Origin of the sequence: Mesorhizobium sp. B2-3-15 (assembly GCF_006442875.1) — a bacterium.
In the GTDB taxonomy this organism is placed as follows: Bacteria; Pseudomonadota; Alphaproteobacteria; order Rhizobiales; family Rhizobiaceae; genus Mesorhizobium; species Mesorhizobium australicum.
In genome coordinates, this window is the sequence record NZ_VFVO01000018.1 from 55,834 (window position 1) to 111,410 (window position 55,577).

Sequence of the window (55,577 nt, forward strand, 5' to 3'; positions counted from 1 at the left end):
CCCGACCCCGGCCGGCGAGGGCAAGACCACCACCACCGTCGGCCTCGGTGATGGCCTCAACCGCGTCGGCAAGAAGGCGATCGTCTGCATCCGCGAAGCCTCGCTCGGCCCGAATTTCGGCGTCAAGGGCGGTGCCGCCGGCGGCGGTTACGCGCAGGTCGTGCCGATGGAGGACATGAACCTCCACTTCACCGGCGACTTCCACGCCATCACCACGGCGCACAACCTTTTGTCGGCCCTGATCGACAATCACATCTACTGGGGCAATGAACTCGGCATCGACACCCGCCGCGTGGTGTGGCGCCGCGTCATGGACATGAACGACCGGGCGCTGCGCGAGATCATCTGCTCGCTCGGCGGCGTCGCCAACGGCTTTCCGCGCGAAGCCGGCTTCGACATCACCGTCGCCTCGGAAGTGATGGCGATCCTCTGCCTCGCCACCGACCTGAAGGACCTGGAAAAGCGCCTCGGCGACATCATCGTCGCCTATCGCCGCGACAAGTCGGCGGTCTATGCCCGCGACCTCAAGGCCGATGGCGCCATGGCCGTCCTGCTCAAGGATGCCATGCAGCCCAATCTGGTGCAGACGCTGGAGAACAACCCGGCCTTCGTGCATGGCGGCCCGTTCGCCAACATCGCGCATGGCTGCAACTCGGTCGTCGCCACCACGACGGCGCTCAAGCTTGCCGACTACGTCGTCACCGAAGCCGGTTTTGGTGCTGATCTAGGTGCCGAAAAGTTCTTCGACATCAAGTGCCGCAAGGCCGGACTGAAGCCGGCAGCCACCGTCATCGTCGCCACCGTGCGCGCCATGAAGATGAATGGCGGCGTCAAGAAGGAAGACCTTGGCAAGGAGAATGTCGAAGCCGTCAGGAAGGGCTGCCCGAACCTTGGACGCCACATCGAGAACATCAGGCAGTTCGGCGTCCCGGCGGTCGTTGCCATCAACCACTTCTATTCCGACACCGACGCCGAGATCCAGGCGCTCAAGGACTACGTCGCCTCGATGGGCGAGGAAGCGATCCTGTGCAAGCACTGGGCCAACGGCTCCGCCGGCATCGAGGAGCTTGCCAACAAGGTGGTGGCGCTCGCCGAATCCGGCGCGTCGCAGTTCGCGCCACTCTATCCCGACTCCATGCCGCTGTTCGAGAAAATAAACACCATCGTTCAGCGCATCTATCGCGGCTCGGAAGCCATCGCCGACAAATCGGTGCGCGACCAGTTGAAGGCCTGGGAGGATGCTGGTTACGGCAACCTTCCGGTCTGCATGGCCAAGACACAGTACTCGTTCTCGACCGACCCGAACCTGCGCGGCGCGCCGACCGGCCACACCGTGCCGGTGCGCGAGGTCAGGCTGTCCGCCGGCGCCGGCTTCGTCGTCATCATCTGCGGCGAGGTCATGACCATGCCTGGCCTGCCGAGCAAGCCGTCGTCGGAAAAGATCTTCCTCAACGAGGCCGGCCAGATCGAAGGCCTGTTCTGATCTTTCATCTCGACAAGAACAAGAAGGGCGCCGCATCGCCGCGGCGCCCTTCTCGTTTGCGGATCGTCCTACGCGGCGCTGCGCGACAGCGCCCGCTGGTTGGACGCATGGATCGTGTCGCGTTCCGGCAGCGCGCCGGTCTCCAGGCAGTCGATCCATTCGGCAGTCTTGAGCACCGCGGCGAAGCGCGACTGAAGGATGATGCTCACCACGCGATGGATCTCCTCGGCCGAGGCGTAGCCGGCGCTGTTGGCGTAAGGCACCGAACCGGTCGCGTCGGACAGGAACTCGACCGCGAAGCCCATATGCACGGCATGGATGATGGTCGACAGGTCGCAATTATGCGTCATGTAGCCGACGACCGCGATCGTATCGATGGCGTTGGCGCGCAACCAGTCCTCGAGGTCGGTACCGGTGAAGGCGCTTGGCAAGTTCTTCTCGACATAATGGTCGCGGCCGCGCCTGGCGATCTCGGGATGCAGTTCGCCGCCATGGCTGCCCCGGGCGAAGATCGGCGACGTCTCGGGCGCCATCTGCTTGACGACCACGACCTTGATGCCTGCTGCCGATGCGGCATCCATGGCACGCGTCACGTTGACGACGCTGTCGCGGAACGGCGGATACTGGATCGCCAGGTTGCCGCCGTCATAGTCATTCTGGACGTCGACGACGATCAGCGCGCGGCGCGGCGCGGTGTTGGCTGGGGCAGACATGATATTTCCTTTCAGGCTTGAATGCGATGGATCGAAGATAGCCTGCTGACCGAGGCGCCAACAGTGGCCCGATTGACATCATACGAAAGAATTGGGACAATCCTCCTTCACACTGGAAACGCCCCATGACCGCTCCCATCATCGCCGTCCTCGCCTTCGACGGCATCAGTCCGTTCCATCTCTCCGTGCCGTGCCTGGTGTTCGGCGCCGACCGCACCAGGCTCGGCCTGCCGCGCTTCGACTTCCGCGTCTGCGGCGTGGAGGAAGGGCTGATCCAGACCGACGCCGGATTGAGCATCCTGGTCCCGCACGGGCTTGCCGCGCTCGAAGACGCCGATATCGTCATCATCCCGAGCTGGAAGGATCTCGGAGCGCCTGTGGCAAAACCGCTCGAGGAAGCGCTCGGCCGCGCCCACCGGCGCGGCGCGCTGATCGTGGGCCTCTGCCTCGGCACCTTTGCCCTCGCCGCCGCCGGCCTGCTTTCGGGACGGAAGGCGACCACGCATTGGGCCTATACGGATCAGTTGCAGGCTCTCCATCCCGACATTTCGGTCGATGCGGACGTGCTTTACGTCGATGACGGCGACATCGTCACCTCCGCCGGCGTCGCCGCCGGGCTTGACTGCTGCCTGCACATCGTACGCGCACGCTATGGCGCCGAGGCGGCACTGCGGCTCGCCCGGCACATCGTGCTTTCGCCGCACCGACAGGGCGGACAGGCGCAGTTCATCGAACGCCCGATAGCGCCGAGCCCAGCCGCCGACCGCTTTACCCAGGCTCTCGACATGGTGCGCGCGACATCAGGCGAACCGCACAGTCTCGACAGCGTCGCCGACGCCGCCGGTCTCACCCGCCGCACCTTTACCCGCCGTTTCCACAAGACGACAGGTACCAGCTTCGGCGACTGGCTGGCCGACCAGCGCATCGCGCTGGCGCAGAGGCTGCTGGAGACGACGGACAAGCCAATGGACATGGTCGCCTTCGAGGCCGGCTTCGGCAGCGCAACTTCCTTGCGCCAACATTTCGCCGCGCGGCTAAGGACATCACCCGCGCAATATCGGCGCGAGTTTTCCAGACGGGTCGATCAGGACGGACGGGTGGCGCTGGCCCTGTCATCGTGATCGAACGGCAAGGGCGTCGGGTCGCTGCGGTGCCCTTGCATTTCCGCTCTCCGCGGTCAGCCAACGTCTTGCGGCGAGGCCGCGCGTTTACGGCCGGTGATCATGGCGCGAACCAGATTTTCATGATGACGCAGACTGGCGAGCAGCACGCCGCCGACATGAAGTCCAATCAGCACCAGTACACCATTGCCCAGGATCTTGTGCGTATCCTCGACCCAGGCCACGCCCCACCAGGCATCGGTGGTCTGCATCCAGCCGGTGAGCGCAATTCCTGCCACGCAAGCCAGAAGCGCCAGCACCATGGCACCGCCGGCGGGGTTGTGGCCGAGATAGCGTTTTTCATCGCCATGCGCCACGTCGGCGAGATAAGAACTCACCACGCGCGGTCCACGCACAAACTGACGGAAGCGCGTGTATCCCGACCCCGCCAGACCGGCGATCAAACGCGAGGCAATCAGAACCCCGGCACTGTAGCCGGCCAGTTCATGCACCTTCATGATTTCGCCTGAAGAAAGCCACGCCACCGCGACGCAAAGGACCAGCGACCAGTGAAAGAGGCGGACGTAGGGGCTCCAGACCTCGACCGAGGCCTCTCGTGTCGACTCGGCCGAGGTTTCTCGTGTCGAAACAGTGGCGTTCATGGCCGTCAACCGTCATCGGAATCGGCACCGACCGACTCCAGCGTCTTGGGATTGAAGACGGCTTCCAGCTTCTTGCCATTGGCGTCAAGCGCCTTGGCTTCATAGCAGCCGTGTTCCGTCTTGATGCTGCGAACCTTCCAGCCTTCGCTTTCGAGCTTCTTCTGCAAGGCTTCGCGCGGCTGCCACTGGCCGGTCGGCACATCGCATTTGTCGGCGGCGAAGGCCGGTCTGGCAAAAGCCATAACCAGCGCGGTCAGGATCAAGGTCTTCATCTTATTTTCTCCATCGGCCGATTCCGATGTCGAGGACCTTGGCCGCGAAACCTGACAGCAGCCTGAACACGCATCGCATCGTGCAAAAGCCTCAGTTGGCTTTCATTCAGCTTCCTGTCAGCCTCGTGCCGCATGAAGGCGCGTGTTGCAGCGACACGGAGGCGAAGTGCGCGTTCTGTTGATCGAAGATGATCCGGTGCTGGGCGAAGCGGTGCGCGATCATATCGCTGCCGACGGCCACGCCGTGGACTGGAGCACGACGCTTGGCGGTGCCTGCGATCACCTCCGTGTAGTTTCCTATGTGCTCCTCCTGCTTGACCTGCATCTGCCCGACGGCAAGGGTCTCGAATTCCTTAAAACGCTGCGTCGTGAAGGCACCGATACGCCGGTCATCATCCTGACCGCGCGCGACCAGCTCTCAGACCGCATAGCGGGGCTGAATTCCGGGGCGGACGACTATCTGGTCAAGCCCTTCGATCTCAGCGAGTTGTCTGCACGCCTTGCCGCGGTCGCGCGCCGCTATGCCGGAAACCCCAACCCTTTGATCCGGCTCGGAGCCGTCGAAATCGACCAGGCCGCGCGCCGCGTTACCATCGACGGCACGGAGGCCATGCTGACATCGCGCGAATGGGCGGTGCTGGAGCAGTTCCTGCGCCGGCCCGGCATGACAGTCGGCAAGAACCAGATCGAGGAGGCGCTCTATGCCTTCGGCGCGGAGATCGAAAGCAACACTGTCGAAGTCTATGTCAGCCGCTTGCGCAAGAAGATCGGGCGCCAGGTCCTTACAACCGTGAGGGGGTTGGGCTACCGCCTTGCACTCCCATGAAGGTCTTCAGCAGCCTTGCCGGTCGCCTCGTGTCGTCGCTGATCCTCGTCACGGTCGCTGTTGGCCTGGTCGCCGCTGGCACCGGAAGCATCACGCTGCACCGCGAAATCAATGAAGCCATGGACAATTCGATGCAGGAGGCAGCCCGCAGACTGCTGCCGCTGGTCATCGACGATATGTTCGGGCGTGAGGCATCGCAATCGCCGCGCAGGCTGGGGGAGGCTGTTTCGGACGACGAAGGCGGCCGCCTCATCTTCCAGGTGCGGGACGCCGGCGGCCGCGTTCTCATGCATTCCCATGACGCTCCCGCGGAGCCGCTCACGGCTGAGCTCGCACAGGGCTTCTCGGAGGCAGCCGGATGGCGCATCTACACCGAGCCCGCGGTCAGCGGCACAATACTCATCCAGGTCGCCGAGCTCGATTCACGGCGCAATGAGGAAACGCTCGAAGCCGCCACCGGCTTCCTCATACCGATGGTCATTCTCATCCCGTTGAGCGCACTTGTCGCGTGGCTGACCCTGACGCGTTTCCTGAGGCCGATCGCGACACTGCGCGGCGAAATCAGCGCCCGCCACGGCGACAACCTTGCTCCGATCCGCACCGAGGACCTGCCCTCCGAACTTGCCGCCATCGCCAAGTCGGTCAACAGCCTGATGCGGCGCCTGCATATGGCGCTCGATGCTGAAAAGGAGTTCACGGCGAACGCCGCGCATGAATTGCGCACACCAATCGCTGGGGCGTTGGCACAAACGGAGCGCCTGATCGCGGAAACATCCGACGAGGCGGCAAGAAAACGCCCGCGCCAGATCAAGGCGGCTCTGTCCGACCTCGCCGGCCTGTCCGAAAAGCTGATGCAGCTGGCGCGCGCCGACGCCGGAGTAGCGATCGCCGGCAAGCCAGCCGATCTCGCTGCGGTCGCCGCATTGGTGGTCGCCGACTTCGAGCAGCACGGCCAGAACAGGGGTCGGCTTCGTCTTGAAGCGTCCGACCAAGGCAAGGCGTTGGCCGCGATCGATACGGATGCATTGGCCATTATCCTGCGCAACCTCATCGAGAACGCCTTGCGGCATGGGGCCGAGGGCGGCGAGGTTGTCGTTCGCATCACTGACGATGCCCGGCTCAGCGTGATCAACCAAGGTCCGGTGGCGTCAGCTCCCGGCGGTCTGGTCAAACGGTTCGAACGCGGTGGGACGCGTGCCGAAGGATCAGGCCTGGGACTGGCGATCGTCACCAAAATCCTGCAGCAGATCGATGCGACGCTTGTCCTGACCTCACCGGCATCCGGCCGACGGGACGGTTTTGAAGCGACGATCAGGTTCCCGCCGCGTAGTGTTAGCCCCGCCTGACCACCCGCGCCGGGTTGCCGACCACGGTCGTGTGCGCCGCCACGTCGCGCGTCACCACCGCCCCGGCGCCCTCGCCGATGCTGACGCCGCCAAGGATGACCGCGCTGCCGCCGATCCAGGCATTGTCACCGATCGTGACCGGCTTGGCGATCTCCAGCCCCGCCTGCCGCCCTGCCGCCTCCTTGTGGTGCTCGGCGCAATAGATCTGCACGCTGGGGCCAAGCAGCGTTCCCTTGCCGAGGCGCACCGGCGCGGTGTCAAGAATGGTGCAGCCGGCATTGAGGAAGGTGCCGGCGCCGAGAAAGATGTTGAAGCCGTAGGCGCAATGGAACGGCGCCTCGATGCGGGCACCCTCGCCCACGCCGCCCAGCAGTGTCCGCAGGGCCGGCCCGAGGTTCCCGCGTCGGCGAGGCGGCAGCGTATTGTGCTCGAACACCGCATCCGCGGCCACGCCGCGCAACGCGCCAAGATCGTCATCCAGGCACGTATACCATTCACCATCAGCCATTTTCGCGCGTTCGCTCTGAACCATGGCAGTGCCTCCGTTTTTTTTACATCACTGCGGACACGCCAAGGCGATGACTGACGTGAAATCCATAACCAGGATGCGCGGCCTTGTTGATTGGCGGCCGTTCGCGATCTGCTCCAGCAATGAAAATAGTTCAAGACCGATGTCGATTTCCGGGAAGCTCATTCGTCCTCGGTAGGAAGCCGAAGAAATTCGCCCAGGCAAGGAACAAATGCGATGACAATCACCATCACGGCGTTTGAACGATCGCCCGATGGCGGCAAGGGACTGGCCCGCGATACGCGTGTTCGCTGGGCGCTGGAAGAAGTGGGGCAGCCTTACGCGGTTCGTTTTGTTTCCTTCGCGGGCATGAAGGCGCCTGACCATCTGGCCATCCATCCTTTCGGCCAGATCCCCACCTATGAGGACGGTTCTCTCTCGCTGTTCGAGACCGGCTCGATCGTCTTTCATCTTGCCGAGCAGCATGCGGGCCTGCTGCCGAAGGAGCGCAACGCCCGCGCGCGAGCGATCACGTGGATGTTTGCCGCGCTGAACACCATAGAGCCGTCGATCCTCGAACTGACCACGGCAAGAATTTTCGAAGCCGACAAGCCCTGGAGCGAGGCGCGCTTGCCGCTGGTAAAGGACCGTGTTCGCGCCCGGCTGGACTGTCTCTCGGCTCATTTGGGCGTCGCGGACTGGCTCGATGATGCGTTCAGCGCCGGCGATCTACTGATGGTGTCAGTGCTGCTGCGACTGAGGATGTCAGGCATTCTGGATGAATACCAAAACCTGGCCGCCTATGTGGCGCGCGGGGAAGCTCGGCCCGCTTATATCAGGGCTTTCGCCGCGCAATTTGCGATCAACGCTCGATCAGCCAACTGACTCGCCTCGGTCCGCCGTGGCTGTGCGCTTGTGAGTCTGCGGCCTAGCCAAATATCCGGCCTATGGTAGCTTGCCGTTTCAAGGCTGTACCGGCCCGGGATCGAGGGGGATCGACCATGCTCTACATTCTTGCACTCCTGATCGGCGTCATTGCCGGCCTGCGCGCCATGACGGCACCTGCCGCCGTTGCCTGTGGCGCCTATCTCGGCTGGCTGCCGGTTGCCGGCACCTGGGCGAGCTTCATGGGCCATTGGGCGGCTGTCGGCATCTTCACCGTCCTGGCCATAGTCGAACTGGTCACCGACCAGCTGCCGTCGACGCCAAGCCGCAAGGTCCCGCAGCAGTTCGGCGCCCGCATCCTGCTCGGCGCGTTCAGCGGGGCGGTGATCGGCGCGACCAGCGGCGCCACTATCGTGTGCCTGATCGCCGGAGCGATCGGCGCGGTCATCGGCACGCTGGGTGGTGCCGAAGCGCGCGGCCGGCTGGCGGCCGTTTTCGGCAAGGATCCGCCCGCGGCCTTCATCGAGGATGCGGTGGCGATCATCGGCGGCCTGCTGATCGTGGCGGCGGTGGCATGACGGCCCAGACCTTGAACGCAAGGACCTTCGACGCCATCATCATCGGCGCTGGCCAGGCGGGGTCGCCCCTGGCGGGCCGCCTGACGGCAGCCGGTATGAGCGTGGCGCTGATCGAGCGCAAGCTGGTCGGCGGCACCTGTGTCAACACCGGCTGCATGCCGACCAAGACCATGGTCGCCAGCGCCTATGCCGCCCATCTGGCGCGGCGCGCTGCCGACTATGGCGTGACGTTCCCCGGCTCCGTCGGGGTCGATTATAGTAGGATCAAGGCGCGCAAGGACAAGGTAACCAACGACGCCCGTGGCAATCTGGAGACCTGGATCGCCGGAATGGAGCGCTGCACGCTCTATCGCGGCCATGCACGCTTCGAATCCGCCAACACGGTGCGCGTCGGTGACGACCTGTTGACCGCCGACAAGATCTTTCTCAACACCGGCGGCCGCGCCTCGGTGCCGGACCTGCCCGGCATCCACGACATCGACTATCTGACCAACTCGTCGATGATGGATCTCGACGTTTTGCCGCGCCACCTGATCGTCGTCGGCGGCAGCTACATCTCGCTCGAATTCGCGCAGATGTTCCGCCGCTTCGGTTCGGAAGTCACCGTCATCGAAAAGAGCCCGCGCCTCACCGGCCGCGAGGACGAGGACGTCTCGGCCGCCATCCTGTCGATCCTCGAAAATGAAGGGATCGCGGTCCATGTCGGCGCCGACGACATCGGCTTCGCCAAGCAGGGCGGGGACATTGCCGTGAGTTTCTCCACGGGCCAGCCGCCCGCGGTCGGCTCGCATGTGCTGCTGGCGCTGGGCCGAACGCTCAATACCGACGATCTCGGCCTCGACAAGGCGGGCGTCGAGGTCGACGGACGCGGCGCGGTTGTCGTCGACGACCAGCTGCGCACCAGCGTGCCAGGCATCTGGGCGATGGGCGACTGCAACGGCAAGGGCGCCTTCACCCACACCTCCTACAACGACTATGAGATCGTCGCCGCCAATCTGCTCGACAAGGATCCGCGCAGGATCAGCGACCGCATCGAGGCGTACGCGCTCTACATCGATCCGCCGCTCGGCCGTTGCGGCATGACCGAGACGGCGGTGAGGAAATCCGGACGTCGCGCCCTGGTCGGCCGGCGGCCGATGACCCGTGTCGGCCGCGCCGTCGAAAAGGGCGAGACGCAGGGTTTCATGAAGATCCTCGTGGACGCCGACACCAGGGAGATCCTCGGCTGCTCCGTGCTCGGTCCGGGCGGTGACGAGGCGGTGCATTGCGTGCTGGACCTGATGTACGCCAAGGCGCCGGTCGACACACTGGCGCGAGCCGTGCACATCCATCCCACCGTCTCGGAGCTGCTGCCCACCATCGCCCAGGAGCTGAAGCCGCTGGCGTGAGACTGTCAGCCGCTGCCCCTTCTGTCGTCGCCTGTGTCTTGCCGAAGGCTCCGCGATTTCACGGTCGTCATCACGCAATTATTGTTGGGGCACCGGCAGGCTTCAAGATAACGTGTCCGGCTGCAGAACTGGGACGAAGCGACATCGTTTCAGCCCTTGAAGGATCGGCCTGCGTCGGGCCGGTAGAAGAGGAGACGTCCGCTCCACGCTTTCTGCATTGCTGCATTGCGGCAATGTCTGTTGCGCCCGGCAGGGATCCTCGCGCAGTCTGAAATTGAACCGATTCAGTCTGGACCTCCCATGCCTTTGCCGATCCTTGCGCTTGCCATTGCGTCCTTCTGCATCGGCACCACCGAATTCGTCATCATGGGCCTGCTGCCCGAGGTCGCTGCCGATCTCGGCGTGACGATCCCCGCCGCCGGCCTGCTGGTTACCGGCTACGCGCTGGGGGTCGTCTTCGGCGCGCCTGTCGTGGCCATGGCTACCGCGCATTTGCCGCGCAAGCCCGTGCTGGTGGGACTTGCAGCCCTGTTCGTCGTCGGCAACCTCTTCTGCGCCATCGCGCCCAATTACTGGCTGCTGATGGCTGCGCGCGTCTTCACCGCTTTCGGCCATGGCGCCTTCTTCGGCATCGGCTCGGTCGTCGCGGCAAGCCTTGTGCCGCGCAACAAGCGCGCCAGCGCCATCGCGCTGATGTTCGCGGGCCTGACGCTCGCCAACATCCTCGGGGTTCCCGCAGGCACCGCACTCGGCGAAGCCTTCGGCTGGCGGGCCACCTTTCTGGCCGTGGTCGGCATCGGCCTGATCTCGGTCGCGGCCATCGCCTGGCTGGTGCCGTCCGACGTCACGGAACCGAGCGGCGGCGGTCTGCGCGCCGAAGTCCGTGTGCTCGGCAAGCTGCAAGTGTGGCTGGCGATGCTGATCGCGGCGCTGACCTCGGCCAGCCTGTTCGCCGTCTTCACATACATAAAGCCATACCTCACCGACGTGTCGGGCCTGTCGACCGCGGCTGTCACCTGGGTGCTGTTGCTGTTCGGCGCCGGCATGACCATCGGCAACATCATCGGCGGCAGGCTTGCCGACTGGAAACTGATGCCGACAGTGATCGCCACCTTGCTGCTGATGGCCCTGCTGTTCGTCGGCTTCATGCAGTTCGGCGCGATCGCCAGCGTTGCCATCGGCATCGTCTTCCTCTGGGGCCTGCTCATCTTCGTCGTCGTGCCACCTCTGCAGATCCGGGTCGTCGAGGCGGCTTCCGAAGGACCGAACCTTGCAGCCACGCTCAATCAAGGCGCCTTCAATGTCGGCAATGCCGGCGGCGCATGGATCGGCGGCGTGGCGCTGTCATCAGGCGTTTCCTATGCCGGTTTGCCACTGGTCGGCGCGGTGCTAGCCCTGCTGGCGGTCGCCGCTGCGGTGCTGTCGGCGGCGCTGGACAGGCGCGCGCCTGTCACGCTTCACGCTGCCGCGGAATAGGCCCTTGCGCCCATAGCGCGGCGGGCTGGACCAATCGACATCGGTACCTTCCAATGGGCATGTCTTCTCGCTTTCATGGAGAACGTCATGCAGAAATCGATCGAACGCATCGCCGGCGACAGCGACGGCGTTTCCTACGAATTCCCGGTGCTCCGCTTGGCCGGCGCCGACAAGACAGCACCTTCGGCCTACCTGCAGGCAGCGCTCCATGCCGGCGAATTGCCTGGCGTCGTCGCCGTCGATGCATTGATGCCGATGCTGAACAAGGCCGAGGCCGAGGGTCGCATCAAGGGCAACGTCACCATCGTGCCCTGGGCCAACCCGATCGGCCGCGCGCAATACCATTTCGGCGAGCACCAGGGTCGCTTTCATCTGGGCACCCGCACCAACTTCAACCGCGGCTTTCCGCTGCTGGCCGCGCCCGACGCCAGGCTCTTGCCGGACGCCACCTTTGGCGGCGCCGACCAGCGGCTGAAGTCGCGCCTGGTGCAGCTTTCGCTCGGCCATGACATCGTTCTCGACCTGCACTGCGACGATGAGGGTCTTGCCTATCTCTACGTCCACACCAGCCTGTGGCCCGGGATGGCCGATTGCGCCGCCGCCATGGGCGTCGATGCCGTGGTGCTGTGGAGCGAGGACACCGACGGCACCTTCGAGGGCGCTTCGATCATGCCCTACCAGAACGCATCGGCCGATGTGGCGAAGTTCGACAGGCGCGTCGCCACCACTGTCGAATATCGCGGCATTCTCGATGTCGACGGCGCGCTGGCCAAGTCCGACGCCGAAGGCCTCTACCGGCTGCTGGTGGCGCGCGGCGTGATATCCGACACCGCCCTGCCCGCGCCCGGCCCCTTCAAGGGCGTCGCGGCACCTCTGGAAAATATCGACATGATGCCGGCGCCCCGTGGCGGTGCGGTCCTCTACGACGTCAAGCCCGGCGACCGCGTCACCAGGGGCGCGCGGCTCGCTACCATCGTTCACGCGCCAGGCGAAGCCGATGGCCGCACGGAAGTGTTCGCGCCGCAGGACGGCATCATCCTGACCCGCCGCTCGCGCCGCATCATCCGCTCCGGCGAAGACCTGTTGAAACTGGTTGGCGACAGGAAGAGCGCCGATGCAAGGTCGGGCACGCTGGAGGATTGAGCCTGCGTCGAATCCAGTTGCGCGGCCGCCCAATCGCCGCTAAGGGAATCGCCATGAACATGCGTTCGATCAAGACCATTTGGTGGTGGGCCTGCTGACAGCGGCCTGTTCGAACGCGTGCGCGTGAAAATAGAGGGTGGCCGCAACGGAATGTCCGGGCGGCCATTTGTTTTTTAAAGCCATTCCCGGGTCCGTTGCCCAAGTAGCTGATGGAGACGGCAATGACGTTGAAGGTTCTGGAAAACGGCGCTGAAAGCTTCGCGACGGCGGGTGGCATCACCATCACCCGCGAGCGCCACGACCGCCCCTATGAAGGCGCGATCGACACTTATGTCGAGGGGCTGAACTCGCGCCGGGGCGCGGTATTTTCCTCGAACTACGAATATCCCGGCCGCTACACGCGCTGGGATACGGCCATCATCGATCCGCCGCTGGTCATCTCGGCACGCGGCCGCGCCATGCGTATCGAGGCGCTGAACGGCCGTGGCGAGGCGCTGTTGCCGGTCATCGGCAGGACACTGGGCGGCCTCGCCGAGGTCACGATCGCCGAGACCTCGAAAAAGCTGATCCGCCTCGATGTCGCCAAACCCGGCCGTGTCTTCACCGAGGAGGAACGCAGCCGCGTTCCCTCGGTCTTCACTGTGCTGCGCGCCATCACCGCGCTGTTCAAGACGGCGGAAGACGCCAATCTTGGTCTCTACGGCGCCTTCGGCTACGACCTTGCCTTCCAGTTCGACCCGGTCGACCACACGCTCGTGCGCAAGCAAAGCCAGCGCGACCTGGTGTTGTTCCTGCCCGACGAGATCCTGGTCGTCGACCACTACTCGGCCAAGGCCTGGACCGACCGTTACGACTATGCGGGCGAAGGTTTTTCGACCGAAGGCCTGCCACGCGACCAAATCGCCGAGCCGTTCAGGACCGCCGACCGCATCCCGCCACGCGGCGACCATGAGCCCGGCGAATACGCCAATCTGGTGCGCCGCGCGATGGACTCGTTCAAGCGTGGCGACCTGTTCGAGGTCGTCCCCGGTCAGATGTTCTACGAGCGCTGCGAGACCCAGCCCTCCGAGATTTCGCGCAAGCTGAAGTCCATCAACCCGTCGCCCTATTCCTTCTTCATCAACCTGGGCGAGAACGAATATCTGATCGGTGCGTCGCCGGAGATGTTCGTGCGCGTCAACGGCCGCCGCGTCGAGACCTGTCCGATCTCCGGCACCATCAAACGCGGCGACGACGCCATTTCCGATAGCGAGCAGATCCTGAAGCTGCTCAATTCGAAGAAGGACGAATCCGAGCTCACAATGTGCTCGGACGTCGATCGCAACGACAAGTCCAGGGTCTGCGAGCCGGGTTCTGTACGCGTCATCGGCCGCCGCCAGATCGAGATGTATTCGCGCCTGATCCACACGGTCGACCACATCGAGGGCCGCTTGCGTGAAGGCATGGACGCTTTCGACGCGTTTCTCTCGCACGCCTGGGCGGTCACCGTCACCGGCGCACCGAAACTGTGGGCCATGCGCTTCATCGAGCAGAACGAGAAAAGCCCGCGCGCCTGGTATGGCGGCGCGATCGGCATGGTCAACTTCAACGGCGACATGAATACCGGCCTTACCTTGCGCACCATCCGCATCAAGGACGGCATCGCCGAGGTTCGTGCCGGCGCTACATTGCTCTTCGACAGCATTCCAGAGGAAGAAGAAGCTGAAACCGAACTGAAGGCATCCGCCATGCTCTCCGCGATCCGCGACGCCAAGACGGGCAATTCGACCAGCACCGAGCGCACCACGGCGCGCGTCGGCGACGGCGTCAACATCCTTTTGGTCGACCACGAGGATTCCTTCGTCCATACGCTGGCCAACTACTTCCGCCAGACCGGCGCCAATGTCTCGACCGTGCGCTCGCCGGTGCCGGAGGAAATCTTCGACCGGCTGAAGCCCGACCTCGTCGTGCTGTCACCCGGACCCGGCACGCCGAAGGACTTCGACTGCGCCGCGACCATCAAAAAGGCGCGCGCGCGCGACCTGCCCATCTTCGGGGTGTGCCTCGGCCTGCAGGCACTGGCGGAAGCCTATGGCGGAGAACTCAGGCAGTTGCACATTCCCATGCACGGCAAGCCGTCGCGTATCCGCGTCTCGAAGCCGGGCATCATCTTCTCCGGCCTGCCCAAGGAAGTCACCGTCGGCCGCTACCACTCGATCTTCGCCGATCCGGTACGCCTGCCCGACGATTTCATGGTTACGGCCGAGACGGAAGACGGCGTCATCATGGCCTTCGAGCACCGCAAGGAGCCGATCGCCGCGGTCCAGTTCCACCCGGAATCGATCATGACGCTCGGCCACAATGCCGGCATGCGCATCATCGAGAACATCGTCGCGCATTTGCCGCGAAAGGCCAAGGAAAAGGCAGCCTGACGCCAATGGCCGAAGCCGAGAACACGATGGCGATCGCAGCCAGGGCGGCCGCGAAGCGCAAGGTCGCCAACCTTGCCTTCTGGTCGATCGTGGTCGCTTTTGTCGTGCTCGCGCTGAAAGCCGCCGCCTGGTACGTGACCGGCTCCGTCGCGCTCTATTCGGACGCGCTGGAATCGATCGTCAATGTCATCGCGTCGATTGCCGCTTTCTGGGCGATCCAGGTCAGCCACAAGCCGGCCGACCAGGACCACCCCTTCGGCCATCACAAGGCCGAGTATTTCTCCGCCGTGCTGGAAGGCGTGCTGATCGTGCTCGCCGCGCTTTTGATTCTGAACGAAGTCTGGCGCTCCTGGCAGGCCCCGGCGCCGCTCGAACAGCCTTGGAAAGGCCTTGCCGTCAACGGCGTCGCCACCGTCATCAACGCCTTCTGGGCCTGGATGCTGATCCGCACGGGCCGGGCGGAGAAATCGCCGGCGCTGGTCGCTGACGGCAATCACATCATGACCGATGTGGTGACGTCGGTCGGCGTCTTCGGCGGCCTCGTCGGAGCGATCCTGACCGGCTGGCAGATCCTCGACCCGGCATTGGCCGTTATCGTCGCGCTCAACATCCTGTGGCAGGGCTGGCATGTCATCGGCTCGTCGATGAACGGCCTGATGGACCGGGCCGTCGACACGGCGGAGCACATGCGCATTCGCGACATCATCTCGGCCAATTGCAAGGGCGCCATGGAGGTGCACGACCTCAAGACCCGCATCGCCGGCCGCGCCACCTTCATCGAGTTCCATCTGGTCGTCGACGCCGACATGTCGGTCGGCGCCAGCCATGTCATCTGCGATCGCATCGAAGACGCGCTGAAGGCCGAACTCCCCTCGGTGCGGGTGACCATCCATGTCGAGCCCGACGACGAAGCCAAGCTGCCCAAGGGCACGACCGCGGTGCCGTTCGCCTGAGGCGGGTCACTGTCGCTGAGCTTGGAAGAGCAATTCCAAGAAAGCGTGAGCGGCTTTCCGTCCGGAATTGCGTAAAAACAAAGAGCTAACCGGAGTTTCTCGACTTCGTCATCCTTGGGCGAAGCAGGAGCGCAGCTCCGTAGCGGCGACCCAAGGATGACGAAACGCTGGTTACGGCGCGCAGGCGGATTGTGGCATTGGCTCCAGCCGATAGACCTTGTCGTCGGACATCGTCTTGCCGTCGGCCGCCTTCGAGCACAGGTCGACGACCGCCAGGCTGCTGTTGGGGTTGGCAAGCGTGATGGCGCCGTTGGCACCACGCTTGAGGAAGATTTCCTTTTGCGCGATGTCGCAGGAGAAATTGCTCGTCTTCGAACTCGCGGCACAACGCCATTGATCGGCCTCGCCCTGGCATGAATAAGTCTGCGTGACCTTGGCTCCCTTCTGCCGCGTCGTGACCGAGACCACGATGTCGGCGCCGTCGGGCCAGCTCGCGGCGTCGCCTCCCGAGGCGAAGGACGCCAGTTCGACCGGTCCTCGAAACACCCGGATCGACTGCGTCAGTTGCTCGGGATGCGAACTCATATGCGCAGCGTCATAGTCGCGCCCGTAGCAGAAGGCCTGGTCGGGTTTGAGCCGCTCGCGAAGCGGCGGCCCGAGCGCCGGGTCGATCGGATCGATGCGGGCGAATTCAGCCTTGCAGGTCGCCGCCGGCATCGGATCGAGGCGGAAATTGTCGTCTTCCTTGCCAAGCGCCTGCCTGTCGTATTCAGCCGCGCCGAGTTCTTCTTCCGAACCGGCGTCGAGGTAGATATCGGACGACAGGTCCGACAGGATCAGCCGACCCTTGCCGTCGACCTTCAGCGACGCCAGCGTACGGTCGCAGTCCATGCCGCAACGGATCGGGCCCGATTTGCCATCCTCGGACTCGTGATTGCACCAGCCTCCGGCCCATTCCGGCGCCTTGGCGCCACGCACCGTGGTGGTGAGGAACCCATTGTAGGAAGTATCGGAATTCGCGTTCGGTTCCTCATTCGGACGGCTGACCGGATCACGGCCGTAGTAGAAGAAAATCCGCGTCACCTTCTGCTTCGGACGCGCCTTGAGGTGCGCCGCGTCATAGACCCGGCCGAAACAGGCGTCCGCCCCGTTGGGGCTGAGTTCGGTGAGTTTGAGCGCATTGTCGGCAAAAGCAGAACCCACAAGTCCGCCAAGCAGTGCGGCGCCAAATCCGGCGCTGGCAAACGTCTTCCATTCCCTGAACGCCATGTGCCCCTCTCCGCATCGACAGGACGTAACGTCAATTTATGCTAGTATTGCGGCCGCGGCCACGCAAATCGCGCTGAGCCGGCAAGCCAGGGAGGCACGCCATGCGCCGACGTGACATGTTCCACGCGGCTCTCGCCGGAGCCGGGACGCTTCTAGGCCTGCGGGCGGTGCAGGCGGCAACCACCGAGCCTGCCAGGCTGAAGGTCGCCTATCACCTCAGCGACCTCGACAAGGTCAATTTCGTGCTCGGCAACATCAAGAACCACTATGAGGGCACGGGCGGCAACGTCGATATCGCGCTGGTCGTGCATGGTCCGGCGCTTGCCGGCTTCAAGTCGAAGGGCATATCGGCGGCGGTTTCGGGGCGCTTTACCGGTCTTGTCCAGCAAGGGCTCGACCCGCATGCCTGCGGCAACACCATGCACGGCATGGATATTACGCTCGCCGATTTGCTCGACGGCTTCCATGCCGCCGACAGGGGTGGCGTCGTCAAGCTCGCCGAACTGCAAAGCCAGGGCTATGTCTATCTCAGGCCTTGAAGCGGCACTGACTTGAATGCAAGGGTGGCAAGACCCGCCAAGAATCTCGGAAATCCCCCGGAGGAACAGCAGTGCCAGAGACAGCCCTTGGTCTTGTCATCCCCGATCTCGTCGGCAAGGCGGTGCTGGTCACCGGCGCCTCGACCGGCATCGGCGCGGCGCTCGCGCTCGCTTATGCCGGGCAGGAATGCAAGGTGGCGCTGCACTACAATTCCAGCCGCGACGCCGCCGAGAAACTCGGCCAGGCCATCCGCGACGGCGGCGGTGAGGTGTTCCTCGTCCAAGGCGACTTTTCTCTCCCTGCCGATGTCGAACGCGTCGTCGAGGACAGCGCGCGGCATTTCGGCCGGCTCGACGGGCTGGTTAACAATGCCGGCGGCATGCTTGGCCGCGTGCCCTACGCCGAGCAGACCGAGGCGCATTACGACGCGGTGATGGACCTCAACGCACGCTCGGTGCTGACCGCCTCGCGTAAGGCGATCCCGTGGCTGAAAAAACAGGGCGGCTTCATCGTCAACACCTCGTCGATCGCCGCGCGCAACGGGGCGGGCGGCGGCGCCGGCCTTTACGGCTCGGCCAAGGCCTTCGTCTCCAACGTGACGCGCGGCATGGCCAAGGAACTGATCGGCTTCGGCATCCGCGTCAACGCCGTGGCGCCGGGCACCATCCTCACCCCCTTCCACGAACGCTATTCGACCGACGAGCAGATGAAGGGCATGGTCGCCACCATCCCGCAGGGCCGTGCCGGCACGGCGCAAGATTGCGTCGGCGCCTATCTGTTCCTCTCATCGGACCTGTTGAGCGGCTACGTCACCGGCCAGGTGATCGAAGTCAATGGCGGCCAGTTGATGCCTTGACCGGCGACCGGCATACTGGACACACTCCTTTCGCGCCAACCCAGGGGGAGACGAGGACATGTATGGACTGATCGGCAAGATGCGGGCGGCGCGTGGCCAACGCGACGCAGTCATGACCGTGCTGCGTGAGAGCACTGGCGCCCTGCCCGGCTGCCTGAGCTATATCATCGCCACCGATCCGGCCGATGCCGACGCGATCTGGGTGACCGAGGTGTGGACCGATCAGGCGAGCCACAAGGCCTCGCTGCAGCTTCCCGAAGTCCAGGCGGCGATCGCCAAGGCGCGCCCCTTCATCGGCGGCTTCGAATTCCAGGTGGAAACGCATCCGGTGGGCGGCTTCGGCTTGGCTGAAGCCAAAACGGGCTAAGGCGGGCGCCCGAGGCGGAAACGTGCTTTTTCAGGCGCACTTGCGTTCGCATTTTTCGCGTCTGGGGTTAAGACCAGAACATGGATTCCGAGGCCGAGCAGCCATCTTCCGACCAACCCGCCATCGAGCGCATGACGCGGCTGAGCAAGCCTTGGCAGTGGCTCATCCTGCTGGTCATCTCCGCGCTCTTCGCCGGCGCGCTGGAACTCGCCGCTTTGCCGGCGGCGCTGCTGATCGGACCGATGCTGGCGGCCATCGTCGCCGGCACCAACGGTGCCGCGGTGCGTGTGCCGCGGCTTCTGTTCGGCGCCGCCCAGGCTGTCGTCGGCTGCCTCGTCGCGGCTTCGATCTCGGCCGATATCTTCCCGGTCTTCTACAAGGAATGGCCGCTGTTCCTCGGCGTGGTGATCGCCACCGTCGCGGCCTCGAGCCTGCTTGGCTGGCTGATCAGCCGCTGGCGCATCCTGCCGGGCACCACCGCCGTCTGGGGTTCTTCGCCGGGGGCCGCCACCGCCATGGTGCTGATGGCCGGCGCCTTCGGCGCCGACCAGCGCCTTGTCGCCTTCATGCAGTATCTGCGCGTCATCTTCGTCTCGATGACGGCAGCCCTCGTCGCCAAGATGTGGGTCGACACCTCGGGCATCGAGGTCCCGCCCGTTATCTGGTTCCCCGAGATCGATCCGCAACCCTTCGCCGCCACCATCGGCATGGCGCTCATCGGCGGCCTCGCGGGCAGGCTTTGCCGGCTGCCTTCGCCCTTCTTCCTCGGCAGCTTCATCTTCGGCACAGTCATCCATCTCGGCCTCGGGGTGCCGATGCAATTGCCGCAATGGCTGCTGGCGGTCAGTTACGCGACGGTCGGCTGGGCGATCGGCCTGAACTTCACCAGGCCGATCCTGCGCCACGCGGCACGCGCTTTGCCGCAGATCATCGCTTCGATCATCGCGCTGATCGCGTTTTGCGGCGGCCTTGCCTTCCTCATCAGCCGGCTCGCCGGCGTCGACCCGCTGACCGCCTATCTGGCGACCAGCCCTGGCGGCATGGACAGCGTCGCCATCATCGCCGCCGCCGCGCAGAACGTCGACATCTCCTTTGTCATGGCCCTGCAGTCGGCGCGCTTCCTGATCGTGCTGCTTGTCGGCCCCAGCATTGCCCGGCTGGTAGCCAGAAGCATCCGGGAATGATGAGGGCTGCCACCAGGGCACCGCTATCGCGCGGCTGCCAGGCGTTCGGGCAGGAAATCGACGAAAACCCGCACCTTTGGCGACAGATGGCGATTGGAGGGCCATAGCATCCGGAACTGGCCACGGCCGTCGACATGATCGTCGAGCACGGTGCGCAGCCGGTCCTCGCGCAACGCGTCCCGCACCAGGAAATCGGGCATGCAGGCGATGCCGAGTCCGGCGATCGTGGCGCCTTTCAAAGCTTCCATGTTGTTGCAGGTCAACATTGAACGGATCAGCGGTTGGGCGCTCCCGGTAATGAACGGCCAGTCCAGCAGCCTGCCGCTGTTGAGATAGCGGAAGTTTATGCCGAAATGCCTGATGAGATCCGCCGGCACACCGGGAGTGCCATGGCGATCGAGGTAGGAGGGAGCCGCGCACAGCAGCATGCGGAAGGGCGCAATGGGTCTGGACACCAATCGTGAATCAGGCAGCTCGCCGCTGCGGATGGCGACGTCGATGCCTTCCTCGATGACGTCGACGATCCGGTCGTTGAAATCGATATCGAGCTCGATCTCGGGATAGCGGGCCATGAACTCCGACAGCACCGGCAGCAAAAGATGGTAGGTGACGATCGGGGTGGAGACGCGCAACCGCCCACGCGGCGTCTCCCTTGTCCGCGACAGCATCGCCTCGGCATCGTCGATGTCGTCGAGGATGCGCCGCACGCGCTCGTTGAACAGCTTGCCCTCCTCCGTCAGGCCGATCCGCCGCGTGGAGCGCTGCAGCAGCCGCACGCCGAGTTCCTGTTCGAGCCGCGCGACGCTTTTGCCGACCGCTGAAGCGGAGATGCCGAGCGCCCGGCCGGCGGCGACGAAGCTGCCGAACTCGGCGGTGCGGGCGAAAGCCAGAAGGCCGCTGAGGCGATCCATCATGCTGCTCCATTCGAGCGTTTCCGTCCGTTATATCAGGATATTTAATACTATTATTCCTGATCTGTCTCTGACCTATCTTGGTCCGCATGATCGGCGCCGCGGTTGCGCGCATGCCTGCGCAGACCGCTCAGATAGGAAAAACCCATGACCTTGAAGACCACCACCGGCCCGGCCGAGCGATGGCTCGTGCTCCTGTCGGTATGCCTCGCCGCTATGACGATGCCTCTGACCTTCACCGGCCCGGCCGTCGCGCTCTCCCGCATCGCGGCCGATCTCGGCGGCAGCCCGATCGCGCTCAACTGGGTGACCAACGCCTTTATGCTGACCTTCGCCGCCAGCCTGATGGCGGCCGGAGCGCTGGCCGATAATCATGGCCGCAAGCGGATCTTCCTCGTCGGTCTCGCCCTCTACATTATCGCCTCGCTCGGCGCGATGCTGGCGTCCGACATCACCAGGTTTGACGTCTTCAGGGCCGCGCAAGGGCTCGGCAGTGCCTTGGCCTTCGCTGGCGGCGCCTCCGCACTTGCCCAGGAATTCGAGGGACCATCGCGGCTGCGCGCCTTCTCCTTTCTCGGCACCAGTTTCGGCATCGGGCTGGCCTTCGGCCCGATCGCCTCCGGCCTGCTCATCGCCGCCTTCGGCTGGCGGTCGATCTTTGTTCTGGTGATGGCGCTCGCGGCTGCCTCGGCAACCCTCGGCCTGCGCACCATCAGGGAATCGCGTGATCCGGATGCGACCGGCCTCGACTGGGCGGGCGCCACCACGTTCACCTTCGCGCTGGCCTCGCTGACCTATGGCGTGCTCCAGGCACCCCAGAGCGGCTGGACCGACCCGCTGGTGGCAACGCTTCTCGGCGTCGCCGTCCTTTGCTTTGTGCTGTTTGTCGTCGCCGAGCGGCGCGTGCGCCGGCCGATGCTCGATCTCACCCTGTTTCGCTTTCCTCGCTTCGTCGGCGTCCAGTTTCTTGCGGCGGCGCCCGCCTATGGCTTCGTCGTCCTGCTCGTACTTTTACCGATCCGCTTCATCGGCATCGAGGGGATGAGCGAGATCAAGGCCGGGCAATTGATGATCTGCCTCTCCGGACCGTTGTTGTTCCTGCCCTTGCTCGCCGGCCAGCTGGCGCGCTGGATCGCTCCGGCCACGATCTGCGGCGTCGGCCTGCTCGTCGCGGCGGCCGGCCTGGTCTGGCTGAGCCTGACGCCCCCGGTTGAGGTTGCGCTGGTCGCGCCACTGATCCTGATCGGCGTCGGCATCGCCTTGCCTTGGGGGTTGATGGACGGGCTCGCCGTCAGCGTCGTGCCGACGGAGCGGGCCGGGATGGCGGTCGGCATCTTCAACACCACCCGTGTCGCTTGCGAAGGTGTGGCGCTGGCCATCGTCATGGCGACCCTGTCAGGCTTTACCGCCGCGCAACTCGCCGCTCGGGGCGCTGCGCCTTCCAGCGACGCGGCCGCCGCGGCGCAATTGCTGGTGACCGGCAATGTCGGTGGAACCGCGCACCATTTGCCGGCGGCTGGCGCCGCCGTGCTGGTCGAGGCCTACGAAACGGCGTTCGACAGGCTGCTGATCGTGCTGGCGGCAATCACCATCGTCACCGCCCTCGTCGTCTTTCTCGGTCTGCGCCGCGGATCCGCGGCGGAGCACCAGACCGCACCCCTGCCGGCCTGCCAGGAGGGGTAGGCGTCAGCCATTCGCAGGCCAGCTGAATATCAATGCACCTTAGTCCAGCCTGTGCATCAGATCGTCATCCAGCCAGCGGCCGAAGAAATAAGCCAGCTGCTTGTGCCACCACGGCCAGTCATGGCTGACGTCGCCGCCCCAATAGTCGACCCAGGCCGGAATGGATTTGTCGCGCAGTATCTGTTCCAGCTGGCGGGTCTCGACCAGCATGCGCTCTTCCCATGCGCCCTGCCCGCAGCAGAAGATCAGCCTGAGCGCCTTCAGCCGCGCCAGCAGTTTCGGGTCGACGATCCCTGGCAGATAATCGAGCGGCGAATTGTAGAAGATGTCGCCGTCGAGCGCCTTGCCGAAGAAATCGCGGGCCGAATAGACACCCGACAGCGAGATGACGCCGCTGGCGAGCTCGGGAAACCGGAAGACGAAGTTCGAGGAATGGTAGCCGCCCATCGAACAGCCCGAGAACAGCGGCTTCAACCGCCGTCCGCCATTGGCTTGCGCGGCGGTTTCCAGGAATTCCGGCAGCGCCTCCTCGCGCAGATAGCGGAAATAGGCCTCGTGCCGGTCGATGCGATGCACGGCATCGACATCCCTGGCGAAGAAGGATTCTGTATCGATGCCGTCGACGGTGAACAGCTGGATGCGGCCGGTATCGATGAACTCGGCGAGCGCCCCCGCTCCGCCGGAATCTTCGAACTGGTAGAACCGGCCCTGCGAGGTCGGGAACACCACGACCGGCCGGCCGGCATGCCCGTAGCGCTTGTACTCCATGTCGCGGCCGAGATTGCGGGCGAAGACCTTGTGATAGGAAATGTCCATGCCTCAAGCCTTTTCGGCGTGGATATAGGCCACCGCCTCGCGCAGATCAGCCTGATCCTTCGAGCGCATCTGGTAGGCGTAATTTCCCATGGCCCGGCTGAAAACCTCTTCTATCGGCTGATGATGGACGATCTTGTCGCGGTGGGCGGCTAGCACGTCCGCGTGGCTATGCAAATAGTCGAGGTGGCGCTTGCGGCTGGCATAGGCGGTGAAATACTTGCCCTCATAGGGGCCGCCGACGGCATCCTTGACCACCATGTCCGCCCATGCCGCGTAGACATCGATGTCGAACGTGTAGTTGATCGCGTCGGTCATCCAGGCGCCGGGCGGCCGCATGTTGACCTCCAGCGCGATGATGCGGTCGTCCCTGGTCTCGAACAATTCGATATGGAAAAAGCGTTCGCGCACGTCGAATGCTTTCAGGATCTTGCGGCCGGCCTCCTCGACGGCAGGCCTGATCCGAGGAAAGCAGGTGTAGCTCATGTGGCGGTCCTTGTTGACCACGTCCATGACGCTCTGGTCGTAGCGATGGCTGGCCGCCAGCACCACCTCGCCGTCGCGGTTGATCAATCCGTCATAGGTCACCACCAGCCCTTCGATGAACTGCTCCATGACGAAGGTCACGTCCTCCGGCTTGTCCCGGAAGAACTGGTCGAGCTCTTTCGCATTGGAGATCTTGAACGTGTTCGAAGCGCCGGAGCCCGAATCCGGCTTCACCACCACGGGGTAGCCGACGCGGCGGATGAAGGTCATGGCGCCGGCCCGGTCGGAGCATTTGCGCTGCGCGATCGTCTCGACACCGCTCTTGCGGAAGAAGGCGCGCATGCGGCTCTTGCGCTTCAGATTCTTCACGAAATCGAGCTTGGTGCCGTAGATGTTGAAGTCGGTGCGGATGTTGGCTTCCAGCTCCAGCCAGTGCTCGTTGAGCGATTCGAACCGGTCGATGCGGCCCCATTTGTGGATGAAATGGCCTATCGCCCGGAACACCGGCTCGTAATCCTCCATGTCGGCGACGCGATAGTATTCCGAAAGCGCCTGCTTCAGCTTGCCGTCGAGCGCATCATAGGGCGCATCGCCAATACCGAGCACGGTCGCGCCGGCCTTCTTCAGCCGGTCGCAGAAATCGGCGCCATTGGCGGGAAAATGCGGCGAGAAGAACACGAAATTCATGAACGCCCCCTGCCGACGGCACCCCGCCGGAAGCCAAGTCTGGCGCATTTGCGGCGCGCGGGGAAGAGCATCCGCGTTAAGATAAAATTCGACGGAGGCCGGCCCGCTTGCCTCCAACAGGCCGCTCCTGTATGAGAGCGGCCATGAACACGCGCCCCACCACCGCTTCCCGTCAGACCGGCTTTGCCGGCGAGACCGTGCGCGCGCTTGCCTCGACCCTGCTTCTTATCGGCGATCGCCGGGTTCGCTGAAGGAGCGCCCGGCGGTCGAACCGCCGCGCAAGCGCATGCTCCTTGGCAAATCATATCAAGCGAACGAAATTCTGGTAAAGGCGCCGCTTGGCTCCACATCCGCCTGAAAGGTGGACCCGCCAGCCGCCGGGAGAAACAACGATGAACGCACGAGAAGACATCCGCGCCAGCGAGGCCGCGACCGGCAAGCAAGTTGGCCGGGGCATGCCGGACGCAGCCCGCAAATATCAACCCTACCCGACCGTCGGCCTCACCGACCGGACCTGGCCCTCGAAGGTGATCGACAAGGCGCCGATCTGGTGCTCGGTCGACCTGCGCGACGGCAACCAGGCGCTGATCGATCCGATGGGCCACGAGCGCAAGGCGCGCATGTTCGGCCTGCTGCTCGACATGGGCTTCAAGGAAATCGAGATCGGCTTCCCCTCGGCTTCGCAGACCGATTTCGACTTCGCGCGCTGGTGCATCGAGCAAGGCAACGTGCCGGCCGATGTGTCGTTGCAGGTGCTGGTGCAGTGCCGGCCTGAACTGATCAGCCGCACCTTCGAGGCGCTGAAGGGCGCCACCAACCCGATCGTGCATTTCTACAACTCGACCAGCGAGTTGCAGCGTCGCGTCGTCTTCGAGAAAGATGTCGGCGGCATCAAGCGTATCGCGACCGACGCGGCCAAGATGATCACCGACATGGCTGCCAAGGCCGGCGGCGGCTATCGCTTCGAATATTCGCCGGAGAGCTTCACCGGCACCGAACTCGAGGTCGCTCTGGAGATCTGCAACGCCGTCACCGAGATCGTCAGGCCAACACCCGACAACAAGCTGATCATCAACCTGCCGTCGACGGTCGAGATGTCGACGCCCAACATCTATGCCGACCGCATCGAGTGGATGTGCCGCAATCTCGACAACCGCGAAAACCTGATCATCTCGCTGCATCCGCACAATGATCGTGGCACCGGCATCGCCACCACCGAACTCGGCTTGATGGCTGGCGCCGACCGCGTCGAGGGCACGCTGTTCGGCAATGGCGAGCGCACCGGCAATGTCGACATCGTCACCTTGGCGCTCAACATGTACACGCAAGGCGTCGATCCGGGCATCGACTGCTCCGACATCAACCGGATGAAGGATGTCTACGAATATTCGAACCAGCTGAAGATTCCCGAGCGCCACCCCTATGTCGGCGAACTCGTCTACACTGCTTTTTCCGGCTCGCACCAGGACGCCATCAACAAGGGCATGAAGGCCTTGAAGAAGGCCAACACACCGCACTGGGAAGTGCCATACCTGCCAATCGATCCGGCCGATGTCGGCCGCAGCTATGAGGCCATCATCCGCATCAACTCGCAGTCGGGCAAGGGCGGCATTGCCTATGTGCTGCAGGCCGATTACGGCCTCAATTTGCCGCGCAACCTGCAGATCGAATTCAGTCAGGCTATCCAGGCGATCACCGACGCCGAAGGCAAGGAAGTGCCGGCCAAGCGTATTCATGACCGCTTCCTCGAAACCTATGTCGACCAGCCTGGCGCCCGCCTGAAATTCCTCGATCATCACACTTACCCGGCCACCGAGGTGAAGGGCCGGCGCGTGGTCGAGGCGGTTATCCTCGACAACGGCAAGGAAGTGACGATATCAGGCACCGGCACCGGCCCGATCGACGGCTTCGTCGATGCGCTGTCACGCCATGTCGGCGTCGAGATGTCGGTGCTCGATTATTCCGAGCATTCGATGCAGCGCGGCTCGAATGCGTCGGCTATCTCCTATGTCGAGATGGAATATCCCGGCGGCAAGCTGTTCGGCGCCGGCATCAACACCAACATCGTCGCTGCCTCACTGGAAGCGGTAACGTCAGCGGCCAATCGTATCGTCGGCCGCAACGCGCGATAGTTTACCGTCGGCGCGAGAGCCGGGATTGGCTCTCGCGCCGCCATCCTTCGGGCCTGAACAAGGTCTTGGCATCCATGGGATTCAATAAGGATTGCTCCGGCATCCTGGCTATCCTGTCGCGCGCGGCTCATTAACCACCGGGAAAATATCCGGTGGGGTACGCGATCGCATAATGGGTGTATACTTGTATGGCGGTGCGGGCATTATATGATCCGTGCCTTAACCTGTGCCGACTTCGAGAGGATCGACACTTGCAGCATGCCACGCCTGCCGCCCCCGCAGTGCGCGAAACATTGGAGCGACTGCTTGCCAGCGAAACGTTCGGAAGATCCGAACGGGCACGCAAGCTGTTGCGTTATCTTGTCGAGCGCGAACAGGCAGGCGAAGCCGACAGGCTCAAGGGCTTTTCCATCGCCATGGATGTCTTCGGCAAGGACGGCGATTTCGATCCTTCGACCGATGCGGTGGTGCGGGTTCAGGCCGGCCGGCTGCGCGACTTGCTGCAGCAATATTTCGCCAATGAAGGTGTTGCCGAGCCTGTCCGCATAGCCATTCCGCGCGGCGGCTATGTCCCGGCCTACGAGCTCAATGCGATCCGCTTGCCTGAGACGGCCGAACTCGCCATCCAGACGGGAGCGGCGGCGGCTCCATCGGCGCAACGCGGCACTGCCGAGAGTGCCATTGCGGCCCCTGCCTTACTGGCACCGATGGTTGCGCCGGCGCCGTCGGTGGCACGTCACCTCAGATTCTTCTGGATGGCGATCGCCGTCGTCATCGCCATGCTTGGTGTTCTGATCCTGCGTCAGGGCAGCGGTGCGCTGCTGGCAGGCGGCGACCTTGCGGCCACGCTCGAGACCGCAGGCCTCACCGGCAGCATCGAGCCGTCTCCCGCCAGCGAGGCCTTGCCGCTCGTCTACATCGCCGTCAAGGCCAGTGGCACGGATGCCAGCCGTGTCGCCGCATCGCTGCGCGCCGGCCTGAGCGGTTTCGATACGATCGACTTCATCGGTCGCGACGCGGTCGCCACGACCGATCCGGCCACCAATGCCACAAGCTTCATCTTCGATATTCTGCCTGGGCCGGATACGGGCGAAATCACGATTGAACTGCAGAGCGTGGCGACCGGACGGGTGCTTTTGTCGCGCAACCTGACCGCCGCCGACAGCGCACCGACCGCCGTCGAGAACCGTATAGCCGGCATTTTGACGTCCGCTCTTCCCGCTTCCGGCACGATCTACAGCTATATCGAACAGAGCGGCATTCAGACCGTCCTCACGCAATGCCTGACGCTCAACGACAAATATTATCTCGACCAGAACGCCCGGACCCACGAGGCCGCCTATCGCTGCCTCGAAACCCTCGCCGAACGCGGCGCCAAGTCACCGCTGGTCTACTCGGAACTCGCTTCGCTGCACCTGGAGGCCGTGAACGACCACTACGCCTATCCGCCGGATGCCACGATCGAGAAGGCGATGACATTTGCCCATCGCGCCGTGCAGATGGGACCGACCAGTCCTTATGCGCATCGCTCCTACGGCTACATCAATTCGCGTCTTGGCAACGCTGACGAGGCGCTGCGCTGGATGCGCAAGGCCTATGACCTCAATCCCTACGATCTCGCCATGGCCGCAGCTTACGGCTATGGGTTGATTTTCGCTGGCAGGTATGCCGAGGGGACGCCGATCCTGGCCCAGGCGGTGGACGCCTCCAGCGGTCATCCGACATGGTGGGATTTCGGACTTTTCGCCGGCGAACTCATGCTTGGCGACACGAACAAGGCCGCCATCGCCAGTTCCTCTTTGAGAACAACCGCAACCAAATCGCACTATCTTGCAGCCCGGCTGATCGGTGCCAAGATCGCCGGCCAGGACAATCTGGCGCGCAAGCTGCTCGACGAGCTAACCGCCAAATTTCCGAAATTCACCGCCGATCCGCGCGCGACCTTCATCGACCGGAAATATCCGCCCGATCTGACCGAGCGGCTGGTTGGGGCTCTGCGCGCGGCGGGCCTCGGCAACGCGAGCTGACGTCCCACCAACGGGTTGTTTGGACCAACCGAATTGTTGCCGCCGAAAGCAGGTGGCAAACCCCCGATACGACGGATTTGTCGGCTTTGTCAGGCGACTTCGCAAGGTCGAGAGAGCGCAAACGCCAGTCGTCGCGAAAATTTTACTGGCCATCGTGCTGGACAAGGAGCAATCCAGCCGCATTCCCATCTTCCCGTCCCGTAATCTTCCCGTCCCGTAATAAGCTTTCACATTTCAATGATCGCATCGCTTCACGCCACCGAACAGGGTGCTGGCTCGAAGGCCATCGCCCTGCTGCATGGTTTTGGCGGCTGCCACGGTGTCTGGCACGAAGTGATCCCGTCGCTGTCGCCTGCGGTGCGCACACTCGCTTATGACTTGCCGGGGCACGGGCTGTCGCTCGATTTCCCCGGCGCCGGCCCGGCCAAGGTGGCGGCAAGGGCCGTCCTGACCGATCTCGCCGCGCGATCGGTGAAGCGCGTTCATCTGGTGGGCCACTCGATGGGCGGCGCGGTGGCGACGCTGATGGCACTGGCCGAACCCGAGAGGGTGGCCTCGCTGACACTTCTGGCGCCGGGCGGCTTCGGCCCCGAGATCAATGGCCCGCTGTTGCGCCGCTTTGCCGCCGCAAGGGACCCCTCCGACATCCGGGCGTGCCTAAGCGCGATGTCGGGACCGCTGACGCGCCCCGTCGACCGCACCGTGGATACCATTCGCGACATGCGCGGGCGACCCGGCCAGGTGGAGCAACTCATCGAGATTGCTGCCGCCATGACCAGCGACGACCGGCAGGGCGTCATCCCGCACGACCGGTTGGACACACTGACCATGCCGGTGATGGTGGTATGGGGGAGCAATGACCCGATGCTACCCGTTACCCAAATGGATGGTCTGCCCGCGCGATTTCACGTGCACCACGTGCTGGAGGCTGGCCATATGCTGATCGAGGAGGCGCCCGATCTGGTCGCCACGATCATCCAGCGCAACATGAACCGCCGCGCCAGGCCCTTGCGCCCGAAACTCGCTGCGACCGGCTGAGACGTCCCGCGCGGCACCGAGCGGGCGCCTTGCCGTCTTGATCTCGCGAGTGCATTTTGCCTTCGGCTGTGTTAACTGCCTGTTAACCAAACCCGCGAGGCCACGCCGATGAAGGACGCAGGCGAGAAGATCGATCCGTCAAAGAAACTGTCCGATGCCATCCGTGATGTGAAGAATGCCTTCGCTGACCGCGACGATGTCGTCGTCGACATGCGTGAGGCGCACCGCATGCGCCTGGACCTGTTGGCCGCGGACCTCGCGCCCATCTTCGCCGACGTTCCAGCCGACATGGACAATTTCGACTTTGTCGTCTCCTCGGGGCTGCAGCCGCGCCTGTGGATCGACGCCGTCAGCCATGTCGCGATGGGACGCGACCGTCGCACCTACCGCTTCCTCAAGGATACACGCATTGGCCGGGTCGTGCTTGCCGAGTCGACCGAGATGAAGCTGGTCGCCGATTCCGTGACGCGTTATGTGGCCGAGCGCATCGTCGAGCGCCAGAGGATGATGGAAGGTGGCGTCGAGCCGGCGGTCGCCGGCATGAAACGCGCCGAGGTCGCGGAAGCCGAGCCACCGCTGCGAGCATCGACGCAAGGCAAGGGCTGGTCGGCCTTCCTGTCGGGGCTTGGGCTGGTCGCCGCCGGCGCGCTGGTTGGTCTGGCGGTGTCGGCCGCGCTGCTGTGGGACCGCATCTCGGCCATGGTTCTCAACTGGCGGCCATAGCCTCGCCGGGCTCGACCCCGAGTTCCAGGCTCTGCAGATCGGAAGGCGGTATTGACGGTCCGGTCAGACCGCGCCGCGTCAGGTGGATACGCCAGTTACCCTTTTCGCCGTCGATGTCGAACAGATTGTACTGTGCTGCCGGGTGATTGCCGCCCGGCGCCTGGCCGGCGGCGGCGACCCCGACGACCGGGATCTTTGCACCGCGAAGCCCAATCTGGAACAGCGACGGCAGATGCGAATGGCCGTGCAGCACAAGCTCCGCGCCATGGCGGCGGACGATTTTGTGGAAGCGGGCGATGCCGAACAGCCGCTTGTGCTGGGAGACAGCGCCCCGCAGGGGCGGATGATGGATCATGATCGCGCGGAACAGACCTTGCTTCGCCGTGCTCTCGAGTATCTTGCCGAGCCGAGCCGCCTGCCCCTCCATGAAAAAACCATTGGCCATGAAGGGCGCCGTGGCGCGCGCCGTCGAAACCCCGATCAGCGCGATATTGCCGCGCACGCGCAGATAGGGGAAGGCATTGCGGTCGACCGGCGTGTTGACACCGTCGCCGCTCATCCACGCCGCCCACGACCGGCAGACCTTGTCGAATGCGCCGGGCACATAGGCATCATGGTTTCCCGGCACCACCGACACGTCATGCGGTGGCCCCAGCGTCTCGAGCCAGTGTTTGGCCATCTCGATCTCACCGTCGAGCGCCAGGTTCACGAGGTCGCCGGTGACGGCGAGATGGTCCGGGTTTTGCGCCTTGATATCGGCGACGATGGCGTCGATGACGGCGTCGTGCATGTGGCGGCGGCGGTTGCGCTGCCAGTTGACGTAACCGAGCACGCGCTTGGAGGCGAGATCGCGATAGGATACATCGGGCAGCGGCCCCAGATGGACATCGGAAATATGCGCGAGCCTGAACATCCCTCCTTCATAGGCGACGTACGCGCCCCTTTCCACCCACGGTTTCGCTACTGATGGCGAGCGAGGAGGAGGCTCCGTTCCGCCAGACAGGCTGGGCGGGTTTGAGGGCCCGGCTGTTCCATCTCTATTTCGTGCTGCGGCGGCCAATGACGCTCGGTGTGCGCGGCCTGATCCACGATGCCGCCACCAATTCCGTCTTCCTCATCCGCCATACCTATGTGCCCGGTTGGCAGCTTCCCGGCGGCGGCGTCGAGGTCGGCGAGACGATGGCCGAAGCGCTGGCGCGCGAACTTTACGAGGAAGGCAACATCCAGATCACGGACGCGCCGATTCTCAAATCGATGCATTTCAACCGCCGTGCCAGCCGGCGCGACCATGTCGGCTTCTACCTCGTCGAGCATTTCAGCCGCACCGCACCGAAACTGCCAGACCATGAAATCGCCGAGGCCGGCTTTTTCCCGCTCGATCGCCTGCCGGAGGGCACGACGCCGGCAACGCTGCGGCGGATCGCCGAAATTTTCGCCAACGTGCCAGCATCGCCCTATTGGTAGTCAGGCAGCAGCCCTTCCGAACCGCGCCCGATCATGCGGCGCGCCATAGTCGAGCGCCGGCCCGACCGGCACGATCCGGGTCGGGTTGATGGTCTCGTGGCTGCCGTAATAATGCGCCTTGATGTGGCGCAGGTTCACGGTCCCGGCGACGCCAGGCACGCTATAGAGGTCGCGCAGATAGTTCGACAGGTTCGAATAGTCGGCGATGCGGCGCAGGTTGCACTTGAAGTGTCCGACATAGACCGGGTCAAAGCGCACCAGGGTGGTGAACAGCCGCCAGTCGGCCTCGGTGATGCGATCACCCACTAGGTAGCGCTGCCTGGAAAGGCGATGTTCCAGAGTATCGAGCGCCGAAAACAGCGCGCCGAACGCCTCCTCATAGGCCGCTTGCGTGGTGGCGAAACCGGCTCGATAGACGCCATTGTTGACGGCGGGATAGACCAGCCCGTTGATCGCGTCGATCTCGCCGCGCAAGGCCTCGGGGTAGAAGTCGAAGCTGGCGTCGCCCCATTCGTCGAAGGCCGAATTGAGCATCCGGATGATCTCGGAGGATTCGTTGGAGACGATCGTCTGTTCCTTCTTGTCCCACAGCACCGGCACCGTCACCCGGCCTGAATAGGCAGGATCGGCCTTGGTGTAGATCTGGTGCAGGAAGTCGAGACCATAGAGCGTGTCGCCGGTGGCGCCGTCCTCGGCGAGAAACGTCCAACCGTCCGCGCCCATGAAATGGTGAACCACCGAGACGGAGATGATGCCTTCCAGCCTCTTCAGCGTGCGAAAAATCAGCGTCCGGTGCGCCCAGGGACAGGCGAGTGAGATGTAAAGGTGATAGCGGCCGGGCTCCGCCTTGAAGCCGCGGCTGCGGCCTTCGGCGGGTTTGCCGTCGTGCGTGATCCAGTCGCGCCATTGCGACTGCGCCCGCACGAACTTGCCGCCACTGTTCTTCGTGTCGTACCAGCGGTCCTGCCATTTGCCGTCGACGAGCAATCCCATGAATTGTCCTTTCGCGTTTTCCGTCATGTAGGGCGCGATGCGGTAAAGCGGAAATCATCCTGGGCTGAACAGATCGTCAATCGGTAGTGCGAGCGAACGGGTCGATTGCGGCGGCGCAAAATTGATGCTAGCGGACACTCCGCATGTTCGACCTTGCTTTGATCCGGTTTGACCGACGACGAAAGGGCGCCCGCGCTTGATGAAGCGCTGACTGGCGAATGCTGCCGTTTGCAGCAACCTTTCCTCCTCTACCGGAACGCAAAGACCATGAGCCTTGCCGACGTGAAATACCTGCCGGAAACTCCGGCGCATGATCCTCAAATCGAAGCCATTAACGACGAGGCCTTCGGCCCCGGCCGTTTCGTGCTGGCCGCCTACAAGATCCGCGAGGCCGGCGGCCACGAGCGCGCCCTGTCCTTTGTCGCGGTCGACGGCGACCTCGTCGTCGCCTCGGTGCGCATGACCCGCATAGCGGCGGGGGCCGGCCGGGCGCTGATGCTTGGGCCACTCGCGGTACGGCCGGCCTTCAAGAATCTCGGCATCGGCCGCCGGCTGGTAGCGATCGCGCTGGAGGCGGCCGCCAAGGCTGGCGCGCCGGCCGTCATCCTGGTTGGCGACGAACCTTATTACGGGCCGCTCGGCTTCAAGCGCATCCCCCGTGGTCAGATTTCGATGCCTAGGCCTGTCGACCTCGACCGCCTTTTGTCGCACGAGATCACGCCCGGCGCGGTTGCCAGGCTTTCCGGCGAGGTCGGTCACGCCAGCCAGGCCAGGGCCGCCGAGCACGTCTAGGCGATGGCTTGACCCGGCCCTTCAATCCGGGCCTGATCCGTCCCTGTTTGATAGCAAGCCCATTCTCACGGGAAGGATGACGCCATGAATCCCAGCGGCCAGATAGCAATCGTGACCGGCGGCGGCTCCGGCCTTGGCGAGGCAACCGCTCGTGCGCTTGCCGCCAAGGGAGCCAACGTTGCCATCTTCGATGTCGGCATCGAGCGCGCGGCCAAGGTCGCGGCCGAGATCGGCGGCATCGCCGTCCAGTGCGACGTCGCGAGTGCCGACAGTGGCGTCGCCGCCCTGGCCGAGGCTGCCGCCAAGCTGGGCGAGCCGCGCATCCTGGTCAATTGCGCCGGCATCGCCATCGGCGTGAAGACGATCGGCAAGGATGGACCGCATCCGCTCGACCAGTACCGCAGGGTGATCGAGGTCAATCTGATCGGCACGTTCAACATGATCCGCCTGGTCGCCGACCGCGCCGCGAAACTCGAGCCGCTGCGGGGCGGCGAGCGCGGCGTCATCGTCAACACCGCTTCGGTCGCCGCCTATGACGGCCAGATCGGCCAGGCGGCCTATTCGGCTTCGAAGGGCGGTGTCGTCGGCATGACGCTGCCGGTGGCGCGCGATCTCGCCCGATCCGGCATTCGGGTCTGCACCATCGCGCCCGGCATCTTCAAGACGCCGATGATGGCCGGCATGCCGCAGGAGGTGCAGGATTCGCTGGGCGCCGCCGTGCCTTTCCCGTCGCGCCTCGGCGAACCAGCCGAATATGCCGCGCTTGCCCTGCACATCGTCGAAAACCAGATGCTGAACGGCGAGACCATCCGCCTCGACGGCGCCATCCGCATGGCGCCGAAGTAAGGCGTGTCGCCCCAAGCTGCGAAGCGGTTTGCGCGGGCACCTCCCCTTGCCAAGTCCGGCATCATCGGCTGACAAGTGGAATAGGAAATCAACTTGGCAGGGCGAGAAACCTTGGACGATCGAAAGAAGGATGTCATCCGCGAGACCGACGCCGAGGCGATCCGCCTGGCGAAAACGCTTCTGCGCAGTGCCCGTTTCGGCGCCCTGGCGGTGCTGGAACCGGGGACCGGGGCGCCGCTGGCGAGCCGGGTCGGCGTCGCCACCGACATTGACGGCGCACCGCTCATCCTGGTGTCGATGCTCGCGGCGCACACGTCGGCCCTGCTTGCCGATCCCCGCTGTTCCCTTCTGCTCGGGGAGCCTGGCAAAGGCGATCCGCTGGCGCATCCGCGGCTGACGCTGGCCTGCCAGGCCTCGCGGCTGGAGCGCGGCTCGCAGGCCCAAGCTCGCGCCGCGCGCCGCTATCTCAACCGCAATCCCAAGGCGAGCCTCTATGCCGGGCTCGGCGACTTCTCAATCTTTCGCCTTGAGCCGCAGCGCGCCAGTCTCAACGGCGGCTTCGGCAAGGCCTATCTGCTCGACCGGGCCGATCTGGTCACCGCCGGGCCGATTGTCGAAGAGCTCGCGGCGAGCGAACAGTCAGCCGTCGAGCACATGAATGCGGACCATCTCGACGCGATCGCCAACTACGCCCATCATTTTGCCAAGGCGCCAGGTGCTGGCTGGAGCATCGCCGGGCTGGACGCCGATGGCATGGATCTGGTGTCCGGGGACGATGTTTGCCGGGTATTCTTCCCGCAACCACTGGCGACTGTGCAGGAATTGCGTCCCGTTCTGGTTGAAATGGCGAGGGCCGCCAGGGCGGCATCCTAGGCGCAAAGCGAGATTAAATTGCATTTGATCAAAAGCAACGCTTGAGATTTGAAAGAAATGTTCTAGGCTTTAGGTGTGGTGCTGACTCGTCGGCACCTTCACACGTGAATTTATGGATTCAGGCGCCATTGCCCCCATGGCGCCTCGATGAGCAAACAGCATGGGGCATCAATGGTCTCGACAAAGCTAATCGCCAACGCCGAATCAGCTGCCGAATTTCTGATGCTGATGGGCAACGAAAAACGGCTGTTGATCATGAGCTATCTGATCGACGGCGAAATGTCGGTCGGCGCCATCGCCGAAAAGGTGATGCTTAGCCAATCCGCCCTCTCGCAGCATTTGGCCAAGTTGCGGGCGCTGGACCTCGTGGACACCCGCCGCGATCGCCAGATGATCTACTATTCCTGCAAATCCGATGCCGTGCGCGAACTGCTCGCCATGCTGGAAGGCATTTTCGGCGGCGGCAAGGAGGATCTGTCCCAAATGGCGCAGAGGTTGCGCCGCGCCGGGACTTGACCGGACGCTGCCGCGGTCGTTTACCTCGCTGACGATTTCCGGAGCGTGGTTGGTGTGTCTTTCCCGGCGCACGGACCGCGCTTTCGATTGTTGAGCGGGACATGGACCCAATTCGCATCGACGATCCACGCGATCCGCGCGTCGCAGCCTATCTCGATATTCGCGAGCGCGATCTGGCGGGCCGGCAAGGCCGCTTCGTCGCCGAGGGCAAAGTGGTGCTCGACCTGCTTTTGTCGTCGAGCCGCTTCACCGCCGAATCCATCCTGATCCTGGAAAACCGGCTTGGCGGCCTGGAGGAGGTGCTGCGCAAGGCGCAAGCGGACCTGCCGGTCTACGTCGTCGCCAGCGGGGTGATGGACGCGATTGCCGGATTCCACATGCACCGCGGCATCCTGGCCATCGGCCGCAAGGAGACGCCGCATCCGGCCGGGTCATTGCTGGATGCCTTGCCCGCTCAAGCCCTGATCGTCGTGCCTGTCGGCATCGCCAACCACGACAATATGGGTTCGATCTTCCGCAACGCCGCCGCTTTCGGCGCCAATGCGGTGCTGATGGACGGGACATGCTGTGATCCGCTGTACCGCAAGGCGATCCGGGTTTCGGTCGGCGCCGCGCTCAAGATCCCTTTTGCGTCCTTCACCGACACCGCGGGCTTCACCGCGGAGCTCGACCGCCGGGGCTATGACCAGTTCGCATTGTCACCGCGCGGCCGGATCGACATACGCGATGCACGGCGCGGCGAGCGGCTGGCACTCTATCTCGGCACCGAGGGCGAAGGCCTGCCCGAAAGCCTGCTTGCCCGCCTGCAAACCGTGCGGATCACCATGTCGAAGGGCTTCGACAGCTTGAACGTCGCTGCCGCCTCGGCCATTGCCCTGCATCATTTCTCGCGCTGACGATCATGTGAGCCAGGACACGGCGAAAGCGTCAGCCTGCACGGCGTCAGTTGGCTTCTGCTTTCTGCAAGGCGCGCACGCGATCGGCGAGGCTGCGGTCGTTGCCGGCAGAGCGATTGTCCTGCGGCGCGGCGAGCGCCTTGGCGATTGGTGAATCGGGGCCTTCGAGCTTGGCCGTCAGGTGGACCACCTCCGCCGCCAGCTCATTCATCTGCTCGCGCAGCGCGGCACCATTGCCGTTCGTCAAACCCGACGATGCCGCGGCGCCGAGATCCGCCTTGAGGCGCTTGTTCTCGCGCGCCAGCGCCGTCAGCCTGGCCTCCAGCCGTTCGCGGTCGCCGTCAAGCTTGGCAATCGCCCGGTCCAAATCGTCGCGCTTGCCGGCCTCCTCGTGCCGGGCCGGCTCATCTGGCTTGCCGACCAGCCGCAGGGCCGGTGCGCCGTCCTCGGTTTTCGATTTTTCCCGCAACCGCGCCAATTCCTTTTCCCGCCGATCAAGCTTGTCCTCACGGTCGGCGAGCGTTGCGAGCAGCCGCTGGACCTTCTTGTCGAGTTCAGCGGCCCTTTTCTTCTCGGCCTTCAGGGTATCGCGCGCGGCCTTGCTTTCGGCCACGATCTCCTGGCTGCGCCGATCCGCTTCCTTGCGCTGGCCGCGCAGCAGCAAGATATCGCTGGCAAGCTTCTGCAATTCGGATTCGCGGGCCACGAGTTCGATCTGGCGGCTGCTGGAGGCAAAACTGGCGTCGTCATACATGTGCTCCAGCTTCTCGAGATCGAGCGCCCGCCTTTCCAGCTTTCGTTCGGTTTCCTTGAGCCGCTCCGAAAGCTGATGCAGTTCCTCTTCGCGCTGTCGAAGCGCTTCGTTCTTGGCGCCGAGTTCGGCGAGCGCGTGGTCCTTGTCCGTGCGCTCGACCGCCAGCGCCTTCAGCGCCTCGCGGCCGCGATTGATCTCGACGAGTTGTTCGGCCGCCTTCTCGCGCAGCGTCTTGACGTTGATTTCGAGGCGCCGCGTCGTCATGGCGTATTCGGCCCGGATTCGGTCCTTGTCGGCCTGGATCTCGGCTTGCGTCAGCGGAATGGAGGCCTCGATGCGCCTGCGGGTCAGTGCGACGGCACGCCGCCAGACGGCGGGAGCCACCATCAGCGCCAGAAAGCCGGCACAGAGAAAGCCGAGGGCAAAGAACAGGACCGACTGAACCAAAGGACTACCCGTTATCGACGACAACTTGGAAGGCTGGACCGTGCCATCTTGGCATGGCGGAAATCCGGCACCGCGGCAAGGGCTTGCCGCGGCCCATTCGGGTCGTCGGTTGAGGAATCCGGTCGAACCGTCCGTGATTCGCTCATATCGGCCGGATCAGAACGGATTCCAGGTCGCCCGCTCGGTCAGTTTCAGGTAGCCCAGATTGACGCCGAGCCGGGCGCCGACGCCGGTACGGATCGGCACCAGCAGCACATTGTTGTTCTTCAGCACGTTGAAGCCGACACCCGCCACCACATAGGCCGAACCGGCGACGCCGCCATAGCGATTGTAGAGGTTGCCGACATCGTCGAGATTGTAGACCAGCATCATCACGCGTGACCCCTCGCCGCCGAAATCCCAGCCCAGCGACGGGCCTTGCCAGAACACTTTGTGATCGCCGGCATTCTTGGTGTAGAGCGTGCCTTCGCCATAGGTCAGGCCGCCGATCAGCGCACCGGATCCCTCCTCCCCAAGCAGGTAGCCATTGGGCAGACCGTAGGAGGCGAAAATCTTCTCCACGACGGTGGCCAACCCGCCCGACGTCGCGCCGAAGAACTTGTGGCCGGAATCGACAATCTCCTGAGCTGTGTACTCCTGCGCCCGCAGGGGCGATGTCGAGAAGACGAGAACGCCCATAAGCGCGATCGCCATTGAGAGGACACGGAGAAAACTCCGGTCATAGATTCGGGAAAACATGCTTCCAATCTCCGTCATGAAGCACTTTCGCCGACGCCTCGCATCCGTACGGCTCTTTAGGCGGCCGTTAAGGATGACTGTTAGGGGCAAACTATGCCGTAATCCTTTTTCAACCATTAAACTCCCACATGAAGATGGCGGTTCGAAGGCTCTTGGCCGCTCGAGGGGACACGCAGCCTGCGTGAACGCGCCATATGCCATGACGGCAATTTTGGATTTGTTGCTGCACGCACGGGCGCTGTGTATTCAGAAAGCCTTGGGTTGAAGCGTGATTCGTGTGGGCAGGCGCGAAGATCGATCGCTCGGCCGTCAAATGGAAGATTTTGCAGGGATTTCGCCGATGGCCGATCTGTTCACCCTTACCGCTCCCGACCTGGCGGCACTTTTATGCAGCCGCGTCTGCCACGACATCATCTCGCCGGTCGGCGCGATCAACAACGGGCTTGAACTGCTCGACGAGGGCGGCGCCGACGAAGACGCCATGCGGCTCATCCGTCAGAGTGCAAAAAACGCTTCGGCGCGTTTGCAGTTCGCCCGCATCGCCTTTGGCGCGGCCGGCTCGGCGGGCATGATGATCGACACCGGAGATGCCGAGGCCGTCGCCATCGCCTTCCTCAAGAACGAAAAGCCGGAATTGGTCTGGAATGGAACCCGTGCGCTGCTGCCCAAGAACAAGGTCAAGCTGCTGCTCAACCTGCTGCTGGTCGCCAACGCCGCCATTCCGCGCGGCGGCAAGCTGGTCGTGACGCTCGAGAATCTCGAAACCGAGCCGCGTTTTTCGCTTTCGGCAAGCGGGCCGATGCTGCGTGTCCCGCCGAAATTCCTCGAACTGCACTCCGGCCACAAGCCGGAAGAGCCGATCGACGCGCATTCGGTGCAACCTTATTACACGCTGCTGTTGGCCCGCGAGGCCAACATGACGATTTCGATTCACGCGACGCCTGAAGAAATCGTCCTCTCAGTGGCCTGAAAGTCGGCGCCGGCAGCGCGACCAAACGAAGTATTTCAGTCTGAAATATTTCATTGACGCCACAATCGCGGCGCGATGATCTTTGCCCGCTCGTCGACACCGAAGCATCCGCAAGGAAAAACCCGCCGAACGGTTTCTTTGCAAAAATTTTACCTAACGGCTTTTCGGCTTCTTTACCAGATCGGTCTAGGCTGCACCGTAGATGCCCCGCACGACTGGATCGCCCAAGGGCAAAGAGGACGCGGAAATGAAACGCTGCATGTTCGTCGACGATTCAAGCGTCATCAGGAAGGTTGCAAAACGCATCCTGGGCGGTTCCGACATGATGGTCATCGAGGCGGCCAGCGGGCTTGACGCACTGGAGATGTGCGCCGCCGACATGCCCGACATCATCGTCATCGACGGCGCCTTGCCGGATATGCAGGCGGTCGACCTCATCCGGCGCGTGCGCGCCATGGAAAGCCCGATCCGGCCGCAGATCCTGATCTCGCTGGTCGAACTCGATATCGCGTCGATCATGCGAGCCAAGCGCGCCGGCGCCCAGGGCTATCTGTTGAAGCCCTTCAATCGCCCGCAACTGCTCGAACGTTTTCGCGCCTTGAAAATCGCTGCCTGAACGGAAGCCGTTCCAGGCAAACCGCGCGGTGGTCTGTCGTGTCGCACAAAAACAAATAATTGCTCCACAATGCAAAAAACCCGGCCAAGCCGGGTTTTTTAGAAGTGCGCTGCCGACTGCGCTCAGGCGCTGACGCGGATATCTTCCGGTTCGCGCAGCACATAGCCGCGGCCCCAGACAGTCTCGATGTAGTTCTGGCCCCCGGACGCGGCGTCGAGCTTCTTGCGCAGCTTGCAGATGAAGACGTCGATGATCTTCAATTCCGGCTCGTCCATGCCGCCATAGAGGTGGTTGAGGAACATTTCCTTGGTGAGCGTGGTGCCCTTGCGCAGCGAGAGCAGCTCCAGCATCTGGTATTCCTTGCCGGTGAGGTGCACGCGCTGGCCGCCGACTTCGACGGTCTTGGCGTCGAGGTTGACCACCAGGTCACCGGTGGTGATGACCGACTGGGCGTGTCCCTTCGAGCGGCGCACGATGGCGTGGATGCGCGCCACCAGCTCGTCCTTGTGGAACGGCTTGGTCATGTAGTCGTCGGCGCCGAAGCCGAGGCCGCGTACCTTGTCCTCGATGCCGGCCATGCCGGAGAGGATGAGGATGGGCGTCTTTACCTTGGAGAGGCGAAGCGTTCTCAAGACCTCGTAGCCGGACATGTCCGGCAGGTTGAGATCGAGAAGGATGATGTCGTAGTCGTAGAGCTTGCCCAGATCGACACCCTCTTCGCCGAGGTCTGTCGTATAGACGTTGAAACTTTCCGATTTCAGCATCAGCTCGATGCTTTGTGCGGTTGCACTGTCATCTTCTATCAGCAGAACACGCATTTCATTCCCCTTTTCTGCCGCCGGACCATTTCACGACCGTCCTGTCCCGGAGCAGTGGTTGCCTTGTGCAGAGGCTGCCATCGAATGGTTAACAAAACCTAATTTCCCGTCCAATACGGTATCAGATTTTTTAACCTCTTTCTACACCCTCTTGAATCTAATAACGAATCACAGACCAAAATTCCTAATGCAGCACATTAATAACCCGGACTAAGTGACTCCAGGGACTCATCGACGCGGCTTCGCTTCGGCGGCCGGAATTTTTACCCGGCCTTAAGCCCTGACCCGTATGATTAACAATGCCCGTAAACGAATGGTTACCGTCGGCAAAAAACTTTAGGGTTTTGTTTCCCATAGTGCGGGGAAAGCCGGTGGATACGGGCAGCGCTTGGACCTTTCCAGGTGGTTTGGACGATATGTGCGGGTGTGCGTTTCCGGGAGTACCGAATCATGAAGTCACGTGAAAACCTCGTTCGGCTGAAGCAATTTCAGGTGAATGAGAAGCGGCGCCAGCTGCTGCAGCTCGACATGATGATCGCCGAGTTCGAGCGCATGGCCGTCGAATTGGAGCTTCAGATCACCGCCGAGGAAAAGAAAGCCGGCATCACAGATATCAATCATTTCGCCTATCCGACCTTCGCCAAGGCGGCGCGCCTGCGCCGCGACAATCTCAGGAACTCACAAGGCGACCTCGCCCAGCAGCGAAGCGCCGCCGAATCATTACTCGGCGAAGCTGAAGCGGAGCTTTCCAAGGCTGAGATGCTGGAATCGCGCGATACCAAGGTTCGCGAGACCGAAACTGGCGGCCGCAGCGCCATGATCGGCTGAGTCGGCCGACATCGGCGCTATTTGGCGCACAAGCGCGCGCCCTGTCAGGCGACAGCTCGAACCGGCAACAGCAAGCCGCCGCGGAAGCGCTGCTGGCACGCAAGACCTACGCCGCCCAATCCTCCTTTCTGGCACTGGCCCTCGCCCGGGCATCCCCAATATCAGGCGCAGCTGCTCCGCCCGTGATCTGATCTGGGCAAGCAGTCCGGCCAGGTTATGGCCGAGTTCGGTCAGTTCATGTTCGACGCGTGGCAAGCGCGCCATTGCGCAGCCAGCCTTTGCGCAGCGCGCCTACGCCAGTTCGCGCAATATCAGGGTCGAGCGCATGTCGGTGGTGCCCGACCGCGAGGGCCTGCTCGCGCTCGCCGGGTTGATCGACGCGCAAAGGCCTGCCGTCCATGTCGCCAGGACTTTTCCACTCGACCAGGCGGGAGCCGCCGACGCCTTTCTCGCAACCAAGCCGATCGGCAAGGTAGCGCTGACGGTCTGAGCGGCGACACTGAAAGCAAAGGGCGCGGCATGCCGCGCCCTTGCTTGTGGTGAGACCGGCCTAGTGCCGGTATTGCTGGATACGCGTGGTGCGCAACCCGGCAAGGCCATATTCGTCGATCGACGCTTGCCAGGACAGGAATTCCTCCGTGGTCAGCTTGTAGCGCTGGCATGCCTCTTCAAGGCTCAAAAGCCCGCCGCGCACTGCTGCAACCACCTCCGCCTTGCGCCGGATAACCCAGCGACGCGTGTTCGTCGGCGGCAGATCGGCAATCGTGAGAGGGCTGCCGTCAGGCCCGATAACATATTTGACTCTAGGTCTAACCAGATCGGTCATCGTACTCTCTACAAAAAACTCAAAGACCCAATCCCCGCCACGTTACCGCCACAGCTTTAAAAATTGCCTAAGCAGACCCTAATGACTAGGTAAGGATCGTGAACGCCGCGTTAGTCTTTTAGCGGGCATTTGAAATATACGGCCGGAAGCCCCGTTTGAGCCGGGAGAAATGTGCCCGTTCGCAGCGTCCGCCACGCCGGGGGTCTTCCTGCAAGCTGGCGCCGCATGAAAGCTTGACCTATATTCTCGACATTGGCATTGAGCTGCCGCGAAATGAAAGCACCATGAACAGTCTCGACCTTCCCACACGTCCCGAAGAGACCCGCGTCGTCGTCGCCATGTCGGGCGGCGTCGATTCATCAGTGGTCGCCGGCTTGTTGAAGCGCGAGGGCTACGATGTCGTCGGCGTCACCTTGCAGCTCTATGATCATGGTGCGGCAACGCATCGGGCCGGCTCATGCTGCGCCGGCCAGGACATCGACGATGCCCGTCGCGTTTCCGAGACGCTGGGTATTCCCCATTATGTGCTCGATTACGAGGAGCGGTTCCGCAAGGCGGTCATCGATCCGTTCGCCGAGAGCTACGTCGCCGGCGAAACCCCCATTCCTTGCGTTTCCTGCAACCAGACGGTCAAGTTCGCCGATCTCCTGGCCACGGCCAAGGATCTCGGCGCCGACGCGCTGGCCACCGGCCACTACATCCGCTCCGGCGCCAATGGCGCCCACCGGGCGCTTTACCGGCCGGTCGATGCCGACCGCGACCAGAGCTACTTCCTGTTCGCCACCACGCAGGCGCAGATCGACTACCTGCGCTTTCCGCTCGGCGGCCTATCGAAGCCCCAGGTTCGCGCCATCGCCGAGGAGATGGGGCTGACGGTGGCCGCCAAGCAGGACAGCCAGGACATCTGCTTCGTGCCGCAAGGCAAATATTCCGACATCATCGCCAAGCTGAAGCCGACTGCCGCCAACCCAGGCGACATCGTTCATATCGACGGCCGCGTGCTCGGTCGCCACGAGGGCATTCTGCGCTACACGATCGGCCAGCGCCGTGGCATCGGCATCGCGTCCGGCGAGCCGCTCTATGTCGTCCATCTCGACGCCGAGCGCGCCCGTGTCGTGGTCGGCCCGCGCGAGGCGTTGGAGACGCACAAGATCTATCTGCGCAACATGAACTGGCTGGGAGACGGAGGCCTCGCCGATGTGCCCGCCGGCGGCATCGAGCTGTTCGCCAAGGTGCGCTCGACCAGGCCGCCACGGCCGGCCGTGCTGCGTCACGAGGCAGGTGTGGCCTCGGTCGAACTGGCCGACGGTGAATCCGGCATCGCGCCTGGACAGGCCTGCGTGCTCTATTCCGACGACGGCAACGAGGCCCGTGTCTTCGGCGGCGGCTTCATCGTGCGCTCCGAGCGCGGCGCCGAAGCCGAAGCGATGCTGAGCCGGCTGGCCGCGAAGCCGGCGCAAGTTCCCGCCGAGTAGCTCTCCCCTGCCAATCGTACCAGGAGTGCGACGTAGCCTTCCTTCAGGCCGTGGATTTGGTGTGGGTGACGGTGCCGGCCGTCAGGATGCGCAGCACCCTGATCGCTTCCTCGCCGCTGGTGCGTGGTTCGGCGCGCGTTTCGATGCAGTGGATGAAGTGCTCCAGTTCGCGCGTCAGCGGCATGCCCTGGGCAACCGCGACATAGGATGGCTCATTGGTGGTGAATGCCCACTGGCCGCTGTCCTGCCACACGGCGTGGCGGTAGACCGCAAGCTTGCGCTCCCATGGCTCGACATCGTCGAACACCGCCATCGCCTTGGTTCCGACCACGGTCAGCCGCCGCTCGCGATAGGGGTTGAGCCGCGATGTGAAAAGATGGCTGCGCAGTCCGTTGGGAAAGCGCATGTGCAGATGCGCGAAATCGCTGAGATTGTCGAGGAGTGCCGCTCCCTCGCCGCGCACCTCGATCGGCTCGGTGCCGGTGATGGCCAGGATCATCGACAGATCGTGCGGCGCCAGGTCCCATAGCGCATCGTTCTCGGTATGGAACTTGCCGAGCCCCAGCCGGTGCGAATGGATGTAGCGGACCTCGCCGAGCTCGCCCTTGTCGATCAGCCCTTTCAACGTCTCGAAGGCGGGATGGAAACGCAGGACATGGCCGACCATGAACACGCGGCTATTGTCCTTGGCCGCCTGCACCGAGCGCTCGGCATCGGCCACCGTCAGCGCGATCGGCTTTTCCACCAGCACGTCCTTGCCGTTCTCGACGGCGCGCACGGCAAGATCGGCATGGAACTGCGGCGGCAAGGCCATGATGATGGCGTCGATGTCATCGCGGACGAACAGTTGGTCCGGCTCGATCGCCAGGCAGTCCTGTTCGCTGGCGAAACCTTCGGCGCGAGCCCGATTGGTGTCGGAAACCGCGTGCAATGCGCCGAGCGCCTTGAGGGTGCGGATGTGGTTGGAGCCCCAGTATCCGCAACCGAGGACTGCAATGCGCGGCTTCATCTGTTTCAAACTCTAAAAACTCGTGGCCGAGACATAGCGACGTGCCCCGTCGAACTCAACCCCGGCGGCACCAACCAGCTGTTCGTGCGGCAAAGCTTTTCCCCATCGAGAATAGCCCTGATATCGAATGCATCGAAGCTTGACAGGCTCGCCCTCCCAACCTTATATCCGCGCGACCTTGGCGAACGCCTCGAAATGCCTTTCGATTTAAGGCGGATTTCGGGCCTGTCGCCGCCCTGGCGGGGTAGCTCAGTTGGTTAGAGCACGGGAATCATAATCCTGGGGTCGGGGGTTCAAGTCCCTCTCCCGCTACCAATTTCTAGAATAATTTCAGATACCAATGGGCTCCGGCGCCCGAGAACCTTGGCTCGGTTTGCTATCCACGCAGCCATACCCGTTTGAGCGCGTAACGATCGAGTTCGCGGCCGATTTCCGCGCCGCCGCGTCAGCATCAGCGTGCTCAGGCTCTTGCCCTGCGGATCCTACGCCAGCGACCGCATCACCTCGCCGCCCAGCGGCAGATATCCGAACAGTTCGGCATGTCGCCACGCGGCGTGCGCGCTAACAATGGCTGCAGGCTGGCCAGCGACATAGCCGAAGGCGCGGCCGACACCGCCTATCGGATGGCCTTGCCGAACTCGAACTCGATCCTGACGGAGTGAGTGGCCCCTGGCGTGCTCCTACTTGGCCAGGCGCGCGGCGTGCCACTTCAAATGGTCGTCCATGAAGGTCGAGATGAAATTATAGGAATGATCGTAGCCTTCCTGCATGCGCAAGGTGAGCGCGATGCCGGACTTCTTGCAGGCATCTTCGAGAAGCCATGGCCGCAGGCCGTCCTTGAGGAAGCCATCGGCGGTGCCCTGATCGACCAGGAATTCGCCGAAGCGGTGCCCGTCTTCGATCAGCGCTGTTGCGTCGTAGGCGCGCCAGGATTTCTCGTCCTTGCCGAGATATTTTTCCAGAGCCGGCCGCGACCAGTCTGCCGTCATCGGCTGAACGATCGGTGCGAACGCCGAGCAACTTCTGAAGTGCTCGGAGTTCTTCAGCGCGATGGTCAGCGCGCCATGCCCGCCCATGGAGTGGCCAAAAATCGACTGGCGCTCCATATCGGCGGGGAACTGGCTGGCGATCAGGGCCGGCAGCTCGTCGACGATATAGGAGTGCATCCGGTAGTTCCTGGCGAAGGGCTGCTGCGTCGCGTCGAGATAGAAGCCGGCGCCCGAGCCGAACTGCCAATTATCCTTTTCGTCGGCCACACCCTCGCCGCGTGGGCTTGTGTCGGGGCAGACCACGATCAGGCCGAGCTCGGCCGCCAGACGCCGGTATTCGCCCTTGTCCATGACATTGGCATGAGTGCAGGTGAGGCCCGACAGATACCAGAGCACCGGCAGTGGCCCATCCTTGGCCTGCGGCGGCACGAAGACGGCAAAGGTCATGTCGCAGGCGCAGGCTTCGGAAGCGTGTGAATAAACACCTTGCACGCCGCCATGCGACTTGGACGTGGAAACGACTTTCATCAGCTCTGCCTTCTCGTCAAGAAATCCCGGCCCGGCATAGCGGCCGGATGCATCGCTCGCAACCGCGAGCCGCTAATAAGTCCCGGCGGCGTTATCGAGGTGCACCCCGATAATGCCGCCGGTAGACGCCAGGCTTTGCGAACACGCTGACCTAGCCGGGAGGCTGGAGGCCAGCAAAAAGCCAGACGTTTCGATGGCCGGCGATCGGGCCGGCAGGGCGCCGGACTTGACGATTGCCCTTAGTGCCTGATCATTCCGGCGTCGACATTCAGCGTCTGGCCGGTGATCCAGCGGGCGTCGTCGCTGGCCAGGAACGACACGACATCGGCGATATGTTCGGGCTGGCCCTTGCCCTTAATCGCCTGCAGCATCTCGACGAAGCCGAACGCCTCGTTGTGCGGGCTCGCCTTGACGCCATCGCTCTCGATCAGGCCGGGCGTCACCGCATTGGCCGTGATGTTGTACTTGCCAAGCTCGGTGGCCAGCGCCCGGGTGAAGCCAATGACGCCGCCCTTGGCCGCGACATAGGCCGCCATGTTCGGCGTGCCGGCGAAGAAGGTGTTGGAGGCGATGCTGATCACGCGTCCGACCTTGCCCGCCGCCCGCATCTGGTCGGTCGCCGCGCGGGTGACGATGAAGGTCCCCGTCAGGTTGACGTCGATGATCTTGCGCCAATGGTCGAGGTCGACGTCGTCCCAGGCGACGAACGGGACGATGCTGGCATTGTTGACCAGGATGTCGACGCCGCCGGTGAGTGCCTGTATCTCGCCAAACAGCGCTTTCACCGAAGCCGGATCGGCGATATCGGCTGCGATCGCCTTCGCCTTTCCGCCGATTTCGGCGGCCGTGGCCTTGGCGCCCTCGGCATTGATGTCGCTGACGATGACGGTCGCGCCGTCGGCCGCCAGCCGCGCCGCGATCGCCTTGCCGATGCCCTGTGCCGCTCCCGTCACCAGCGCCGTCTTTCCCGCAAGCCGTTCAGTCATGAAATTTCTCCCTCGATGCGCAGTCTGTTGATGTCTGTTCAGGCGTCGGCGTCGATCACCGCCAGCGCCGCGTCGATGCCCTTGCCGACCGCAAGCTTCTGGCCAGCCGCGTTCATGGCGCCGCCAAGCGCCGTCAGCGCCGCGATCGCATAGATCGGCTGTGCCGTCGGGCCCATATGGCCGATGCGTGTAAGCTTCCCCAAAGTTTCACCGCGACCCGACGAAAACACCACGCCGTAGCGGGCGCGCGCTGCCTGGCGAAGTGCTTTCTCGTCGACACCGTCGGGTGTGCGAACGGCCGTGGTGCTCGGCGAGGCGATTGCATCGCTGGCGGCCCAGATCGACAGGCCCATGGCGACGACGCCTGCCCGCATGGCCTTGGCCGTCAGTGCATGGCGCGCCCAAACCGCTTCTGGCCCCTCGTTGAGATAGAGATCGAGCGCCACATCCAGGCCGTTCACTTCGGCCACCGAGGGCGTGAAGGGGAATGGCTTGTCGCGCGACCAGGCGTTCTCCCAGTCGACGATGCTCAGCATCGAGGCGCGGGGCGCCGCCTTGTTGGCCTTCATCTTGGCCCAGGCGCGGTCGCTGACCCCCATGATCGTCAGCGCTGGCGGCGCGCCAAGACATTTGCCCGGGCCGGTCACATAGATGTCGGCCTTGCAGTCGTCCGGATGCGTCTTCATGCCACCGAAAGACGAGACGGCATCGACGATCAGGTAGCCGCCATGCGCCGACACCAGCGCGCCGATGGCATCGATCGGGTTGATGGTGCCCGACGGCGTGTCGTGATGGCAGACGGAGACGACAGTGATTTCCGGATGCGCCTTCAGCATGGCGGCAACCGCCTGCGGGTCGATCGCCTCATTGTAGGGCACTTCGATTTCGAGGAGATGCGGTGAATAGCGCTTCGCCCAATAGCCGAACCCCTTGCCGTAGACGCCCGAGGCAAGGTTGAGCACGACGTCGTCCGATGTGATCAGCGACGCCGCCGCCGCCTCGAGACCCAGCACCGGCTCTCCGTGCAGGATGACTGGCTTGTTGGAAAGCCGCATCGCTTTTTGAGCCTTGTCGACGACCTTCTCGTAGAAGAGCTGGAAGGCCGGGTCATAGTCGTAGAGCACGGTGCGGCCGAGGCCCCGCAGCACCTCGGCATAGGCATTGACTGGCCCCGCCGTCAGCGTGAGGACCGGATCCGCGTGATCTGGATAGCGCATGGTCTTGGTCTCCGGATTGGCGGCGATCAGCCGTAGAACTGTGTGCCGGTTTTGTAGGTCTTGAAGTTGTCCATGTCGTGCGAGTACATCAGCTCGGCGCCGTGATCCTCGGCAAGTTTCTTCACCCTGCGCATTGAATTGACGCCCGCGACCGGGTCGATATGGAAGGCCGCCTGGCAAAGCGTTTCCAGGCTCTTCTGCGTGTAGGCGGCGTCGATCGTGAACATGATCGGCTTGCGCTTGGGAAACTCGACCAGAAGGCTGTAATGGCCGATCGAGTGGCCGGGGGTTGAGATCAGCTTGACGCCCTTGGCCAGCTCGATGTCGCCGTCGATGCCCTCGAAAGTCGAGTTGGCCCGTGTCGTGCCTGCCAGCAATTGCGCGGTCGCGCCACGTGCCTCCGCCGCTTCCGCCGAGAAGCTCAGATCGGAATAACCGAGATGTTCGAAAGGCTGCGGATTGCACGCCTGCGGCACCTCCGAACGGTGGCAGATCTTCTTGGCATGCGGAAAATACTTGTTGCCGCCGCAATGGTCGAAATGGAAGTGCGAGTTGACGACGACGTCGATGTCCTTCGGCTCCAGCCCGAGCAGCGCCAGCGCGCCGGGAATGGTCTGGTGCCTTTCCTGGATCGGCTTCTCGAAGGGCAGCACCTTCATGACGTGGTCGTAGTCATAGCCGGTATCGATGAGGAAGCGGCCCTCGGCATGCTCGATCAGGATCGAATAGACGGGGAAGCGCACTTCGCCGCCTGGGCCGCGGTTCCAGAACACATGATAGCCGTCGAGGACAAGTGAGCCGCCGTCGAGCAGGTAGACCTTGGTATCCGACATTGTTGCCTCCTTTTCCGGCGCGGGTTCCATCCGCGCGTCTGGTTTTTCTCAGCGCGCGCCGCGCTCGTATGGAATGCCCAGTGCCGCCGGCAGGCTGGTCCGCCGCCCGAACAGCACCAGCATGATCATCACCGCCAGGAACGGCAGCATCTGGATGACATCGGTCGGTATGTTGATGCCCGCCACCTGCATGGCCGTCGTCAGCGAAAGACAGACGCCGAACAGAAGAGCGCCGAACAGCACCCAGATCGGCCGTCCCCGCGCCAGCATGGCCAGCACGATGCCGAGAAAGCCGGCGCCATTGGTGATGAACGGAATGAACAGGCCCGCTCCGACATTGGCGAGATAAGCGCCGCCAAGCCCCGCCAGCGCGCCGGTCGTCAGCACCGCGATGGTGCGGGTCCTGATGACGTCGATGCCGGCGACATCGAGCGCGGCCGGCTTGTCGCCCGCTGCCTGCAGATTGAGACCGAGCTGCGTGCGGCGGTAGAGGTGGCTCATGGCGAACACCAGGGCGACCGCCAGATAGACGATCAAATGATGCCTGAAGAAGGCCGGGCCAATCACCGGAATGTCGGACAGCAGCGGAATGACGGTTGCGTCCGCCGCCGGCAGGCGAGGATAGCTGCGCGAGAACTGGAAATGATGGAGCAGCGCGGTCAGGCCTTCGAGGCCAAGCGTAAGCGCGATGCCGATGACGATCTGGTTCAGCCCAATGCGCACGCAAAGCAGCGCCATGATCAGCGCCACCGCGATGCCGCCGGCAGCGCCGGTGAGGAAGCCCAGCCACAGCGATCCCGAATAGAACGCGCCGACGAAGCCGAGATAGGCGCCGGCCAGCATCATGCCCTCGATGCCGATGTTGAGCACGCCGGCCTTTTCCGACATCTGCTCGCCGAGCCCGGCAAGCAGCAGCGGAATGGCGGCGGTGACGGCGCCAAACAGCAATGCGCTGAGAAAGACTTCGCTGAAGAGCCCGGTCATGCCCTACGCCTTTCTCGACTGATGATAACGGTGGTCGACATATTCGGCCAAGGCGAGCACGATCAGCACGATGGAGACCAGCACCAGCGTGAAGTGATTGGGCACGCCAAGCCGCCGCGCCGCGCTCTCGCCGCCGATCGACAATACGGAGAGCAGGAACACGAAGCCGATCGCGGCAAAGCCGTTCATGCGGGCGAGAAACACGGCCGGAATGACCGCCAGCCCATAGGCTGGATTCCAGTCGGCGCGAACATTGCCTTGCACGCCGATGATGTCGACAGCGCCGGCAAGGCCGGCGAGCCCGGCGGAAATGGCAAAGACGGCAATCGTCAGGCCGGGCACGCCCAGCCCCGCATGAACCGCCGCACGCGGATTGGCGCCGACGATCCGCAATTTCAGCCCGAATGCCGTACGCGTCATCACAAGATGCACGATGATGATTGCCGCCAGGCCGAGCAGCAGGCCACTGGTGATGGTGGTTTCGAACAGGCGCGGTAGCCGGTCCTCCACCGGCAGCGTGCGGGTCTGCGGCACGGTCGTGCCGGGATCGCGAAACACCAGCTTGACCAGCACATTGGCGAGCGACGTGCCGAGGAACGTCATCATCAGCGTGGTGATGATCTCGTTGACACCCTGATAGGCGCGCAGCAGCGCCGGCACCAGCGACCAGATCATGGCCACCAGCATGGCAATCAGGAACGCGCAGAACAACGCCAGCCAGGCTGGCATGACCTGCACCAGCACGGGAGCGCTGGCCGCCGCCGTGACGGCGCCGAGCAGGAACTGGCCGTCGCCGCCGAGGTTCCACATGCCGGCGCGAAAGGCAACGATCAGGCCGGCGGCGAGAAACAGCAGTGGAGCCATGCGCGTCAGCGTCTGCTGGATGCCGAGCGGAGAGAAGAGGCCCTTCTCCAGCACGTAGCCATAGTAAGCGAGCGGGTCGACGCCGACGGCAAGCAGGATGCAGCCGGCGATGACGAGAGCGGCAAGGATCGGCCCAAGCGTCATCAGCAGCCGGTGCACTAAGTCTCGCCGCGTGGCGGCGGCGCTCGTGGCATCGAGTGCGGTGGCGCCGGCGGTGGGTGCAGTGTCGATGCTCATGCGGCAAGTCCGATCATCAGGCGACCGACCCTGGTCCGGGCGTCGTCGGCATTCGCCACGGTGCCGACCAGCACGCCATTGGCGATGACGGCGATGCGGTCGCACATGCTGAGCAGTTCCTCGAGGTCGGTGGAGATCAAGAGTACGGCGAGGCCGCGTGCCGCCGTGTCGCGGATGCGCTGGCGCGAGGCCAGCGTGTTGGCGAGATCGAGCCCGTAGGTCGGCTTGTTGAAGATCACCACCTTGGCGCCTTCGGCCAATTCCCGCGCCAGCAGCACCTTCTGGATGTTGCCGCCGGAGAGCCGGGCAACGGGCGTCTTCAAGCTTGGCGTACGCACATCGTATTCGCGCACCAGCTCGGCGGCACGCCTGTCGATCTCGGCGCGCTGCTCGACGCCGCCGCGCCAGAAGGGCGCCGCCCCGACTTGCTTGAGGAAGAAGTTGATGGAGACCGGGAACGTGCCGACGGTGCCCTCGCCCAGCCGGTCGTCGGTCAGGTAGCGAAGACCGCGGTAGCGGCGTTCGCCGACGCTCAGCGCCTCGATGGCGGTGCCCTCCAGCCGAACCGAGCCGCTGGTCGCCGCCCGTTGACCGGCCAAGGCCTCCGCCAGCTGTTTCTGGCCGTTGCCATCGATACCAGCGATGCCGAGTATCTCGCCCGGGCGGATGTCGAAGGAGATCGACGACAGGCCGGGTGCATTGTCGGTCGGCGCGACCGTCAGATCCGCGACCTGAAGCAGAGGCGCGGCATTGGCATCGACCGCGCGGGCCGGACGTTCGACCGCTTCGGGATCGTCCTTCTGCTTGCCGAACATCAACTCCACGATCTCGGAAATAATCTCCTGCTCGCCGAGTGCGCGAAACCGCTCGGGCGGGATCTCGCCCACCTTGCGGCCGAGCTTGAGAACCGAGATGCGGTCGCCGAAGGCGGCCGCCTCCTTGAGCTTGTGGGTGATGAAGACGATCGCCAATCCCTGTTCGACGAGGCGCCGCATCAGCGCGCCAAGTTCCTCGATGCCCTTCGGCGTCAGCATCGAGGTGGATTCGTCGAGGATCAGCACCCGGCTGTTGCGCACCATGGCGCGCAGGATTTCGACTTGCTGCTGCTCACCGAGCGAGAGTTCCGAAACCTTGGCATGCAGTTTTACTGTGATGCCGAGGCTGCCAGTGATCTCGGCCACGCGGGCCGCAAGCTCTTCGGTCCTCGGACGCTGCCACCAGGGCCCGCCAAGAAGCAAGTTCTCGGCGACCGTCAGGGTAGGCACCAGCATCATGTGTTGGAACACCGTTCCGATGCCAAGCGCCAGCGCATGGCGCGGCGACGTGATCGGCGTCGGCTTGCCGTCGACAAGTATGCGCCCCTCGTCCGGCTGCTGCAGGCCAGACAGCATGCCGATCAAGGTGGATTTTCCCGCGCCGTTCTCGCCGAGCAGTACATGCACCTCGCCAGGATGGATCGACAGGTCGACGCTGTCGTTGGCGACGATGCCGGGAAAGCGTTTGGTCACGGCTTCGAGCGCGACGATGTCGCGGCTGTCGACGGGCGATGAAGAAAGACTGCTCATGAAAGCCCAGCACTGGAAAACGGGAAATATCCGGAGGGGCGAACCGATCGCCCCTCCGGCAGCCGACTTCTGATCGCCTTACTGGGCGACGCTTGTCATCAGTGCCCTGACGGCGGCCGCGTCATAGACTGGCTCGACCTTGATCTTGCCGGAAATGACGTCCTCGCGCAGCGCCTGGATTTCGCTCCAGACCTTGTCGGGGATGGCGGCGGTCTTCAGCAACTGCACGGAATCGTCCTTGAGGCCGATCGAATAATGCTTGGTACCGAACGTGTCGGCCTTCAAGTCGGCGATCATCGCCGCGTAGACCGGTTCGATGTTCCACACCACCGACGACAGCAGGAAGCCCTTGTCGATTGGCGACTTGTCGCCGATGACGTCGATGAAATAGACCTTGCCGCCATCGGCGGCCTTTGTCGTCTCGACCGCCTGCAGCATGCCGAAGCTGGAGCCGTTGCCCTGGCCGAAAATGATGTCGGCGCCCGAGGCGATGACACTTTCGGTGACGCGCTTGCCGCCGGCAGCGTCACTGTAGGCGGCCGGCCCGATCACCGCATAGGTGATCTTGACGTCCGGGTTCTCCGCCTTCACCCCTTGCGCGAACGCCGCCGATTGCGAGTTCCACGATGGCGGTTCACCGGAGACGACGATGCCGACCGACTTCGAGCGCGACATCTTGGCGGCGAGACGGCCGGCCAGATAGGCGCCCTGGTGGCCGCTCAGCGTGTAGTCGGCGACGAGGCCTTTCTCCAGCCCGTTCGGCGTATCGACGATCGCTACCGGAACCTTCAGTTCCTTGGCGATCTCGGGTGCCGAGGTGTTGTAGCCGCTGGCATGCGCGATCAGCAGGCTGGCGCCGTCGGACGCGAGCTCGCGCAGCGTCGGACGGACATCGCCATAGCCGAGGCCCTGCGCCACGACCACCTCGACGCCGGCTGCCTTGCCGGCTGCCTTGGCGGCGTCGATGCCTTGCTGGTTCCAGCCATAGTCCGTGCCTTCTTCAGGCGTGAGGATGGCGATCGACTTGACTTCGCCGGCAAGCGCGCCGCCCGTCAAGATACCAGACAGTATTAATGCACTTACGCTACCCTTCAGGATCTTTAACATGTTACCCTCTCTGTTTGATTTCCAATCAATATTTTTATTGTTATTGCGCACAAGCGAGATAGACTGCCTGAGAAAGCTACCCATGGAGCTCAGGCAAAGTGAAAATCCGTTATGTCCTCCCCGTGATGTTGGCGTTCACATCGCTTGCCAACGCGGTTGAGTTGCACCATGTGATCGTCCGCAAGGGCACCGACGGGCTCGATATGGTGCCGTTGACGATTTCGAATGCCGGCAAGGAAGGTGTGTCCTGCAACGCCGACTTCGCCCACTGGTATTCAGAAGGGATAGCGACGATAGAGCCGGGCATGAGCGCTCGTGTCGAACTCTGGTTCGATCCCAAGACCGGCACCTTCACCATCCTCAACGACAAGCGCGAAAACCTGCCGGTCGAGCGCCTGTGGTGTGGCCTCGCGGGTCGCGCATATGCCACGCGCGGGCAGATCGCGCTCGACCGAACCGACGCCGCCAAAGGCGAGCGCGAGGTGTCCTGCGGCATGGAGCAGGACAGCCTGGCATGCCGGTAGGCGCTCATTGATCGGTCCGTCCGGGCCATCGTGCCCTATTCCTCCAGGAACTTGTCGGTGAAGACGTCGTCGGCCGACAGCGCAGCTTTGAGCACGCCCTGGTCGGTGAGCGTCTTCAGCGTTTCCTCCCACTGCGTCTTCGTCATCCAGCCGAGGCCGTGGTCCTTGGTGTCGGGGCTGGTGAAGGTTGAGGCGACGTCGGCGTTGATCTGGGCCAGCAGCACATCCTTCTTGTCCGCGTAACCGGGTGCGGCCTTCGCGGTGATCTCGGCGGCTTCTTCCGGATGGGCGACGACATAATCGAAGGCTTCCCTGTAGGCCTTGACGAAACGGGCGACGACGTCCGGCTTGTCCTTGATCATTGTCTCCGAGGTGAACAGGCCGGAGCCATAAGCCTTCCAGCCATGGTCGGCGCCCATCAT

Annotated in this window: 58 protein-coding genes and 1 tRNA gene (2 of these 59 only partly in view); 34 read left to right on the top strand and 25 right to left on the bottom strand. The window is 63.7% G+C overall.

What is annotated here, in order from left to right; all coding sequences use genetic code 11:
* A protein-coding gene (locus FJ954_RS28770; RefSeq protein WP_015316036.1) for a formate--tetrahydrofolate ligase crosses the window boundary here: on the top strand, window positions 1–1,483 show its 3' portion. 197 nt of this gene lie to the left of the window's left edge; 1,483 of the gene's 1,680 nt are visible here — the last part of the coding sequence; its start codon lies beyond the left edge, outside the window; its stop codon occupies window positions 1,481–1,483.
* Between the two features lie 68 nt (window positions 1,484–1,551).
* Here the strand turns inward: FJ954_RS28770 and FJ954_RS28775 are convergent, their stop codons facing one another.
* On the bottom strand, window positions 1,552–2,196 hold the full coding sequence (locus FJ954_RS28775) for a cysteine hydrolase family protein (protein WP_140665139.1): 645 nt from the start codon (window positions 2,194–2,196) through the stop codon (window positions 1,552–1,554).
* Window positions 2,197–2,321: 125 nt separating this feature from the next.
* On the opposite strand from FJ954_RS28775, the gene FJ954_RS28780 reads away from it, so the two are divergent.
* On the top strand, window positions 2,322–3,317 hold the full coding sequence (locus FJ954_RS28780; RefSeq protein WP_140665141.1) for a helix-turn-helix domain-containing protein: 996 nt from the start codon (window positions 2,322–2,324) through the stop codon (window positions 3,315–3,317).
* A gap of 56 nt (window positions 3,318–3,373) precedes the next feature.
* Here FJ954_RS28780 and FJ954_RS28785 read toward each other — a convergent pair whose 3' ends face one another.
* Window positions 3,374–3,958, bottom strand: a complete 585-nt coding sequence (locus FJ954_RS28785; protein WP_140665144.1) for a cytochrome b/b6 domain-containing protein — start codon at window positions 3,956–3,958, stop codon at window positions 3,374–3,376.
* A 5-nt stretch (window positions 3,959–3,963) separates the two neighbouring features.
* Complete coding sequence (locus tag FJ954_RS28790; RefSeq protein ID WP_140665146.1) at window positions 3,964–4,230, bottom strand: PepSY domain-containing protein; 267 nt, start codon at window positions 4,228–4,230, stop codon at window positions 3,964–3,966.
* Window positions 4,231–4,396: 166 nt separating this feature from the next.
* On the opposite strand from FJ954_RS28790, the gene FJ954_RS28795 reads away from it, so the two are divergent.
* Window positions 4,397–5,056: a response regulator gene (locus FJ954_RS28795; RefSeq protein WP_140665149.1), complete on the top strand. Its 660-nt coding sequence runs from the start codon at window positions 4,397–4,399 to the stop codon at window positions 5,054–5,056.
* Window positions 5,053–6,402, top strand: a complete 1,350-nt coding sequence (locus FJ954_RS28800) for an ATP-binding protein (protein WP_140665152.1) — start codon at window positions 5,053–5,055, stop codon at window positions 6,400–6,402. Before FJ954_RS28795 ends, FJ954_RS28800 begins: the two co-directional genes overlap by 4 nt.
* On the opposite strand, the gene FJ954_RS28805 is transcribed toward FJ954_RS28800, so the two are convergent.
* Both FJ954_RS28805 and FJ954_RS31760 read right to left on the bottom strand, forming a co-directional pair.
* The gene (locus FJ954_RS28805) at window positions 6,389–6,934 is read right to left on the bottom strand and encodes a sugar O-acetyltransferase (RefSeq protein ID WP_140665154.1); all 546 of its coding nucleotides are present in this window, start codon (window positions 6,932–6,934) and stop codon (window positions 6,389–6,391) included. The genes FJ954_RS28800 and FJ954_RS28805 overlap by 14 nt on opposite strands.
* Before the next feature lie 24 nt (window positions 6,935–6,958).
* Window positions 6,959–7,096 carry a hypothetical protein gene (locus FJ954_RS31760; protein WP_181177940.1) on the bottom strand — a complete coding sequence of 46 codons (138 nt, stop codon included), beginning with the start codon at window positions 7,094–7,096 and terminating at the stop codon, window positions 6,959–6,961.
* A 51-nt stretch (window positions 7,097–7,147) separates the two neighbouring features.
* Here FJ954_RS31760 and FJ954_RS28810 point away from each other — a divergent pair, with 51 nt between their 5' ends.
* The 7 genes from FJ954_RS28810 (at window position 7,148) to FJ954_RS28840 (ending at window position 15,744) form a co-directional block, all read left to right on the top strand.
* Window positions 7,148–7,795: a glutathione S-transferase family protein gene (locus FJ954_RS28810; protein ID WP_140665157.1), complete on the top strand. Its 648-nt coding sequence runs from the start codon at window positions 7,148–7,150 to the stop codon at window positions 7,793–7,795.
* Between the two features lie 116 nt (window positions 7,796–7,911).
* Complete coding sequence (locus tag FJ954_RS28815) at window positions 7,912–8,373, top strand: DUF4126 domain-containing protein (RefSeq protein WP_140665160.1); 462 nt, start codon at window positions 7,912–7,914, stop codon at window positions 8,371–8,373.
* An 11-nt stretch (window positions 8,374–8,384) separates the two neighbouring features.
* Window positions 8,385–9,761 (top strand): FAD-containing oxidoreductase, encoded by a 1,377-nt coding sequence (locus FJ954_RS28820; protein WP_140665253.1) that lies wholly within the window; start codon window positions 8,385–8,387, stop codon window positions 9,759–9,761.
* A gap of 300 nt (window positions 9,762–10,061) precedes the next feature.
* A complete protein-coding gene (locus tag FJ954_RS28825) occupies window positions 10,062–11,237 on the top strand; it encodes an MFS transporter (protein WP_140665162.1) in 1,176 nt (391 codons plus the stop codon).
* An 87-nt stretch (window positions 11,238–11,324) separates the two neighbouring features.
* On the top strand, window positions 11,325–12,380 hold the full coding sequence (locus FJ954_RS28830) for a succinylglutamate desuccinylase/aspartoacylase family protein (protein WP_140665165.1): 1,056 nt from the start codon (window positions 11,325–11,327) through the stop codon (window positions 12,378–12,380).
* Between the two features lie 221 nt (window positions 12,381–12,601).
* Complete coding sequence (locus FJ954_RS28835; RefSeq protein ID WP_140665167.1) at window positions 12,602–14,791, top strand: anthranilate synthase; 2,190 nt, start codon at window positions 12,602–12,604, stop codon at window positions 14,789–14,791.
* 5 nt (window positions 14,792–14,796) lie between these two features.
* Entirely contained in the window at window positions 14,797–15,744 is a 948-nt protein-coding gene (locus tag FJ954_RS28840) for a cation diffusion facilitator family transporter (protein ID WP_140617656.1), read from the top strand.
* A gap of 171 nt (window positions 15,745–15,915) precedes the next feature.
* On the opposite strand, the gene FJ954_RS28845 is transcribed toward FJ954_RS28840, so the two are convergent.
* Entirely contained in the window at window positions 15,916–17,013 is a 1,098-nt protein-coding gene (locus FJ954_RS28845; RefSeq protein WP_140665170.1) for a hypothetical protein, read from the bottom strand.
* Between the two features lie 101 nt (window positions 17,014–17,114).
* Here FJ954_RS28845 and FJ954_RS28850 point away from each other — a divergent pair, with 101 nt between their 5' ends.
* The 4 genes from FJ954_RS28850 to FJ954_RS28865 all read left to right on the top strand — a co-directional run bounded on the left by FJ954_RS28850 (window position 17,115) and on the right by FJ954_RS28865 (window position 19,960).
* Window positions 17,115–17,552 carry a DsrE family protein gene (locus FJ954_RS28850; RefSeq protein ID WP_140617654.1) on the top strand — a complete coding sequence of 146 codons (438 nt, stop codon included), beginning with the start codon at window positions 17,115–17,117 and terminating at the stop codon, window positions 17,550–17,552.
* 71 nt (window positions 17,553–17,623) lie between these two features.
* Window positions 17,624–18,409, top strand: a complete 786-nt coding sequence (locus tag FJ954_RS28855) for an SDR family oxidoreductase (RefSeq protein ID WP_140665172.1) — start codon at window positions 17,624–17,626, stop codon at window positions 18,407–18,409.
* 58 nt (window positions 18,410–18,467) lie between these two features.
* Window positions 18,468–18,776: a putative quinol monooxygenase gene (locus FJ954_RS28860; RefSeq protein WP_023770344.1), complete on the top strand. Its 309-nt coding sequence runs from the start codon at window positions 18,468–18,470 to the stop codon at window positions 18,774–18,776.
* Window positions 18,777–18,856: 80 nt separating this feature from the next.
* Window positions 18,857–19,960, top strand: a complete 1,104-nt coding sequence (locus tag FJ954_RS28865) for an AbrB family transcriptional regulator (protein WP_140665174.1) — start codon at window positions 18,857–18,859, stop codon at window positions 19,958–19,960.
* 23 nt (window positions 19,961–19,983) lie between these two features.
* Here FJ954_RS28865 and FJ954_RS28870 read toward each other — a convergent pair whose 3' ends face one another.
* On the bottom strand, window positions 19,984–20,871 hold the full coding sequence (locus FJ954_RS28870; protein ID WP_140665177.1) for a LysR family transcriptional regulator: 888 nt from the start codon (window positions 20,869–20,871) through the stop codon (window positions 19,984–19,986).
* 147 nt (window positions 20,872–21,018) lie between these two features.
* Here FJ954_RS28870 and FJ954_RS28875 point away from each other — a divergent pair, with 147 nt between their 5' ends.
* The gene (locus FJ954_RS28875) at window positions 21,019–22,554 is read left to right on the top strand and encodes an MFS transporter (protein WP_015316014.1); all 1,536 of its coding nucleotides are present in this window, start codon (window positions 21,019–21,021) and stop codon (window positions 22,552–22,554) included.
* Window positions 22,555–22,593: 39 nt separating this feature from the next.
* Here the strand turns inward: FJ954_RS28875 and FJ954_RS28880 are convergent, their stop codons facing one another.
* Window positions 22,594–23,370 (bottom strand): alpha/beta hydrolase-fold protein, encoded by a 777-nt coding sequence (locus FJ954_RS28880; protein WP_015316013.1) that lies wholly within the window; start codon window positions 23,368–23,370, stop codon window positions 22,594–22,596.
* A gap of 3 nt (window positions 23,371–23,373) precedes the next feature.
* Complete coding sequence (locus tag FJ954_RS28885; RefSeq protein WP_140665180.1) at window positions 23,374–24,540, bottom strand: ATP-grasp domain-containing protein; 1,167 nt, start codon at window positions 24,538–24,540, stop codon at window positions 23,374–23,376.
* A 392-nt stretch (window positions 24,541–24,932) separates the two neighbouring features.
* Here FJ954_RS28885 and leuA point away from each other — a divergent pair, with 392 nt between their 5' ends.
* From leuA to FJ954_RS28910, 4 genes are all read left to right on the top strand, one after another.
* Window positions 24,933–26,672: a 2-isopropylmalate synthase gene (gene leuA, locus FJ954_RS28895; RefSeq protein WP_140665185.1), complete on the top strand. Its 1,740-nt coding sequence runs from the start codon at window positions 24,933–24,935 to the stop codon at window positions 26,670–26,672.
* Window positions 26,673–26,923: 251 nt separating this feature from the next.
* Entirely contained in the window at window positions 26,924–28,699 is a 1,776-nt protein-coding gene (locus tag FJ954_RS28900; RefSeq protein ID WP_140617646.1) for a hypothetical protein, read from the top strand.
* 237 nt (window positions 28,700–28,936) lie between these two features.
* A complete protein-coding gene (locus FJ954_RS28905; RefSeq protein WP_140665187.1) occupies window positions 28,937–29,737 on the top strand; it encodes an alpha/beta fold hydrolase in 801 nt (266 codons plus the stop codon).
* Between the two features lie 108 nt (window positions 29,738–29,845).
* Window positions 29,846–30,460, top strand: coding sequence for a hypothetical protein (locus tag FJ954_RS28910; protein WP_015316007.1), 615 nt, complete (start codon window positions 29,846–29,848; stop codon window positions 30,458–30,460).
* On the opposite strand, the gene FJ954_RS28915 is transcribed toward FJ954_RS28910, so the two are convergent.
* A complete protein-coding gene (locus FJ954_RS28915) occupies window positions 30,444–31,373 on the bottom strand; it encodes a metallophosphoesterase (protein WP_140665190.1) in 930 nt (309 codons plus the stop codon). The genes FJ954_RS28910 and FJ954_RS28915 overlap by 17 nt on opposite strands.
* Before the next feature lie 53 nt (window positions 31,374–31,426).
* Between FJ954_RS28915 and FJ954_RS28920 the strand changes: the two genes are divergently transcribed.
* The gene (locus FJ954_RS28920; RefSeq protein WP_140665193.1) at window positions 31,427–31,924 is read left to right on the top strand and encodes an NUDIX domain-containing protein; all 498 of its coding nucleotides are present in this window, start codon (window positions 31,427–31,429) and stop codon (window positions 31,922–31,924) included.
* Here FJ954_RS28920 and FJ954_RS28925 read toward each other — a convergent pair whose 3' ends face one another.
* A complete protein-coding gene (locus tag FJ954_RS28925; RefSeq protein ID WP_140665196.1) occupies window positions 31,925–32,917 on the bottom strand; it encodes a glutathione S-transferase family protein in 993 nt (330 codons plus the stop codon).
* 267 nt (window positions 32,918–33,184) lie between these two features.
* Between FJ954_RS28925 and FJ954_RS28930 the strand changes: the two genes are divergently transcribed.
* From FJ954_RS28930 to FJ954_RS28950, 5 genes are all read left to right on the top strand, one after another.
* On the top strand, window positions 33,185–33,709 hold the full coding sequence (locus FJ954_RS28930; protein WP_015316003.1) for an N-acetyltransferase: 525 nt from the start codon (window positions 33,185–33,187) through the stop codon (window positions 33,707–33,709).
* 84 nt (window positions 33,710–33,793) lie between these two features.
* Window positions 33,794–34,555: a 3-hydroxyacyl-CoA dehydrogenase gene (locus tag FJ954_RS28935; protein ID WP_140665198.1), complete on the top strand. Its 762-nt coding sequence runs from the start codon at window positions 33,794–33,796 to the stop codon at window positions 34,553–34,555.
* Window positions 34,556–34,666: 111 nt separating this feature from the next.
* Window positions 34,667–35,428, top strand: a complete 762-nt coding sequence (locus tag FJ954_RS28940; RefSeq protein WP_140665200.1) for a HugZ family protein — start codon at window positions 34,667–34,669, stop codon at window positions 35,426–35,428.
* 171 nt (window positions 35,429–35,599) lie between these two features.
* Complete coding sequence (locus FJ954_RS28945; protein ID WP_015316000.1) at window positions 35,600–35,944, top strand: metalloregulator ArsR/SmtB family transcription factor; 345 nt, start codon at window positions 35,600–35,602, stop codon at window positions 35,942–35,944.
* Window positions 35,945–36,045: 101 nt separating this feature from the next.
* Window positions 36,046–36,840, top strand: coding sequence for an RNA methyltransferase (locus tag FJ954_RS28950; RefSeq protein WP_140665203.1), 795 nt, complete (start codon window positions 36,046–36,048; stop codon window positions 36,838–36,840).
* 46 nt (window positions 36,841–36,886) lie between these two features.
* On the opposite strand, the gene FJ954_RS28955 is transcribed toward FJ954_RS28950, so the two are convergent.
* Both FJ954_RS28955 and FJ954_RS28960 read right to left on the bottom strand, forming a co-directional pair.
* On the bottom strand, window positions 36,887–38,041 hold the full coding sequence (locus tag FJ954_RS28955; protein ID WP_140665205.1) for a hypothetical protein: 1,155 nt from the start codon (window positions 38,039–38,041) through the stop codon (window positions 36,887–36,889).
* A 156-nt stretch (window positions 38,042–38,197) separates the two neighbouring features.
* Window positions 38,198–38,734, bottom strand: a complete 537-nt coding sequence (locus tag FJ954_RS28960; RefSeq protein WP_224530344.1) for an EipA family protein — start codon at window positions 38,732–38,734, stop codon at window positions 38,198–38,200.
* Between the two features lie 385 nt (window positions 38,735–39,119).
* Between FJ954_RS28960 and FJ954_RS28965 the strand changes: the two genes are divergently transcribed.
* Entirely contained in the window at window positions 39,120–39,749 is a 630-nt protein-coding gene (locus FJ954_RS28965; protein ID WP_015315996.1) for a histidine phosphotransferase family protein, read from the top strand.
* 247 nt (window positions 39,750–39,996) lie between these two features.
* Window positions 39,997–40,365: a response regulator gene (locus FJ954_RS28970; RefSeq protein ID WP_015315995.1), complete on the top strand. Its 369-nt coding sequence runs from the start codon at window positions 39,997–39,999 to the stop codon at window positions 40,363–40,365.
* Between the two features lie 122 nt (window positions 40,366–40,487).
* On the opposite strand, the gene ctrA is transcribed toward FJ954_RS28970, so the two are convergent.
* Window positions 40,488–41,183 carry a cell cycle two-component system response regulator CtrA gene (gene ctrA, locus FJ954_RS28975; RefSeq protein WP_006203583.1) on the bottom strand — a complete coding sequence of 232 codons (696 nt, stop codon included), beginning with the start codon at window positions 41,181–41,183 and terminating at the stop codon, window positions 40,488–40,490.
* Window positions 41,184–41,633: 450 nt separating this feature from the next.
* On the opposite strand from ctrA, the gene FJ954_RS28980 reads away from it, so the two are divergent.
* Window positions 41,634–42,011, top strand: coding sequence for a flagellar export protein FliJ (locus tag FJ954_RS28980; protein ID WP_140617636.1), 378 nt, complete (start codon window positions 41,634–41,636; stop codon window positions 42,009–42,011).
* A 325-nt stretch (window positions 42,012–42,336) separates the two neighbouring features.
* Window positions 42,337–42,501, top strand: a complete 165-nt coding sequence (locus FJ954_RS28990) for a hypothetical protein (RefSeq protein WP_246681168.1) — start codon at window positions 42,337–42,339, stop codon at window positions 42,499–42,501.
* Window positions 42,502–42,561: 60 nt separating this feature from the next.
* Here the strand turns inward: FJ954_RS28990 and FJ954_RS28995 are convergent, their stop codons facing one another.
* On the bottom strand, window positions 42,562–42,837 hold the full coding sequence (locus FJ954_RS28995; RefSeq protein WP_006203587.1) for a DUF1153 domain-containing protein: 276 nt from the start codon (window positions 42,835–42,837) through the stop codon (window positions 42,562–42,564).
* Window positions 42,838–43,121: 284 nt separating this feature from the next.
* On the opposite strand from FJ954_RS28995, the gene mnmA reads away from it, so the two are divergent.
* Window positions 43,122–44,312 (top strand): tRNA 2-thiouridine(34) synthase MnmA, encoded by a 1,191-nt coding sequence (gene mnmA, locus FJ954_RS29000; RefSeq protein WP_041163680.1) that lies wholly within the window; start codon window positions 43,122–43,124, stop codon window positions 44,310–44,312.
* Window positions 44,313–44,355: 43 nt separating this feature from the next.
* On the opposite strand, the gene FJ954_RS29005 is transcribed toward mnmA, so the two are convergent.
* Window positions 44,356–45,321, bottom strand: a complete 966-nt coding sequence (locus tag FJ954_RS29005) for a Gfo/Idh/MocA family oxidoreductase (protein ID WP_015315992.1) — start codon at window positions 45,319–45,321, stop codon at window positions 44,356–44,358.
* 238 nt (window positions 45,322–45,559) lie between these two features.
* On the opposite strand from FJ954_RS29005, the gene FJ954_RS29010 reads away from it, so the two are divergent.
* Together FJ954_RS29010 and FJ954_RS32310 are read left to right on the top strand one after the other, a co-directional pair.
* Window positions 45,560–45,636 (top strand) — tRNA-Met (locus FJ954_RS29010).
* 224 nt (window positions 45,637–45,860) lie between these two features.
* Entirely contained in the window at window positions 45,861–45,983 is a 123-nt protein-coding gene (locus FJ954_RS32310; protein ID WP_281407737.1) for a hypothetical protein, read from the top strand.
* 18 nt (window positions 45,984–46,001) lie between these two features.
* On the opposite strand, the gene fghA is transcribed toward FJ954_RS32310, so the two are convergent.
* The 8 genes from fghA to FJ954_RS29050 all read right to left on the bottom strand — a co-directional run bounded on the left by fghA (window position 46,002) and on the right by FJ954_RS29050 (window position 54,631).
* Window positions 46,002–46,838: an S-formylglutathione hydrolase gene (gene fghA, locus FJ954_RS29015; protein WP_015315991.1), complete on the bottom strand. Its 837-nt coding sequence runs from the start codon at window positions 46,836–46,838 to the stop codon at window positions 46,002–46,004.
* A gap of 239 nt (window positions 46,839–47,077) precedes the next feature.
* Entirely contained in the window at window positions 47,078–47,824 is a 747-nt protein-coding gene (locus FJ954_RS29020; protein ID WP_140665207.1) for an SDR family NAD(P)-dependent oxidoreductase, read from the bottom strand.
* Between the two features lie 38 nt (window positions 47,825–47,862).
* Complete coding sequence (locus FJ954_RS29025; RefSeq protein ID WP_140665209.1) at window positions 47,863–49,041, bottom strand: alanine--glyoxylate aminotransferase family protein; 1,179 nt, start codon at window positions 49,039–49,041, stop codon at window positions 47,863–47,865.
* 26 nt (window positions 49,042–49,067) lie between these two features.
* The gene (locus FJ954_RS29030) at window positions 49,068–49,874 is read right to left on the bottom strand and encodes a 4-pyridoxolactonase (RefSeq protein ID WP_140665211.1); all 807 of its coding nucleotides are present in this window, start codon (window positions 49,872–49,874) and stop codon (window positions 49,068–49,070) included.
* A 48-nt stretch (window positions 49,875–49,922) separates the two neighbouring features.
* The gene (locus FJ954_RS29035) at window positions 49,923–50,858 is read right to left on the bottom strand and encodes an ABC transporter permease (RefSeq protein WP_140665214.1); all 936 of its coding nucleotides are present in this window, start codon (window positions 50,856–50,858) and stop codon (window positions 49,923–49,925) included.
* Between the two features lie 3 nt (window positions 50,859–50,861).
* Window positions 50,862–51,959 (bottom strand): ABC transporter permease, encoded by a 1,098-nt coding sequence (locus tag FJ954_RS29040; RefSeq protein ID WP_140617630.1) that lies wholly within the window; start codon window positions 51,957–51,959, stop codon window positions 50,862–50,864.
* Window positions 51,956–53,524: an ABC transporter ATP-binding protein gene (locus FJ954_RS29045; RefSeq protein WP_140665217.1), complete on the bottom strand. Its 1,569-nt coding sequence runs from the start codon at window positions 53,522–53,524 to the stop codon at window positions 51,956–51,958. Before FJ954_RS29045 ends, FJ954_RS29040 begins: the two co-directional genes overlap by 4 nt.
* A 78-nt stretch (window positions 53,525–53,602) precedes the next feature.
* Complete coding sequence (locus FJ954_RS29050) at window positions 53,603–54,631, bottom strand: BMP family protein (RefSeq protein WP_140665219.1); 1,029 nt, start codon at window positions 54,629–54,631, stop codon at window positions 53,603–53,605.
* A gap of 98 nt (window positions 54,632–54,729) precedes the next feature.
* Between FJ954_RS29050 and FJ954_RS29055 the strand changes: the two genes are divergently transcribed.
* Window positions 54,730–55,155 carry a hypothetical protein gene (locus FJ954_RS29055; RefSeq protein WP_140617627.1) on the top strand — a complete coding sequence of 142 codons (426 nt, stop codon included), beginning with the start codon at window positions 54,730–54,732 and terminating at the stop codon, window positions 55,153–55,155.
* Window positions 55,156–55,190: 35 nt separating this feature from the next.
* Here the strand turns inward: FJ954_RS29055 and FJ954_RS29060 are convergent, their stop codons facing one another.
* Window positions 55,191–55,577: the final stretch of an ABC transporter substrate-binding protein gene (locus FJ954_RS29060; protein WP_140665222.1), read on the bottom strand. The gene runs 621 nt beyond the window's last position; 387 of the gene's 1,008 nt are visible here — the last part of the coding sequence; its start codon lies off the right edge, out of view; it ends in the stop codon at window positions 55,191–55,193.

Coding starts and splice junctions, on each gene's coding strand:
- FJ954_RS28785 (WP_140665144.1), bottom strand. CDS start 3,958: ATGAACGCCACTGTTTCGACACGAGAAACCTCGGCCGAGTCGACACGA.
- FJ954_RS28925 (WP_140665196.1), bottom strand. CDS start 32,917: ATGGGATTGCTCGTCGACGGCAAATGGCAGGACCGCTGGTACGACACG.
- FJ954_RS28825 (WP_140665162.1), top strand. CDS start 10,062: ATGCCTTTGCCGATCCTTGCGCTTGCCATTGCGTCCTTCTGCATCGGC.
- FJ954_RS28805 (WP_140665154.1), bottom strand. CDS start 6,934: ATGGTTCAGAGCGAACGCGCGAAAATGGCTGATGGTGAATGGTATACG.
- FJ954_RS28845 (WP_140665170.1), bottom strand. CDS start 17,013: ATGGCGTTCAGGGAATGGAAGACGTTTGCCAGCGCCGGATTTGGCGCC.
- FJ954_RS28875 (WP_015316014.1), top strand. CDS start 21,019: ATGACCTTGAAGACCACCACCGGCCCGGCCGAGCGATGGCTCGTGCTC.
- FJ954_RS28885 (WP_140665180.1), bottom strand. CDS start 24,540: ATGAATTTCGTGTTCTTCTCGCCGCATTTTCCCGCCAATGGCGCCGAT.
- FJ954_RS28810 (WP_140665157.1), top strand. CDS start 7,148: ATGACAATCACCATCACGGCGTTTGAACGATCGCCCGATGGCGGCAAG.
- FJ954_RS28790 (WP_140665146.1), bottom strand. CDS start 4,230: ATGAAGACCTTGATCCTGACCGCGCTGGTTATGGCTTTTGCCAGACCG.
- FJ954_RS28980 (WP_140617636.1), top strand. CDS start 41,634: ATGAAGTCACGTGAAAACCTCGTTCGGCTGAAGCAATTTCAGGTGAAT.
- FJ954_RS28960 (WP_224530344.1), bottom strand. CDS start 38,734: ATGGCGATCGCGCTTATGGGCGTTCTCGTCTTCTCGACATCGCCCCTG.
- FJ954_RS28950 (WP_140665203.1), top strand. CDS start 36,046: ATGGACCCAATTCGCATCGACGATCCACGCGATCCGCGCGTCGCAGCC.
- FJ954_RS28945 (WP_015316000.1), top strand. CDS start 35,600: ATGGTCTCGACAAAGCTAATCGCCAACGCCGAATCAGCTGCCGAATTT.
- leuA (WP_140665185.1), top strand. CDS start 24,933: ATGAACGCACGAGAAGACATCCGCGCCAGCGAGGCCGCGACCGGCAAG.
- FJ954_RS28990 (WP_246681168.1), top strand. CDS start 42,337: ATGTCGGTGGTGCCCGACCGCGAGGGCCTGCTCGCGCTCGCCGGGTTG.
- FJ954_RS28860 (WP_023770344.1), top strand. CDS start 18,468: ATGTATGGACTGATCGGCAAGATGCGGGCGGCGCGTGGCCAACGCGAC.
- FJ954_RS28910 (WP_015316007.1), top strand. CDS start 29,846: ATGAAGGACGCAGGCGAGAAGATCGATCCGTCAAAGAAACTGTCCGAT.
- FJ954_RS28905 (WP_140665187.1), top strand. CDS start 28,937: ATGATCGCATCGCTTCACGCCACCGAACAGGGTGCTGGCTCGAAGGCC.
- FJ954_RS28865 (WP_140665174.1), top strand. CDS start 18,857: ATGGATTCCGAGGCCGAGCAGCCATCTTCCGACCAACCCGCCATCGAG.
- FJ954_RS28970 (WP_015315995.1), top strand. CDS start 39,997: ATGAAACGCTGCATGTTCGTCGACGATTCAAGCGTCATCAGGAAGGTT.
- FJ954_RS28870 (WP_140665177.1), bottom strand. CDS start 20,871: ATGGATCGCCTCAGCGGCCTTCTGGCTTTCGCCCGCACCGCCGAGTTC.
- FJ954_RS29050 (WP_140665219.1), bottom strand. CDS start 54,631: ATGTTAAAGATCCTGAAGGGTAGCGTAAGTGCATTAATACTGTCTGGT.
- fghA (WP_015315991.1), bottom strand. CDS start 46,838: ATGAAAGTCGTTTCCACGTCCAAGTCGCATGGCGGCGTGCAAGGTGTT.
- FJ954_RS28800 (WP_140665152.1), top strand. CDS start 5,053: ATGAAGGTCTTCAGCAGCCTTGCCGGTCGCCTCGTGTCGTCGCTGATC.
- FJ954_RS28920 (WP_140665193.1), top strand. CDS start 31,427: ATGGCGAGCGAGGAGGAGGCTCCGTTCCGCCAGACAGGCTGGGCGGGT.
- FJ954_RS29005 (WP_015315992.1), bottom strand. CDS start 45,321: ATGAAGCCGCGCATTGCAGTCCTCGGTTGCGGATACTGGGGCTCCAAC.
- FJ954_RS28930 (WP_015316003.1), top strand. CDS start 33,185: ATGAGCCTTGCCGACGTGAAATACCTGCCGGAAACTCCGGCGCATGAT.
- FJ954_RS28835 (WP_140665167.1), top strand. CDS start 12,602: ATGACGTTGAAGGTTCTGGAAAACGGCGCTGAAAGCTTCGCGACGGCG.
- FJ954_RS29035 (WP_140665214.1), bottom strand. CDS start 50,858: ATGACCGGGCTCTTCAGCGAAGTCTTTCTCAGCGCATTGCTGTTTGGC.
- FJ954_RS28850 (WP_140617654.1), top strand. CDS start 17,115: ATGCGCCGACGTGACATGTTCCACGCGGCTCTCGCCGGAGCCGGGACG.
- FJ954_RS29045 (WP_140665217.1), bottom strand. CDS start 53,524: ATGAGCAGTCTTTCTTCATCGCCCGTCGACAGCCGCGACATCGTCGCG.
- FJ954_RS32310 (WP_281407737.1), top strand. CDS start 45,861: ATGTCGCCACGCGGCGTGCGCGCTAACAATGGCTGCAGGCTGGCCAGC.
- FJ954_RS29025 (WP_140665209.1), bottom strand. CDS start 49,041: ATGCGCTATCCAGATCACGCGGATCCGGTCCTCACGCTGACGGCGGGG.
- FJ954_RS28935 (WP_140665198.1), top strand. CDS start 33,794: ATGAATCCCAGCGGCCAGATAGCAATCGTGACCGGCGGCGGCTCCGGC.
- FJ954_RS28995 (WP_006203587.1), bottom strand. CDS start 42,837: ATGACCGATCTGGTTAGACCTAGAGTCAAATATGTTATCGGGCCTGAC.
- FJ954_RS29040 (WP_140617630.1), bottom strand. CDS start 51,959: ATGAGCATCGACACTGCACCCACCGCCGGCGCCACCGCACTCGATGCC.
- FJ954_RS28915 (WP_140665190.1), bottom strand. CDS start 31,373: ATGTTCAGGCTCGCGCATATTTCCGATGTCCATCTGGGGCCGCTGCCC.
- FJ954_RS29020 (WP_140665207.1), bottom strand. CDS start 47,824: ATGACTGAACGGCTTGCGGGAAAGACGGCGCTGGTGACGGGAGCGGCA.
- FJ954_RS29030 (WP_140665211.1), bottom strand. CDS start 49,874: ATGTCGGATACCAAGGTCTACCTGCTCGACGGCGGCTCACTTGTCCTC.
- FJ954_RS31760 (WP_181177940.1), bottom strand. CDS start 7,096: ATGAGCTTCCCGGAAATCGACATCGGTCTTGAACTATTTTCATTGCTG.
- FJ954_RS28965 (WP_015315996.1), top strand. CDS start 39,120: ATGGCCGATCTGTTCACCCTTACCGCTCCCGACCTGGCGGCACTTTTA.
- mnmA (WP_041163680.1), top strand. CDS start 43,122: ATGAACAGTCTCGACCTTCCCACACGTCCCGAAGAGACCCGCGTCGTC.
- FJ954_RS28780 (WP_140665141.1), top strand. CDS start 2,322: ATGACCGCTCCCATCATCGCCGTCCTCGCCTTCGACGGCATCAGTCCG.
- FJ954_RS28815 (WP_140665160.1), top strand. CDS start 7,912: ATGCTCTACATTCTTGCACTCCTGATCGGCGTCATTGCCGGCCTGCGC.
- ctrA (WP_006203583.1), bottom strand. CDS start 41,183: ATGCGTGTTCTGCTGATAGAAGATGACAGTGCAACCGCACAAAGCATC.
- FJ954_RS28830 (WP_140665165.1), top strand. CDS start 11,325: ATGCAGAAATCGATCGAACGCATCGCCGGCGACAGCGACGGCGTTTCC.
- FJ954_RS28775 (WP_140665139.1), bottom strand. CDS start 2,196: ATGTCTGCCCCAGCCAACACCGCGCCGCGCCGCGCGCTGATCGTCGTC.
- FJ954_RS28840 (WP_140617656.1), top strand. CDS start 14,797: ATGGCCGAAGCCGAGAACACGATGGCGATCGCAGCCAGGGCGGCCGCG.
- FJ954_RS28880 (WP_015316013.1), bottom strand. CDS start 23,370: ATGGACATTTCCTATCACAAGGTCTTCGCCCGCAATCTCGGCCGCGAC.